Source organism: Anabaena sp. 54 (genome assembly GCF_017355725.1).
Taxonomy (GTDB): Bacteria; Cyanobacteriota; Cyanobacteriia; order Cyanobacteriales; family Nostocaceae; genus Dolichospermum; species Dolichospermum heterosporum.
Map to the genome: position 1 here is coordinate 1 of NZ_JAAVWA010000007.1, position 57,671 is coordinate 57,671.

Genomic DNA, 57,671 nt, shown 5'->3' on the forward strand with positions numbered 1-57,671 from the left:
CCAGGGAACGAGGGAAAATCTCACAATCACATCCTGTTAATCCTTAAATCCTGGACATCCTGATTCTGACAAAATATTATTGTTGTCATCCAGAGCCTCCCGTGAGCATTCCCCAGCAGAACCAGGGAACGAGGGAAAATCTCACAATCACATCCTGTTAATCCTTAAATCCTGGACATCCTGATTCTGACAAAATATTATTGTTGTCATCCAGAGCCTCCCGTGAGCATTCCCCAGCAGAACCAGGGAACGAGGGAAAATCTCACAATCACATCCTGTTAATCCTTAAATCCTGGACATCCTGATTCTGACAAAATATTATTGTTGTCATCCAGAGCCTCCCGTGAGCATTCCCCAGCAGAGCCAGGGAACGAGGGAAAATCTCACAATCACATCCTGTTAATCCTTAAATCCTGGACATCCTGATTCTGACAAAATATTATTGTTGTCATCCAGAGCCTCCCGTGAGCATTCCCCAGCAGAGCCAGGGAACGAGGGAAAATCTCACAATCACATCCTGTTAATCCTTAAATCCTGGACATCCTGATTCTGACAAAATATTATTGTTGTCATCCAGAGCCTCCCGTGAGCATTCCCCAGCAGAGCCAGGGAACGAGGGAAAATCTCACAATCACATCCTGTTAATCCTTAAATCCTGGACATCCTGATTCTGACAAAATATGATTGTTATCATCCAGAGCCTCCCGTGAGCATTCCCCAGCAGAACCAGGGAACGAGGGAAAATCTCACAATCACATCCTGTTAATCCTTAAATCCTGGACATCCTGATTCTGACAAAATCACAATTAACATCACCAAAGAAACTCCCTACAACCCTTTTAATAAAGCCATAGCTTTTTCATAAGCAGCAGTATTCCCTTGAGCCTTGAACAATTGCGCTGCTCGTTGCAGGTCTTCTCTGGCTTTTTGTTTGTCACCAAGTTGATAATAAACATATGCCCGAAGGGCGTAGGCTTGGGCATAGTTAGGATTAATCTTGATAGCTTGGTTGTAATCATCTATTGCACCTTGCTTATCTCCTAAATCATCACGGACATTTCCCCGGTTGTAGTAGGCTTGGGCAAGGTTAGGATTAATCTTGATAGCTTGGTTGAAATCTTCTATTGCTCCTTGCTTATCTCCTAAATCATCACGGACAATTCCCCGGTTTTTGTAGGCATTGGCATCGTTAGGATTAATCTTGATAGCTTGGTTGAAATCTTCTATTGCTCCTTGCTTATCTCCTAAATCATCACGGACAATTCCCCGGTTTTTGTAGGCATTGGCATCGTTAGGATTAATCTTGATAGCTTGGTTGAAATCATCTATTGCTCCTGGCTTATCTCCTAAATCATCACGGACAATTCCCCGGTTTTTGTAGGCATTGGCATCGTTAGGATTAATCTTGATAGCTTGGTTGAAATCATCTATTGCTCCTGGCTTATCTCCTAATTCATTACGGACACCTCCCCGGTTGTTGTAGGCTTGGGCATCGTTAGGATTAATCTTGATAGCTTGGTTGAAATCTTCTATTGCTCCTGGCTTATCTCCTAAATCATCACGGACAACTCCCCGGTTGTTGTAGGCTTCGGTAAAGTTAGGATTAAACTTGATAGCTTGGTTGTAATCTTCTATTGCTCCTTGCTTATCTCCTAAATCATAACGGACAACTCCCCGGTTGTAGTAGGCTTCGGTAAAGTTAGGATTAAACTTGATAGCTTGGTTGTAATCTTCTATTGCTCCTTGCTTATCTCCTAAATCATAACGGACAACTCCCCGGTTGTTGTAGACTTCGGTAAAGTTAGGATTAATCTTGATAGCTTGGGTGTAATCATCTATTGCTCCTTGCTTATCTTCTAATTTCTTACGGACAACTCCCCGGTTGTAGTAGGCTAGGGCATCGTTAGGATTAATCTTGATAGCTTGGTTGTAATCATCTATTGCTCCTGGCTTATCTCCTAAATCATTACGGACAATTCCCCGGTTGTTGTAAAATACTGCACGGGGACTGAGTTCAATGGCTTTATTTATCGCTGCTGCTGCTTCTCTATATCTTTTTAAATCTCTTAAAACTGCGAGCTTCTCATTATACAAATTAGGATTATTGGGCTGGAGTTGAATGGCTTTATCTATGGCTGCTAAGGCTTTATCCAGTTGGTTTGATTCTCTATAGACTACACTTAAATTATTCCAAGCAGGAACAAAATCAGGTTGAGATTGCACCGCTTGCTGTAATGCAGCCTCTGGATATTCTCCACTCCAATATAACGCCAAACCCTTACCATAATAAGCCAGGTGAATAAACTTTGGTTTTTGCTTAATTGCTGCTTCAAAAGCCTGTATTGCTTCTGGATAACGACGTAAGCGCCACAGTTGATTTCCCCTTTCTAACCATGCACTGGCGGTAGTATTGCCTTGGGAAACATCTACTGATAAAATCGCTGTTTGAATAGACTTAACTTTTTGTTGATTTAGTTCTGGTGTTGGGGTGGTTTCTATCTTTTGGGCTTGAGTATTCAGTCGGGTAGCTAATGCCAAAAATGTACTCACCGGAATACCCAAACTATTACCTAATTGGATAGTTTCTTTACTACTACTATTATTATCAATAGCAGCTTCTCCCTCTGTTCTGCCATGAATACCAATGACTCGCCCTTGGGAATCTAAAACAGGTCCCCCACTCATACCGCCAAAGGTGATACTACTATAAACTAATTCATATCCTCCTGTTAAAGAAGCTGCACTTTGGGCTGTACCCAAACTGTTATTGTTAAAATCTGATTGGGTAGTAGCTAATAATCCTCTTTCCCGACTATAAATTTGTCCCAATGTGAACCGCCAAGGTGATTTTTCTCCTAATCTGGGATAACCCGCCGTGAACATATATTCATCATCTTTTATGGGATAATTGGCTAAAGTCGCAACTTGATAATTTTCCCGACTGGTGAATTTAACTACTGCTAAATCTACCCCTTCTTCTAATTTAATCGTGCTTGGTTCTACGGGATATTGTTTACCATCTACTGTGAGGATTTTATAAGTATTTGGCTTACATTTTCCCGGTTCATCTGGTGGTTTACAAACTACATGAGCCGCAGTTAAAACGGTGTAAATATCTCCTTCCTTAGCGATAATTACCCCTGAACCATTATTACCACTACTGCTATCAATTCTGACGGTAATTTGTTTAGCTTTTGCTTCTAATTCTCCTAACCATCCTATTAATGGTGTTTCTGCTATTTGCTGTTTAATATCTGGTATAGGTAAATTATAAGCGGTGAGAGTTTCTGGTCTTACCTGAGCTAAAACCGTTTTAATAGGTATTCCCCAACTGAGTTTTCTAAATTCTTGAATTTCTATATTTGTGGGGCGTTTTCCGTTGGTATAAACATAAGCAGTATTGGACAAAGGATAGGAACTAATCCCATTAATTCCTATTAAATTTCCTGTATTACTAATAATTGCACCGCCACTCATTCCCGGTTGAATATCGCTGGTATAGCCAATTTCATAACCATCTTTTAAACTGGGTTGAGAAATGATTTGTTGTATTTTTCCTGTTGTTAATACTAATTTATCCTCAGATACAGCATAGCCTGCGGACATAACTGGTGTTTCTAAGTTAATATCAAAAGAGGCGATTCTGTCAGCAATTTCTGATGGTAAACAATATTTTTGATTAGATGTAAATTCTACTATAGCTAAATCGAATTTATCAAAATTAGTATTAGGTAAAATCTTAGCTGCATATTTTTGACCATCGGCTGTAATAATATTGATGTTATTAATTCTTCTGACGACGTGGGAATTAGTCACTACTAAATAAGAGTTACCTTTTCTAGCGAAAATTGTCCCGGAAGCGCCTCTTTCTTTGTCTCTGACTCTGACTGTAATTTGTTTAGCAATGGTTTGTAATTGTGGGTCTGAATAAATACCGTTTTCTGGGTCTGCTGGTTGTAATTTGCACCTTTGCGAGGTCTGTGTAAGTAGTTTTGTCGTCTTAATTTGGGTTTCTATAGCTGACACTGGATAAGGTAGCAGCAGTAAGCAGGAGATAATGGCGATTTGACGTTTCATGATTAGTTAAATAGTGTTTTTATTAGTAGTGATTTACCCCCCTTAATCCCCCCTTTACAAGCTACGGTGTACACACAAGTCTTCTATAGTTGCCCCACAACGTTTAGATCCCCCCAACCCCCCTTAAAAAGGGGGGCTAAATTCTTCAAAGTCCCCCTTTTTAAGGGGGATTTAGGGGGATCGGATCACGTTTAGCATCCTGTCTAGAGATGTGTGTACACCGTAGCCTTTACAAGGGGAGGGTTAGGGTGGGGTATTTTGTTATTTAGAGATTTTTTTGAGATATTCACCCAGATTTAAGTAAGTATTTTCACCTGAATTTTGCCAAGTCAGGTCTGAAGTTCTACCTTCTCTGATATCCTCAAGTTCAGCTAGAACTGTAGTGGGATTTACACCTGGTCTGACGCTAAATAAAATATTGTTTTTATTGCATTCACCAGGTTTAGCCGCACAGATAACTCCCAACCCATTCAACTTACCGGTAGTTAAATAATCTAATCGGCCTTGTTGGTAAAATTGCTGGAATTTTTTACTTACTTGTTCACAGCGTCTTTTAGGAGTCCATTCGCTACTGGGAAAAGAGTCAGATTTCCAAGCAATTATGGGTACATAAGGGTTAGGTTTTTTGTCGGGAACGAAGGCCATGGTAGTGGGAACTCTTTCCGTATTGCCTTGGTAAGAAATTGAACGACAAGCAAAACTAACTTCTTGCTTGGGAATCTCTTGACTCAAACCGGGGTTAACACTCAGGGTAACTGTTAATGCGGTGAATGCTAAGACACTAGTTAATGCTGGTAGTTGCATAATGCTTGACCTTTGATTACTGAATTTTGGTGATTATGGTGCTACTTTTTTTAAACTTTATAGGTGTTGGTGAGTGAAAATATGAATTTTCCTCACCCAGAGGCGCAGAGGCGCGGAGTTTGAGACATGGAATTTTTGATTTTCATGTCTCAATTCAGCAAGGCTACTTGATACACACATAACTGATTGTATACTAATTTTTTGAAAATATTCAGCTGTTTACTTAGAAGTTAATTTTATGATACAATCCGATTTGATGGATTAACACTGTAACTATATCATGTACTATTTTATCTATCATGTACTATTGTACCAGACCGCACTGCCCTAGTCCCGAAAACCGTTTTCCCGACTCTCCAGATTCTAATACTACCTCGGAAATATTCTGTCAAGCTTGTGGAATGCCCCTAATATTAAAGGGGAGAAAGGGACATTATCAAACTATTAAACCTCTGGGAAAAGGAGGATTTGGTGCTACTTTTCAAGCTATTGATTTAGATTCTGTGAATCAGCGTCAATGTGTAATCAAACGATTGAATATTAATGACAACCCGGAAATTGCTGACAAAATTGTTGAAGCAATCAAAGCAGCTTTTGATCGAGAAGCTCAGGTTTTAGAATTTTTAGGTGACAATAACGGGAATATTCCCACATTATATGATTATTTTTCCCTGACCGCTCCCGCTTTTGGTCAACAAGAAGAACTTGAGTTTAAATATTCAGTACAACAATATATCCAAGGTGAAGATCTGTCTCAGGAACTCAGAAGAAAAGTTCGTTTTTCCGAAACAGATATTTTAGATTTTTTAAAGCAAATTTTACCGATTTTACAATTTATTCATGACCAAAATTCTATCCATCGAGATATTAAACCCAGTAATATTGTTAGAGAAACAGCAACACAAAAACTATTTTTAATTGATTTTGGAGCGGTGAAACAAGTTGTTTCTGGTGAAACAAATATAAAAAAATCTGTACCTATTTTTACAAAAGTATACGCTTCTCCTGAACAAAGACCTGAAGAAGGAAGAATAGGAGAAATTTATCCGTCTAGTGATTTATATAGTTTAGCTGTTACTTGTCTGGAGTTACTCACAGGTACAACTCCTGTTGATTACCTTGACAATAATTACCGAAATTGGCGACAACAAGCTAGTATAATTATTAGCCCTTCTCTAGCTAATATTTTAGATAAAATGCTCAAGATTAACCCTAGACACCGGTTTCAATCAGCAGCAGAAGTTATGACGGCTGTAAATGAATCTCAAATAACCACACAACCAGATCATTCAGTCAATAATAATAATAATAATACAAAGCCCATCAATAAACCATCTCACAATTTAAAATTTTTACTCATAAAATCGGCTTTTTTAATAACTTTAATAACTATTGGTGTGATGGGTATTAATAGTTATTTGCAACCACCAATTAAAGTAGTAGAATATGCAAAAGCTGGGGTTAAATTTAAATATCCTAAAAATTGGCAAGAAACACCAGCAATAGATAAATTAACGCGAATTATCCCGAAAAATACGATTTCATCTTCTCTAACTCCAGAATTTTTTATCACTATAGATGAGTTATTCCAGTCGGAGTCTTTGGAAGATTATACTAAGTTTTCTATCCGACAAATTGAAGCATTAGGACAAAATGCGAAAATTATCAAATCTGGACAAATACAACTTGGTGAAACACAAGGTTATCAAGTAGTTTATGAAAGCAGAGATAATATCCACAAGGTAAATTTCCAAGAAATGCAAGTATGGATTGTTAATGGTAAAAAAGCCTATATTCTCACCTATCGCGCTGAAGATAAATCCTATCCAGAGTTTGCGAAAACTGTGGAAGACACCATAATTAAATCCTTTAGACTGGAAAAATCCACATCTGAAAAATCCACAAATCCAATCTGGTAATTAAGAGGATGTTTGAAAAGTATCAGAATTAATCGAGATCCCCCCAACCCCCCTTACAAAGGGGGGCTAAATTCCTCAAAGTCCCCCTTTTCAAGGGGGATTTAGGGGGATCAGATCCCACAGGAAAAAGTTTTCAAATAACCTCTTACTTAAACTCCAAATTCAAGGATGTAAATGACAATTTGAGTATTGGGAATTGGGGTAATTTACGTTCTGGACAGGACCCCCAATCTCAAAACAAAAACAACCCCCAAATTTGGAGGTTGTGAATTTTTATTTGTGAAAAATCTGATGATTAAAACAAAACTGATTATTTTATGGACATAATACAAACGGAAGCTAGAAAAGCGGCGATAATATAAAACACAGCCACTACTTGCAATTCTGACCAACCAGTTAATTCTAAATGATGATGTAAAGGTGCCATTTTAAATAATCGCTTACCTTTGCCATCTGGTCCTTTTGTCGCTTTATAATAACCAACTTGTGCCATCACAGAGAGAGTTTCGACAAAGAAAATCCCACTCAAGATAAACAAGACTACTAAGGTATTAGTTAACAGTGCAACCGCAGCTAAAGCGCCACCCAGGGCTAAAGAACCGGTGTCACCCATGAAAACACTAGCCGGGTTGCGATTGTAGGCTAAAAAGCCCAAGCAGCTACCGCTGACAGCAGCACAGAAAACCATCAAGTCGGGAGAAGTTGGCGCAATAATCACACCTAATGCGAAAATAGCGATCGCCACTGTTCCCGCTGCTAAACCATCAATCCCATCTGTTAAATTAGTAGCATTGCTCTCTGCAACCAGGACAAATCCGGCTACAGGCCAGAACAACAGTCCCAAAGGTAAGGATAAACCCACCCAAGGTAAATGGATATTAGTTATACTAAAGTCACCTTTAAACATCAACCAGGCGCAAAATACAGCCCCAAAGATAACTTGCAAAGCTAACTTCATCTTCGGAGAAATTCCCTTGTTAGACTTCCGACGTAAAATTTGCCAGTCGTCTATCCAACCAATGAAACCGTAGCTGAGAGTTAAAGCCGAAACCGCCAGGACATTTTCAGAAAAATCCGCCAATATACAAGCAATTATCACCGCTACAGGGATAAAAAATATACCTCCCATAGTTGGTGTTCCTGCCTTTTTGAGATGTGCCTGGGGTCCATCTTCCCGGATAATCTGCCCCGTTTTCAGCCTTTGTAACAGAGGAATCACCCACTGTCCCAGAATTGTCACACCCACAGCAGTCAATAAAAAAGGTAGGGTGAGGGAAATAGGATACCAAGGGGTTCTATGCCCCATGCTATCGAAAATCAAGGCTGTTGCACTCAGTACCAAGGCCAGCAAGGAAGCCAAGCCAATTCCCGAAAAATTCAAACTTTGGTTAGGAGATAATTTAGCGTCCACAAAAAAAATTCCCTTCACTCCACACTTTAAAAAACCTAAATAAAACCATAGAGACTGTTTTTAGCTGATAGTTCGCAGTATTTTGGGAACTAGTACAGCACCGCCTCAATAAACTAACCATTCTCAATCGCCAAAAAGCTTGCTTAATATTACTTTTGACTTTTGATTTTTGACTTTTGACTTCCGCCCTGCGGTGCTAGTCATCATCAACAGGTGTATCATCGTCATCATCATAATCAATATCACCAATTCCGTCGTCTGCGCCCAGAAAATCGGATATTACTTCTACATCTTCCCGCGAGTCGGTGTCATGGATATCACGGGCTATCAATCTGCCACTCAGCCGCAACCAGTCCAACATAGAGGACTCTTGTTTTAAGGGAATAACTGATGCTCGCTGGTTTCGGGGGGCTTCACGGAGGGGAGAATCTAACATATTAACAATCACACACGAGGGTTTATATAACTAGACACTAAGAGTCTATCATACTGACTTGATACGAGTTAATTTATTCCTTCATACAGGTCTTTAACTGCTGAATCCGAATCAAAGAAAATTTTCATTTAATTACCGAACGGTAGTCAAAAAGGCATTATTCATGAATTGTCTGGTTATAGACAAAGGACATTAATATTTTATTAATGCTATTTCATCATGTAAACTCTCTTGAGGCATTGGGTAATGATAGGCAAATCAACTCTTATTGATCTAATTGTTGGCACTAATCGCGGTTTATTAGCAAGTCAGCCACAACAACAAGCTATTTTAGCAGCGATCGCCAACCTAGAAGACTTTAATCCCACGCCACGACCATTAGCAGCTAGTAATTTACTAGAAGGTGACTGGCGACTACTATACACCACAAGCAAAGCCTTATTAAACATAGATCGTTTACCCTTTTGTAAACTTGGTCAAATTTACCAATGTATTCGGGTAGAAAGCAACAGTGTTTATAACATAGCTGAGATTTATGGCATTCCTTTGTTCGCAGGAGTAGTTAGCGTTGCTGCTAAATTTGAACCAGTATCCCAACAGCGTGTGCAAGTAAAATTCCAGCGTTCTATAATTGGTTTACAAAGCCTAATTGGCTATACAACACCGGGAAACTTCATCCAACAAATTGAATTAGGCAAAAAATTTACCGCTTTTGATTTTCCCATTCAAAGTGAACAACAACAAGGTTGGCTAGATATTACTTATATAGATAATGATCTCCGTATAGGTAGGGGGAACGAAGGTAGTGTTTTTGTATTAAGTAAGACATAGAACATTTTGCCAGGAGTGTTTGGGAATGAACTTACCCTATTATGGGTAGTTTGTCAAGAAGTCAAAGAGAAGATTAACAACTCATTACCCATGAGAACCCAGCAATTTGACAAATAACTTAACAAAACCACAAGCAAATACCTTGAGGTTGTAGAGTGAAAACAATCAGCCCTACTTTAACGGCAATTCATACTTCAAAAGGGAAGATCCATCATGGTTCAACGTGGTTCTAAAGTACGTGTTCTCCGCCCTGAGTCCTACTGGTTTCAGGATCTTGGTACAGTGGTTTCTGTTGACAAAAGCGCCATCAAATACCCTGTAATTGTTCGCTTTGACAAAGTTAACTACTCTGATCTCAACACCAACAACTTTGCTGTAGATGAATTAATTGAGGTGGAAGCACCTAAACCCAAAGCCGCAGCCAAATAAATAGTCAAGCATCAAGGGGATTGTTTAATGGAATAATAGGAGGAGATATCAACGTCAACAGCTTGATCAATTTCCTCTGTTTGACCATACCTTCCCCTAAAAATATTATTTGCTTGAATGCCTGAACTGCCTGAAGTTGAAACAGTCCGCCGGGGTTTGAATCAATTAACCCTGAGTCAAGAAGTGACGGGAGGGGATGTGTTGCTACAACGTACCATTGCCTACCCGTTTTCTGTTGATGAATTTATTGATAAAGTTAAAGGGAATACTATTGCTACCTGGCATCGTCGTGGTAAATATCTCTTAGCTGAACTTTCCTCATCTTCTCCCAGTTATTTAGGAGTTCACCTCCGCATGACCGGTCAGTTACTTTGGTTAACCCAAGATCAACCTTTACACAAACACACCAGAGTCAGGTTATTTTTTGGGGAAAAGCAAGAATTACGCTTTGTTGACCAGCGCACCTTCGGGCAAATGTGGTATGTTCCTGGTGATGTAGCTGTAGAAAGTATTATTACAGGTTTGGCAAAATTGGCAGTTGACCCCTTTTCCCCAGAGTTCACTGTGGCGTATTTTGCCGATAAATTAAAAAAATCCCGTCGTCCTATTAAAACTGGATTATTAGATCAGTCAATGGTGGCAGGATTAGGTAATATTTATGCAGATGAAGCTTTATTTAAAAGTGGGATTTTACCAACTACTCTCTGTACAGAATTACAACTTCCCCAAATTGAACTTTTACGAACGGCAATTATTCAAGTTTTATCAGCGAGTATTGCGGTAGGTGGAACGACTTTTAGTAATTTCTTGAGTGTTAAAGGTGTTAACGGTAATTATGGCGGTGAAGCCTGGGTTTATAACCGCACTGGAGAACCTTGTAAGGTTTGTGGTAATGTGATCGGGCGAATTAAGTTAGGTGGGCGTTCTAGTCATTTCTGTTCTCAATGTCAAAGTTAAGTAGGGTTTGCTGAAAAAGTTGTCTGTGAGGGCAGGGAACAGGGAACAGGGAACAGGGAACAGGAAGAGAGTTTTGAGTGATTTTACGTTTCTTTACACAGTTTGGTTTTATTGTGTTCACCTACTTAGGGACTTCCAATTAAAAAAATACCCAAAAATTTCTTGTGGTGCGGGACGAATTGCCTGCTAATCATCAAGGACGGGCAGGACTTGTGCTGAGCTTGTCGATAGCGTAGCGTGGCGTTAGCCATAGTATGCCCATCCCACAAAATTGGGTAATTTATTTTTTGGTGTTCACCTACTTAGGGTTTGCTGATAGCATAGCGTGGCGTTAGCCATACTCCTGAATGGGCGCAGGCCCTGCGCCCCTACCTCCTGATAGCGTTCACGTAGTGTGCCGTATGCCTGCGGGAGCCGGAGGCATCAGGCGTAGCGTGGGGTTAGTCATACTTCTAGCCCTCACAGACAACTTATTCAGCAAGCCCTACTTAGATGCCGCTATATTTGAATGGTGCGGAAAAAAATATGATGTTTGATTAATTAGTCGCACTTCGGCATATACATTGACTACATACCGCTATATCATGCGATTGATTCCCATTTAATCTCAGATAAATTAAGTTTATGACATCTACCATTTCCATTAACGACAGTCAGCGGTTAGGACTTGAACCCCTGAATATTCCCCACCGTCTCCTATTGGGTCCAGGTCCTTCTAACGTCCATCCAGCCATATTACAGGCGATGAATACCACACCTGTAGGGCATTTAGATCCGGCTTTTTTAAACCTCATGGATGAGATTCAATCTCTGTTGCGTTACGCATGGCAAACAGAAAACCCCCATACTATTGCTGTCAGTGGCACGGGTACAGCCGCTATGGAAGCCACGTTAGCTAATTCTGTAGAACCGGGTGATGTCGTATTAATTGGGGTAGCTGGTTATTTTGGTAATCGCTTGGTAGATATGGCGGGTAGATATGGGGCAGATGTGCGAACTATTACTAAACCCTGGGGACAAGTTTTCAATTTAGAGGAAATCAGTGCCGCAGTTGCTACCCATAAACCGGCAATTTTGGCTTTAGTTCATGCCGAAACTTCCACCGGCGCACGTCAACCTTTGGATGGTGTGGGTGAGTTGTGTCGTCAACATGGCACATTGTTGTTAGTAGATACTGTTACCAGTTTAGGTGGTGTTCCCATATTTTTGGATGAATGGGGCGTTGATTTGGCTTATAGCTGTAGTCAAAAAGGGCTGGGTTGTTCTCCAGGTGCGTCACCGTTTACCATGAGTGGGCGGGCAATGGAGAAGCTACAGAAGCGTCAATCTAAGGTGGCAAACTGGTATTTAGATATGACATTGTTGGGGAAATATTGGGGGAGCGATCGCACATATCACCACACTGCACCAATTAACCTATACTATGGATTACGGGAAGCTCTACGTTTAGTAGCAGAAGAAGGGTTAGCCAGTTGTTGGCAACGTCACCAAAAAAATGTCGAATATCTGTGGGAAGGATTGGAAGACATGGGTTTAAAAATGCACGTTGAAAAAGAATACAGATTACCAACTTTAACCACTGTTTGTATTCCCGAAGGAGTAAATGGTAAATCAGTTGCTAGGCAGTTATTAATTGAGCATAATATTGAGATTGGCGGCGGTTTAGGTGAACTTGCCGGTAAAGTTTGGCGTGTAGGTTTAATGGGTTTTAATAGCCGTCCTGAAAGTGTAGATAAGTTGATAGCTGCACTAGGAACAATGATCTCTAATAATTAGTTTTCCATAGGGGCAATGCCCCCGTGCTTGCCCCATTCGATTTACAGCAAATTGTCATCAAACCCGGAACAAGAACCCCACCCCCAACCCCCTCCAGTATCAAAAGCTTATCCTTTTCTTCCCCCCGCTGCGGGGGGATTTAGGGGGGTGCGATGAGGGGGCTAAGATGTACCTTATATGATTGGAAATCGCTGTAGGTAACCACAGGGGGTTTGCCCAAACCTTTTCAGCAAACCCTCATTACTGACGCGCTTCTTAAACCTTGCACAGTAGAAATTACCTGTTGGGCAACTTGATCAATTTCCTCAACTGTATTAAATCGCCCAATCCCAAATCGCACCGAAGCATAAGCTAATTTATCTGAATGTCCCAACGCTTTCAACACATAGGAAGGGGCAATATTATTAGAAGAACAAGCAGAACCAGAAGACACAGCCACGACTGATTGTAACCCTAAAGAAAGTGCCGCACCATCTACACCTTCCACACTAATATTTAAATTTCCTGCTAATCGTTTTTGAGGATCTCCATTTATATAAATTCCCTCTACAATAGATAACTGTTGCCACAATCTTTCTCTTAATACTGTTAACCGTTGATTTTCTGTTTCTTGTTCGGTTATGGCAATTTCTACAGCTTTACCAAAACCGACAATTTGCGGTGTATATAATGTCCCAGAACGCATTCCTCTTTCATGTCCTCCCCCATGTTGTTGGGAAGCAAGTTTCACTCTGGGATTACGTCTGCGAACATATAAAGCCCCAATTCCCTTCGGTCCATAGACTTTATGGGCTGTAAGAGACATTAAATCAATATTCATCGCTTCCACATCTAAAGGGATTTTACCAATAGCTTGGGCTGCGTCTGTGTGAAAAATAATTTGCCGTTGATGGCACATTGCCCCAATTTCGGCTATTGGTTGTAAAACCCCAATTTCATTATTTGCAGCCATCACAGATACTAAAATTGTATCATCACGCAAGGCTTTTTCTAACTGATTTAAGTCAATTAATCCATCTTTTCTTACTGGCAAAATTGTAATATCAAAACCAAGACTTTTTAAATATTCGCAAGGATCTAAAACTGCTTTATGTTCCGTATTAATAGTTACAATGTGTTGACCTTTTGGGAAATAAGCTTCAGCAATACCTTTAATAGCTAGATTATTTGCTTCCGTTGCACCGCTGGTAAAAACAATTTCTTCGGGTGTCGCATTAATTGCGTCTGCTAAAATTTCCCGTGTTTGTTTAACAGCAGCTTCAGATTCCCAACCATAAACATGACTAATACTAGCCGCATTACCAAACTTTTCTGTAAAATAGGGAATCATAGCAGCCATTACCCTTTCATCAACGGGGGTAGTAGCATGACAATCGAGGTAGATAGGACGACTGGACATAATTAATTGACGATTAAGTAGGTTGGCGTTGAAAATTGTCGTTATGGCAAGGCAAAAGGCAAGAGGCAAGAGTGAAGAGGGTTTGGGCGATTTTACGTTTCTTTACACAGTTTGGTTTTATTGTGTTCACCTACTTAATTCAAAATTTGACCTAGTTTTTTTAAGATTCGGAAAACTTGATAAAGTTCGTTTTCTCGCTTCAAAAGTGTAAATTGATCAGACAAAGCATATTGAGGTTGATTGATTTGAGAAAGTTTAAGAAAAATAAAATCACTGCCATTCATTACTAATCCAAACACGGGTTTTGTAGGTTGAGGATTAGCCAGCATATAAGTAAGTGCTTGAGGTATGGCTTCTAACAGGGAAAAAGCAGGTTTTTTCGACTCTATTACCAATAACCATAATTGTTGCTGGATAACTAAAACATCAATTCTGCCCCTAATAACTTCTTCCGCATCTTCGACGGCAATTTCTATTGATGATTCACTTCTAATCAAGAAAGGTTCATCATAAAATCCAGCTAAACTGAGTAAGGGAGATAAAACTACTAACTTTACTGTTTCTTCCGATAAAGGAGGATGTTTAACCAATCGGAGAAAATGCAATTTTACTCTGTCTAAATATTGCTTTTCTAAATCAGAGATTTCTGGCAAATTTTCTAACCATTCAGTGAAGAATCCTTCATTGTCGGTTTGTTCTAGATCAAATCTTGCCTCTAAATAGGCAATGCCTATATTTTGCGCTTGGATGAATTGAACCATAATACAAATAATGGAATTGATATTCCTATTGTATAAGGTGGGAATATCTCGTTCCTAGTCTCTGACTAGGAATGCAATTGATGAGGCTCTGCCTCTAATATTATTGAAGGCAGAGCCTTCTAGAATTCATTCCCAGTCAGAGACTGGGAACGAGATGAATACTGCCGTTAGGACTTGAACCTAACCGTTGTGTCTTATGAGCCGGGATTTCTCCGTACTAAAATGCTTCAACACATAGATGTTTTTTTGTTCTTACTCACAATTTAATTGTAACATACCACAGGGATTAAAATCCCTCGTGTCCCTTATATCTCAGGTCTAAAGACACTGAGATTTACGCTTACCGGATGCTCTTATAAAAGTTTAATTAGCAGCTAATTCCTGGATTTTCTTGAGTACAGATTCAGCATGACCTTTTGTTTTGACATTAGGCCAAATGTAGGCAATGATTTTATCAGGTGAAATCAAGAAAGTTGAACGGGCAACCCCCATATATTCTTTACCCATAAACTTCTTTAAACGCCATGCACCATAGGCTTCTATTAATTGATGTTCAGAATCAGTTAATAGGGTAATTGATAAATTATGTTTATCTATAAATTTACAATGGGAGGTTGCAGAATCTGGACTAACACCGATGATTTTTGCGCCTGCTGTTGTAAATTCTGAGGATAATTCTGTAAAATCTTGAGCTTCTGTAGTGCAACCAGGTGTATTATCTTTAGGATAAAAATAGAGGACTAGCCACTGATTTATATCAGCGAGATTCACTAGGTGATTGTTTTGGTCAGGGGTAGAAAAATCCGGTGCAGGTTGGCCAATTTGGGGAATGTTGCTCATAGTTAGAGGACGATAAATTAGGGATAAGTGGTAATTATAGCAAAATCATGCACTCACATTTGATTCAATTTCCCGTCTGCGAGGAACATCATAAACCATAAAATCATGAGCCATAATTGTTTTAGGAAAAATTGCTTTTGCTTCTTTAAGTAAATCTTTTAATTCAATAGTATTCCCTGGAGCGTAACGAGGGCTGAAATGTGTCATAATCAGTTTACGAACTCCTGCAATGTGTGCCGTTTGGGCTGCCATTGTAGTTGTAGAATGTAGCCTTTGAAAAGCCATTTCTGAATCTTGATGAGCAAACGTGGCTTCATGAATTAACACATCTGCATCATCTGCTAATTGCACTGCACCATTACAATAAACAGTATCTGTACAATAGGCAATTTTTCGCCCAATTTCTGTTGGACCACATAATTCACCACCATTGATTACTCTTCCGTCTGCCAGGGTGACTGTTTCACCGCGCTTGAGTTGTCCATAAATTGGACCTGAAGGAATTTCTAAGGCTTTGGCTTTTTCTATATCAAAACGTCCGGTTCTATCTTTTTCCGTGACTCTGTAGCCAAAAGCAGGAATACGGTGATGTAAAAGACCACAGCTAACTGTAAATTCATCATTTTCATAAATTACCCCCGGCTGAACGGTATGCACTTTAATGGGGTAGGAAAAATGGGTGTGGGAGTAACGAGAAGCGGCTTGTAAGTATTCGTTTAATCCCGATGGACCATAAATATCAATTTTGTCTACATTACCTGCTAAACCGCAACTAGCCAGCAATCCCATTAAGCCGAAAATATGATCACCGTGCATATGGGTGACAAAAATTCGGGATAGTTGGCTAACTTTTAAGTCACTCCGCAAAATTTGATGTTGAGTTCCTTCCCCACAGTCAAATAACCACAGTTCTGCCCGTTGTGGCAATCTCAGCGCTACGCTAGAAACGTTGCGTGATCTTGTTGGTACACCTGAACTCGTCCCTAAGAATGTAATCTGCACGGTGTTTTTTAGCTTTCCTTTTGCTCAATATGATCCTTGATTCTCTATTTTGACACAGTAAGTAGGGTTTGCTGAATAAGTTGTCTGTGAGGACAGGAGTATGGCTAACGCCACGCTGCGCTATCAGGCAGGTAGGGGCGCAGGGCCTGCGCCCATTCAGGAGTATGGGAACAGGCAAGGGGGGAGAAGTTTTGGGCGATTTTACTTTTCTTCACATACCTTTAATTTTTTCTGTTAACCTACTTATTTGCACAGTCAGCTATTAAAGAAAAAGCGAAACATCAAGATTTTCTAATTTTCCTAGTTTTTATTGCCACCATGAAGAATTTTGTAAATGCCAAGATAACTCGCAAAGAGTACCTTGAGGATAAAGGGGAACTCGCCTAAATTTACCTTTAATTTGTTGTGCTAAATTTTTAAATTGTTTTGTTCCCCAACCTTCTTTTAATGGGTAAATCCCTAAACCATCATCTATAATGCTCAGAGTGTAAATCCCTTGATCTTCAACCCAGGAATAAGTAACTTGTAAACAGGTGATGCCGGTGGCGTGTTTACCAACATTACATAAGGCTTCTTCTAAAAATCGGCAAAGTCCTCGCTTATTTTCAATACTCAAACTGCTTTCATCTATAGGCTCAAAACTATGGATTTTTAGTTTGAGGGTTTTAAAACAGGGAAAATCCCGTTCTAAGGTGTAGGTATAAACTTGGTAGAGAATTTCATGTAAAGGGTTTCGCAAATCTATAACTACATTACTTCCTAAATAAAGGCTAGTGTCTTGATTAAGAGTTTCTTGTTGCCAAAATTCATACATTCCTCGTAACTCTTGGTTCAATTCTTCAAGTTCTTTTTCTATAGTAGGCAGCAATTTATTCATTGGTAAATCCTGCCCTTTAACTAATCTTAAAACTTTAGCTAGACTTTGCAGTGGTCCATTATGAATTGTTTCAAATGTAGTTTCAATCATGGTTTGACGAGCTTTGATTCCAGATTTAATTGTTTGATTATATTGATATAAAGACACGATACTGATGCCATTTACAACCATAACAAAAATTCCTGGAAACATGGAAAATGACCACACCCAAGTTAATAAAAAATGGCTAATCAATACTAGACTAAAAATAGTAATGATAACCTCTGATAACTTGCCTACAGAAACAAAATAAATTTCTTCCTGTAGTTTCTTCCAAAATTGAGTTTGCATAAGCTTTTATTCCAGTCTTAACACCTTAATGATGGAAAAAATATTATTGATTAGAGGATGTTTGAAAAGTATCAGAATTAATCGAGATCCCCCCCAACCCCCCTTACAAAGGGGGGCTAAATTCCTCAAAGTCCCCCTTTTCAAGGGGGATTTAGGGGGATCTGCGGGTGTCAGATCCCACACGAAAAAGTTTTCAAACAACCTCTTATACTAACTTTATTTATTAGTTGATTAATCAATTAATCCTTCGGCTCTAGCTCTCATTTCCGTTTGAATACGGATATTTTTACCTTCTTCTGGGTAAATATTTAAAGCATCTTGTAACTTACTCCAATAATGACGCACCATGCGTTCAGATATGCACATATTTTTGGCAATTACTTTATCTTGTAATCCTTCTTCAAAGGCTAGATTCAGCACCTTTAACCATTCTGGTTTTACCTCTAAACCTGAATGAATTCCTTTGATATCTTTTGTATGAGTTAATCCCTGTAATGCCCAATCAACTCTAGTTAACATTTCCTGGGTAGGAAGACTTTTATCAGCGACAGTGAAGCCTCCTTTATGATTATCAATATAAGGACGAATGCGGATCAATGTTTTCACATGGGCGCTTTGAATAACAAGATTCAAATGGGAATAATTTTTCATCAAAACCTTAAGCAGTTGAATCCCTGTATCAACTTTTGCTGTAGTTTCCGGCTTCTCTGGTATGGAAAGATCCATAACTACTAGGTCAGGTTGGTAATTAATAACTTGCTCAAAAGCATAACTAGCATTTGTAGCCGGATTAAATTCAGCGCTAGGATAGTTTTTTCGTAAAATTTCTACTGTCCCATTTAAAACTGACTCGTGGTCATCAATGACTATGAATTTTAAACATGATTTTTCTGATGAAACTTGTTGCATATCTAATAATTGTCCCAATAGTTATACACCTGATCAATTTTGGTTGCTATCTACTACTATTAATTACTTTTTTCTAGACTCTCTTAGTTATAACTTATTGGCTATGGGGGGTGTCACCCCTCACCCTATGAAAAATATTAGAAAATACTGAGATTATGAAGTTGATCTATAACAATAATAAATATGTTTGTTTAACAATAATTTAGGATTAATCAGAGTTTTGACAGATATATTACCTGGTACTATAGGAGATATTAAGTAATAGAAAATGCTTATAAATAAAAGTGCCAAATTGACATAAGGTTTTTGTTAAGTAGAAGCATTTACCTGATATTAAGAATTTAAAGCTATTGTAAAGATGCTCTAATTCTAGTAAATGGGAATAAAAAATCAGAGTAGATATATCAGGGTCAGAAATTTTTAGGAGATATTTATTCAAATTACAGGACTATTCAATAAATAATACGACAGAATTAATTACATACATGATTTTCCTGTTCTTTGTTTCTACTAAGAGGATGTTTTAAAAGTGGTATCCCGTAATTTTTATCACATTTTTACCCCCCTTAATCCCCCCGATGCTTTGGGGGGAAACCGGAAAAATTAGTTCCCTCCCCTTTATAAGGGGAGGGTTAGGGTGGGGTAAAATATTTTATCCAGCAATCATGACTTTTCAAACACCCGCTAAGAGGATGTTTTAAAAGTGGTATCCCGTATTTTCATCACATTTTTACCCCCCTTAATCCCCCCGATGCTTTGGGGGGAAACCGGAAAAATTAGTTCCCTCCCCTTTGCAAGGGGAGGGTTAGGGTGGGGTATTCGATAACTTGTGTGTACACAGTAGCCTTTATAGGGGGGAAACAAGAAAAATCCAGTTCCCTCCCCTTTATAAGGGGAGGGTTAGGGAGGGGTAAAATATTTGATACAGCAATCATGACTTTTCAAACACCTGCTAATTAATTTAAGTTTTCCGGCTATTTAGCTACTTATAAATCAGTAATTAGTCTAGCTTTTCTCAACATAAATTGCAATGCTGTTTCTTCTCTAGAAATAATATCGGCTGTAGCGTTCATTCCTGATTGTAGCAGACATTTATGACCATTAATTCCAAATGAATTGCTTTCGGGCTGAATTGTGGCTTCAAAGTAGCTAATACCAGGAGAATTTGTCGTAGTTATATCTTTATTCTGAGGTGTAATTGCGTCTGGAGAAATGGTTTTAACAGTCCCATTAGCAATTCCATAATCAGGATAGGGACAAGCATCAACACGAAGTTGCACTTTTTGACTAATAGCAATTTTGTTAATTTCCGCCGTGGGAATCATGGCTTTAATTACTAAAGAAGCACTATCAGGGACAACTTCAGCAATAGATTCGCCAGCGCGGACAACTTGACCAGAATTTCTTAAATTAAGTTTAAAGATAATGCCATTACTTGTGGCAACAATAATGCTACTTTTTCGCTGATTTTCAAGTTGTTGAAGTTCTTTTTGTGATTGTTTTATTTGAGTTTGTATTTCTACCAATCGCTGAATTAAGCCTTCTTTTTCTTTATTTAGAGCCGCTATATTTGCTTCACCTCTAGCAGTTTCTTGAGCAATCCGTTCTTGTGCCATTTTTACCATTGCTGTAGTTGGATTAATCGCGGCTTGAGTTGATTTAATTTTGATTTTAGCAAGATCAACAGCTTTTTTTGCAGATTGTAGTGTTAAGGTTGTCTGTTGCACAACTAGCTGTTTTTGCTCAAATTCTCTGTTACCAATTGCACCAATTTTGGATAACTGCTTATAACGATCTCTATCCGACTTTGCGAAATCTAAATCAGCTTTTGCTTTTTCTAAATCTACTAATTCTTTTTGAATATTTACCTCTGCTGTTATTAATTCACTTTCAGTATTGATTTTTCGCTCTTGATATTCCCTTTGATTTCTTAATAAGTCCTCTTTTGCAGAATTAACGATAGTTTCTATAACTTTTTTTTCAGCTATAATTTGATAATTTAATGTCCGGTTTTGAGCATATATTTGTAATATTTGTAATGTATTTTGTTTAATACTGTCTTCTAATTGGCTTTTTTTAATTAGCAATTGCTCAGTATCTAAAAGGGCAATTACGTCTCCTTGCTTAACAATTTGATTTTCTTTGACTAAAATACTTTTAACTGTCCCTTCTATTCTTGATTGCACCACACGAGTTTCACCTATGGGACGAACAATAGCCGCAGCTTTTACCGTGACATTATATTTCACCCATGAAGATAAATAAATGCTAGTAATAACAGTCCCCATCAAAAATAAACCTGCTAAGGATGTCCAACGACTAACAGGTGGAAGTGAATTATCAGTTTCAATGACAGAATTAAATTCTTGATTGTGAGTGTAAGTCATGGTTATCTGAATAATGAATGATATAGGGGAGGTGGGGGGGGTGGGGGATGTGGGGGATGTGGGGGGGGTGGGGGAAGATTAATATTTATGGTTTTTATGGTTTTTATGATTCATTAACCAGCGTGATGGGTTATTGATCATAGTCACTAAACCAGATAAAACTTGATTATAATTACCATAAAGTTTACGTCCCGTTTCAATATCGAAGTAATTACATTTAACTGTAAATTCTATCCATGTTTGAGTTTCAGCAGATTCAGCTTCACAATCATTTAATTTAGCAACAAAAGCAGCCTCATAACGACGTTTACGCCAAGCTTCTGCCATATTCGCACAAACAGAACGAGAAGAACGACGAATTTGATCTGTTAGAGAATATCTTTCTTCAACAGGAAAATTTTTTGATAACCCAAAAATTTTCATTGCTGCTTCAACAGCAATTTGATAAATTCCCAAATCTCTATGAGATTTAACCATTGATATTGAGTTTGATTCTTCTGAGTTACCAATCATCTTCTTTCTCACCTCCTTTACTCTTTTACTCTTCACTCCCCTACCTCCCCTACCTCCCCTACTCCCCCTACTCCCCTACCTCCCCTACTCCCCCCTACCTCCCCTACTCCCCCTACTCCCCCTACTCCCCCTACTCCCCCTACTCCCAATTAAGGGGGGTAAACACAAGAGGGAATTAGGGAATTAAAAAATCTAAATGATCTCCTGATTTAGTACGTAAATCCTGTAAAGAACCTTGTAATTTCAACTTACCTTGATCTATTAAAACAATCCAATCAGCACGATTAATTACTTTGGGTCGGTGAGTAATTAAAATCGTTGTTTTTCCTTGACGATGTTCAAATAATTGGTCTAAAACTTGGGCTTCACTCACTGGATCAAGTCCACCTGTAGATTCATCTAAAATGAGAATTGCTGGGTCTGTAACAATGGCTCTAGCTATGGCTAATCTTTGTCTTTGTCCACCAGAAATATTAGCACCAAATTCACCTAAAATAGTTTGATATGTCTCAGGCATTTTACTGATAAATTCATCAGCACCAGCAATTTGACAAGCTTTGACAATCTGCTCAAAGCTAACATAAGGCGCTCCTAATCGGAAGTTTTCGACAATAGAACGATTCCAAAAATGAGCATCTTGGGGAACGAGAACTACCTGTTGACGGAGAGATTCTAAAGAAAGGTCTTGGAGGTTATAAAGCCCAATTCGTATGTTACCAGATTCAAGTTTATATAAACCGGAAATTAATTTAGACAATGTACTTTTACCACAACCAGATTTACCAATTAAAGCAATATTTTTACCTCCAGGAATCGTTAAAGAAAAATCTTCTAATAAATCAATTCGACCAGGATAATGAAAGTTTATATTTGTACAAATAATATCAGCATTTTCAGAAATTGTCGCAAAAGGTTTTTTACCATTATCATCATCTTCTGGAGTGGCATCAATAACTTCTGTTAACCGCCGTACAGCAGTTTTTGCACGAGTAAATTCATCAACAAAATTAATAACTGTACTAATTAACCCAATAAAATTACCATTCATTGAGTTAAAGGCTAGTAATTGTCCAATACTCAAATTTTCAGATGGGTTAATTACTAAATAGCCACCAAACCAAAGTAAAATTACACTACCAATACTAGAAACAAAACCAGAAAATGTATTATTAATAATCCCAATTTGCATTGTCTGAAATGTGAGCCTAGCTAGACGATTAAAGCGATTTTGTAATTCATCCCAAAATTGTCTTCCTGATGTGGTTGTTTTGAGAGTTAATGCACCTTTAAAGGTTTCGACTAAAACCCCTTGGGTTTCGGCTTCTGTAACTAACAGTTCATTAGTTTTTTGCTGTAATGTGGGTTGAAAAATAAATGTAGATATGGTCATTACCACAGAAATTACTAAAGCTGCTGAGGTAAGTTTCCAACTATAAAATAACATGAGAAATAAGGAAATTACCGCAATAAAAAATTGACTTGGTAATCCAACAACAACTTGAGCAATTAATTGATTAATTTGGTCAATATCTCGCAGCCGACTGACAACTTCACCACTGCGACGGGTTTCATAATAAGTTAATGGTAAACGCAGAATTTGCCGCCCAAATTCTAAGACTAAACCTAATTGCATTCGTTGGGCAAAATGAGCAATTAAGTTAGACTGGACAAATGAGAGACTATGAGAAATAATATTCATGACGACTACAGAAATTACTACTGTAGTCAATAATTTTGTGTCACCTCTAACTAATACATCATCAGTAAGAATTTGCAGCAAAAAAGGGGAAGCTAAAGACAGCAAACCCAAGACTAAATTGAGAGGTAATGCTTGGAATAAAATGCCACGATAAATCCAAACTCGTTGGAAGAAACGCCAAAAACCACCGACCTGATCTTGCTTTTGAGCAAAAAAGCGAATAGGGTCTGGTTCTACTAATAATAATAACCAATCTGTCCAAGCTGCTTCTACATCTTGTTTAGAAAGATAACGCAAACCCACTGCGGGGTCTGCAATGAGAAACTTTTTACCTTTTTTACCATATAAAACAACCCAATGATTACCTTGCCAATGAATGATTGCTGGTAAAGGGGCTTCATTAATTTTATCTAATATTTCTGGCGAAGTTTTCACGGGATTGGCTTTAAAACCCAGGATTTCTGCACCTCTTTTTAATCCTAATAAGGTAGTTCCAAATTGCCCAGTTCCGACTGCTTCTCGAATCCGACTAATAGTAAAAGTTTGACCATAATGTTTAGCAATTGAAGCCAAGCAAGCTGCCCCACAATCTTCTTCGCTATGTTGTTGAACTAACTGGTATTTCATGGATAAAGCACCCTGGAGTATGAGAAGTAGGTTATCTGGGATTAGCCTCTTTTAGATTTACAATGGAAAGATATAAATAATATATAGGTTTTGTGAAAAGTATTCAGATAACTATACGGGGAATTTGATGTTTTAAGAAGGTCTTACTTGTCTAAAGTATCAATGTAGAAAATGAGTATTAGAAAAATATTCAATTAATAAAAGTAGTCAGCAGTCAGCAGGAGAGTAATAAATCTCTAGCTGATAGCTGACTGACTTTAGCAATTAGTCAAATTTCAGATAAGGTTTTAGAGTCTAACTCTAATTTATTGTTTTTAACAAAAAATTAGAGAAAGTCTAAAACTCATCTTCAACTAATACAATGTGATACCGTTGGCGATAACAATACTCTTTGTATTTCCAGAGCCATTCTGGCTATTGAAATTGTCGTTGAAGCTCTTTATAACACTAACAGCGTCCCGACGTTTCTTACCACCAGCTACGATTTCTTGTTGTTCAGCAGATACTGCGGTAAATAAATTAGACATGACTGAATTCTCCTTGATTTGTATTACGCTTGGAGTTGTTTACTGCTCGTTTGCCGTTTAACCCCCCGCTTGTTAATAGAATATCGAGAAGTCACTAGATAATTCATTCTCATTTTCTGCAAACTTAATTACCAAATTTAGAACTAGATATTTCCGAAAAATACACGCCAATATGCCTAAATTATTTCTACAAAATAGAAAATTTTTGCTATTCTGTTCATTACATACTGCCAATAATTAAATATATGTTATTCACAAATAAAGTAGAGACATTTCATGGAGCGTCTCTACTTTATAAGAACAAAGTATCTCTACATTATTTATGGAAACAGTCAGATTAACATCAGATCATCCTAGCTATTAACTAAAATTTACAGCGACGGTATTTTCTATTCTGAAAAGGTGGGTAAATAAAGAAATTAAAAATCATATTTATGACCGTTATATTATTTTGGATCGCAATAATATTATTTTTCCCTTGAGCGTTAATCTTGTTAAGATCACCAAGATTCACATCTGCTACACCACCAATTATGGTTTCTTGCTGCTCAATAGGTAATGTAGTAAACAATAGATTAGACATGATCTAAGGTCCTCTGATTTTGAGTTATTAACTGTATTAACTGTGATAGATTGATTTTATACTTTTCAATCTGGCTTCGGTTAATACCCTATACCTTTATTATTAGCTGTGTCATGGCTAATTTACGCCAACTTAATTACCAGGTTGGGAAAGATGTATTTCCCAATTATGTCAGCGATATTTCCGAAAAATACACGCCAATATGGCTAATATTTTTGAATAGATTAAGAATTCTATGCTATCTTTATAGAGTTTAAAATACAAGAATCTGTAGATAATGCTAGTTACCTACAGATTTATATCCATTAGAGGATTATCGAAAAAGCTAACCTATCTAATTAATAGTTCGGATTGGATAGGTTACTTTTAATGTTTTAATTCTTTCAATTCTTCCACAACGTCTTGAATTGTTTTTACAATTTCATACTTGATAAATTTTCCTAGTTTTTTAACCTCACCACGTTTACTTTGTAGGTTCAAAAATCCACCAACTACGGTTTCTTGTTGCTCAACAGTTACATCATTAAACAATGTATGTGACATAGTACAAATCTCCTTGATTTTGAATTAGTGCAGAGGTTGATTACGGCTTTTTAGCTGTTCAAATCTTCACGTGATTAAAATAGTATCTAGAAATAAATAGATAAATCATTATTACTTTCTGCAACTTTCATTACCAGATTTAGAAATAGATATTTCTGCAAAATACACGCCAATATAGCTAAATCATTGTTACCAAATAAAAAATTTCTGCTACCATCTTTCATCATTCTAACTAACCAATAGCAGAAGTTGTCTTTTGATGACTAAAAGAACTGGAAAATTTTTGAATTTGCTTAGTTTACTTTAGTAAACTTTAGCTATTAGCCTGGAACTTCAGTGGGGCTGTCAGCTATACTCAAAACGGCTTGATTGTTTGATTCTAAACGTAGGGGTAAAGCAAGAGCTTCATTGGTGTCAACTTAACGTAAAACCTCTATCCCGCAAAGAACTCAACTCGTCTCATTCCCAGTCTCTGACTGGGAATGAATTCTAGAAGGCTCTGCCTTCAATGATATTAGAGGCAGAGCCTCATCAACCGCATTCCTAGTCAGAGACTAGGAACGAGATGTGGTAGGGATTTGAGCTTACAGCAATTTCCAATCATATAAGGTACATCTTAGCCCCCTCATCGCTTGCGGGGAGGGGGTTGGGGGTGGGGTTCTTGTTCCGGGTTTGATGACAATTTGCTGTAAGTTGGCACCTATGAAGCTCTTGCTTTACCCCTACACATCTGGGTTATTTGTCATTTGGCAAAAGTTTAAATCTCACCCGTGTTTAGTATAAGTAGGTGAACAGAAAAATTTAAAGGTATATAACGGTATGTAAAGTTGTCTCAATGCGAGATTCTGATTGGGTTTCAGCCATTTTACAAAACGCAATACCCCTCATTTTTATTTTGTTTACCTACTTAAACAAATAAGCTATCTGTAGCTTAAGTTGACACCTGTGGTTGCCATACATTGGTGTCAACTTACAGCAATTCTTGTTCTCATGAAATAGAATGGAGGGCGCAGGCCCTGCGCCCCTACGGGTTTGGCGATAGAAAACTGTAGCTATCTGTAGCTTAAGTTGACACCTATGGTTGCCATACATTTTAGAATTCATTCCCAGTCAGAGACTGGGAATGAGACGACTTGAGGTTTTTCGTAATTTTGTAAAAGTCCATGTCTCAACCGTGTTTAGTATAGTTATGGAGAAAATTAACTTTCAAAATTCATAGCACCCAAATATTTAGTTAAAAACGGCGAAAAAACTTCATAAATCAAAGTCAGCGGTTGTCCATGATGCCAAAATAAATAATGGCGACCCCAAAACGGACCTTTTTCATTAAAACCTGACTCTAACGCCTCTGAGTTACCATAATAAATACCTTGCACATCTCTATATAACTCAGTTCGTAACCGCGCTAAACTTGCCCAAATTGGTAAAGACTTGTTTTGTAAATACTCATCTACATGACTTGCTTCCCACCAAGAAGCAGCATAATATAACCGCTGTCCAGAAGCAGTTCGCACCCATACCTGTCTTCTAATTCTTGGACCTGGTAGCATCTGCATTATAGTCGGTGCATTATCGGAACTCATGCCAATTGCTGACATATCAATCACATCTACCTCCGTTGGTTCACCCGTAAGTAGTTGGACGTGCCGAGTCGGAGAACCATCACCCAAAAGCAGTAATTGCCAAGTTGGTGCTAACTGAGTGTGCGGTAAACCGCACTTAATCGCTTCCTCCCCACCTTGCCAAATAGGAGTCAGGCAATGCCAAGCACTTGGTAGGATTAGATCATTTGTGGGATTAAAAGTAGTAGCCAATGTTCTTTACAAAAGTTTATATATATTTCTATCAATAGCATAAAAACCAGCATCACTAGGGACGCTGGCAAGGAATCAAAAATATGGATTTTGATCAAAAAATGTAAACCCGCTGCTATAGTCATTTTTCTGACCTAACAGCGGGTTATTTAGAGAACTCCATAAAAAGAAATGCCCAATGTCATTCTGTTCGCGCAGCGTGCCAGAGGCATTACGAAACGAAGTGAAGAATCTCTTGAGACGCTTCGTTTCGCTTTGCTACACTCAGCATGACAAAACAGGATCATTTATTTTGTGGCTTACTCTTAGAGGTTGTTTGAAAACTTTTTCGTGTGGTATCTGACACCCGCAGATCCCCCTAAATCCCCCTTGAAAAGGGGGACTTTGAGGAATTTAGCCCCCTTTTGTAAGGGGGGTTGGGGGGATATCGATTAATTCTGATACTTTTCAAACATCCTCTTACATTCAAAAATGCGGATGGCGAGACTCGAACTCGCAAGGGCTATGCCCACACGCACCTCAAGCGTGCGCGTATACCAATTCCGCCACATCCGCGCGGTTTGAACACAGATTACAGTATAACATAAAAAAATTTCTCAAACACAAGATTTTGCAAATATTTCCCAGATATTTTTTGAATGGGTATGAGACTAACAGAAATATAGTTGCAGCACAAGTCATATTAAAAGGTCTAGGAAAGATGCCACATAATCTAAATAGTCTGTTAAAAATTATGTTTGGGGATCTCCTGTCACGATTTACAGTAATGCAACAGCTTTATGTCAACAGGATGGGAGAAAATGTGAATCTACTGGTACTGATATCGTAACTAGAAAATGAAATTTGACAAAATATTAATTGCCAATCGAGGAGAAATAGCCCTTCGCATTCTCCGAGCCTGTGAAGAAATGGGAATTGCCACAGTAGCTGTTCACTCGACTGTTGACAGAAATGCTCTCCACGTCCAACTTGCAGATGAAGCGGTTTGCATTGGTGAACCTGCCAGCAGCAAGAGTTATTTGAATATTCCCAATATTATTGCTGCTGCACTAACGCGCAATACTAGTGCCATTCATCCTGGTTATGGTTTTTTATCAGAGAACGCCAGATTTGCCGAAATTTGTGCCGACCACCACATTGCTTTTATTGGTCCTAGTCCTGAATCTATCAGGCTCATGGGGGATAAGTCCACAGCCAAAGAAACAATGCAAAAAGCTGGTGTACCTACAGTTCCCGGTAGTGAAGGATTAGTAGAATCAGAAGAAGAAGGATTAGCGATCGCCAAAAAAATTGGTTATCCTGTGATGATTAAAGCTACCGCAGGCGGAGGCGGTCGAGGAATGCGGCTAGTCCGTTACGAAGAGGAATTTGTCAAACTTTTCTTCGCGGCACGGGGGGAAGCAGGAGCAGCCTTTGGCAACGCAGGCGTTTATATAGAAAAATTTATTGAACGTCCCCGCCACATTGAATTTCAGATCCTAGCGGATAACTACGGTAACGTTATCCATCTAGGTGAAAGAGACTGTTCAATTCAGCGTCGTAACCAAAAACTCCTAGAAGAAGCCCCTAGTCCTGCCCTTGACCCCGACTTACGGCAAAAAATGGGAAAAGCTGCCGTTAAAGCCGCCCAGTTTATTAACTACACCGGAGCAGGAACTATCGAATTTCTTCTAGACAAATTCGGTAAGTTCTACTTCATGGAAATGAACACCCGGATACAAGTTGAGCATCCAGTCACGGAAATGATTACTGGTATAGACTTAGTAGTTGAACAAATTCGCATTGCCCAAGGTGAAAGACTAAAGCTCACACAAAAAGAAGTGGTTCTGAGAGGACATTCCATTGAATGCCGGATTAACGCCGAAGACCCAGATCATGATTTTCGTCCAGCCCCCGGCAGAATTAGCGGTTATCTTCCCCCTGGAGGACCAGGGGTGCGGATTGATTCCCACGTATACACGGACTACCATATCCCCCCTTACTACGACTCTCTCATAGGTAAATTAATTGTGTGGGGACCAGACCGAGCCACCGCTATTACCCGCATGAAACGCGCATTGAGAGAATGTGCAATTACAGGAGTCCCTACAACCATTCCCTTTCATCAAAAAATTATGGAAAACCCGCAATTTTTAGAAGGTAATATTTACACCAGCTTTGTCCAGGACATGAAAATGCAGTAATTAGTCATTGGTCATTGGTCATTGGTCGTTTTCTTCCTCCTGACTCCTGACTCCTGACTGGGCGCGGGCCCCGCGCCCCTACATTCTGGCTCCTACTACTTGTCTAACATGGTCAGTAACCCTTGCTGACCTAGCAAAATTTCCCGGATAAAGCTGAAAATCGCCACCAAAATAATCGGGGTAATATCCACACCACCAATAGGTTGTACAAACTTCCGCAATGGGATTAAAAATGGTTCAGTCGGCCAGGCGATTAGACTAAAAGGCAAGCTATTGAGATTGATTTGGGGATACCACGTTAGAATAATGCGGAAAATAAATAGAAACGTCATCACTCCCAAAACCGGACCAAGAATCCAAGCAGTCAAGTTAACACCAGTCATTTTGTTTAGCTACCATCTGTGAGAGAATCCAAAACTTGGACGCAAGTTGATAAACTTTAAGTTTTGTAACGTATTCTTCCCTCAATTTTAACTAAATAGTGCCATTTTATTGTGAGAATAGAAAAACAAAGTTATTGACTTGGGATCATCAATCAAGTAAATACCAGGTTAGATGTGCGGTATGTACTTGATTGAGATACATTCAGGAAATCGTCAACCCTCTATGAGTGGGGTTTCCCAGCACTCGATTGTATTACATCCGACCAATAACCCTGATAATCTTGGATTACTTTTCAAGAAAGTAATCCAAGATTAAAATGAAAATAAACTGTGTAAAAAAAGGTTGAGAACTATGACACCCTCTTTAGCAAATTTTCTTTGGAGTCTCCTTTTGGGTACTGCGATCGTTGTTATCCCTGCTACCATTGGTCTAATTTTCATTAGCCAAAAAGATAAAATCCAACGTTTTTAATTTTTGGGGACTGGGGACTGGGGACTGGGGAAGCATCTTCTTCTTTCTTCTGGACTCCAGTATTCCTCTTCCACAATATTATGACTGGTTAAAATAGTGATAGTAAGTGTAACTCGTTAATATAGATTTGATATTAGGAAAACATCAATGGTTAATTTGGGGCTGAACTCAGCCAGTGTTTTGGCTCAGGTAAATTTTGGAGCAAACTCAGCCAGTATTCTAGGAATTTTCCTAGCTGTAGCTGGAGCAGCATTGTACTTTCTTCGTTCTGTCCGCCCAGAACTTTCAAGAGATCAAGACATCTTTTTTGCCGCAGTTGGCTTGTTATGCGGCTTTATTCTCGTATTTCAAGGATGGCGACTTGATCCAATTTTGCAATTTGGTCAATTGCTTTTGGTAGGTTCTACAGTATTTTTTGCCGTCGAAAGTATTCGTCTGCGAAGTATCGCTACTCAACAAGCAAAACGAAATACTCCCATCGTGGACGATGAACGCGAGGTTAGCAGAAAATATTCTTATTCTGAGCGGCGCAACTATCAAGCTGAGATGGATGCGGATTTAGAACCGCTACCGTATGAAGAAGACGAAGAAGCCCCTCAGCGTCCGAGAATTCGCGGTAGTCGAGACGAACGTTCTACCCGTGATGACTATTACGAAGATCAGCCACCACGCAGTTCACCAAACTCACGCACCAGGGAAAAACCAGAATCACCAGAAAGAAAGCGTCGTAACAATTCTGGGCGTTCAGTCAGTCGTCCCAGTGAGGGTTATGAAGATGAAAATTGGGGTTCTACTCCCAAACCAGTTGACGATTGGGAAACTTCAAATTCCCAAGATGCAGTGAGAAAACCAGCACGTCGCAATAATACTGGCAATAATCGCCCTCAACGCCAAGAAAGTCGTGAGGATGATATTACCCCTACTCCTAGACCAAGAAAACGTCGTCCACCTAGAGATTCAGTTTCTCCCAGAAGACAGGATGATGATGAAGCTATCCCAACGGAATATGTTCCTTACAATCCCATTAACAAGCCAAATAACGAGCCAGATAATTCCGATTTTGATGATGACATTTAACACGTTTGGGGTTGACGACGGAAAATAGTAATGTGAAAACATTTACACCTAGCTTCTGGCTCCAAAAGTCAATTTATTGGAGCCTAATTTTTGGTTTGACAAGTTTGCTGATATCTTGCAGTGCTGATAATATCCCCCTGGGAGTTACTTCTCTGAATAGCCGATATACTGAAGAACAACCTGCTATCAGTGGTAATGGGCGTTTTTTGGCTTTTGTCTCCAATCGTTCTCGTTATCAGCAGTTGTTATTATACGATTTAGAAAATCAAAGTTTTATTCCTACACCAAGATTAAACAGACAGTCAGTAATTATAGAAAGTCCTAGTTTGAGTTATACAGGCCGTTATATTTGTTATATTACCAGTGATCAAGGTAGACCTGTTGTTGCACTTTACGATCGCGCTTCCCAACAATCACAAGTTCTGACCCCTACTTATCGTGGTTGGGTGAGAAATCCTAGTATTAGTCCTGATGGGCGTTATATTGCGTTTGAATCCTCCAGTCGTGGACAATGGGATATTGAAGTTCTTGATAGAGGTCCAACTATTGAGTTAGATATTCCTAATGGTGCAAGGGTGTCAACCAAAAATTGACCGAAAAATTTTAGATTTTAGATTTTGGATTTTAGCTTAAATATGTCACATTGGGAGTTTTCGGTACAGATTCCCCGCCTCTTCAGGGCGGAATTAATCAAAAATACTCGCTGCGTACGCTTCGCTAACGCCAATCTAAAGTCCTCAAGCTGCACACTTTAGGGTTGAGTCAATCCAAAATCCAAAATCGTAAATCCAAAATCTGTTGACCGTTGGAAAATTTCTACACTTACCTGAATATTTCAATTGTATATCGTCACTAATATCTAGTATCAATAAAAGCTAATTTTATGTTCCCTACTCTGAAGCAATTTGGTATTTTAACTGTATTTATGTTTTTCGTTCTTTCGACAAGATACCTAACTGTATCTTCGGTTCTCTATTGGTTGCTTTGGGTTCGTCGTCCCCCGTCTTGGGAGGTTCGTCGTCTTCATGATATGCACCAACGCAAAAGCAAAATGAAGAGTGAAATCAAATGGTCTCTTTTTTCCTGCTTTATTTTTGCATTACCAAGTGCTTTTATGATCGAAATGATCAACTTGGGATATACCAAGGTTTACTTAAATTTTATGGATTATGGTTGGGTTTATTTACCTTTGAGCCTATTTATATATTTGATTCTCCACGACACTTATTTTTATTGGACTCATCGCTGGTTGCATATTCCTAGTATATATCGCCGCTTTCATCAAGTCCATCACGAATCTATCAACCCTACACCTTGGACTTCTTTTTCTTTTGATCCTGTTGAGAGTATTATTCAGGCAATTATCATTCCTCTGATGGTTTTTATTATTCCCATTCATATTAGTATGGTGGGATTATTACTAACGTTAATGACGATATTTGGTGTTGTCAATCATACGGGTTATGAAGTTTATCCATATTCATGGATACGTGGTTTTTGGGGTAAACATTGGATTACACCAACGCACCATACTATTCATCATCACAAGTTTAATTGTAACTATGGTCTTTATTTTCGGTTTTGGGATAAATTAATGAACACCGATATAATGGTCAAAACGCAGATAAACGCAGATAAACGCAGATAAATTTGTACTTCGTTAGACTAGGAAATAATATAAAAGATGATGGTTTTTGAGGAGAAATAGAGCTTTGCCCATGTGACAATTGAAAATTTGGGTATAAAATAATGTTTTTTAATAATAGTAATAGAAAAATAATTCTCAACTACTTGGCAAATAAAAAATCATCTGCTATATTTAGAGCATACCCAAAAACCTAATCCCCTAATCCCCTGTCCCTACGGGGATGTAGAGACGTTCCTCGGAGCGTCTCTACTCTTTTGTATTCACCTAATCAGCATTAAGAATTTTGGGAACTCGGAAAAAATCTCCTTCCTGTTGAGGCGCACTGTTGAGGATTGCTTCTCGTTCGGGATAGGGTTGGAGAATATCTTCTCTGGTGACGTTGCTAACATCAATAGCTCTGGTTGTCGGGGCTACATTAGTGACATCCAGTTGATTTAGTTGTTCTATATAGTCTAGAATACCACCCAGTTGAGTGGTAAATTGTGCCTCTTCGTCTGCTGTTAATTCTAAACGAGCGAGATTAGCGACTTTACGAACTTGTTCACTATCAATCATAATTTGTTAATTGTCAGTTGTTAGTTGTCAGTTGTCAGTTGTCAGTTGTTAGGCAAACTTTTACAACCGACTAATGACTAATGACTAAGTTAAAAGAATACGTCAATTTGCGATCGCCCGGTGGTTTTTATCCAGTTCTGAGCTTCAATATAGTTATTGGGAGCCATACGAATCGCTCTAATCCAATAATCCGCTGCTTGATCAAGTAATGCTTCACCACCGTCATTATCCCCTGCTTCCTTAGCTCTCTCACCTTGAAAATGATAAATCACGGCAATATTATTCAAGGCTTGGGGTAATTGTGGATTTAATTCAATGGCCTGATGATAATACTCTAAAGCCTTATTATGATCGCCGTTACTGGCATAAATTAAACCCATGTTATAAAGGATATAACTCCGATCATTAGAGTCTTCCTCCATTTCTAAGGCTTCTGTATAGTAGTCTAGTGCTTCGGCATATTCACCTTCTGCCTGTGCGGACATTCCATCTCGATAATAAACAAAGGCTTCTTTCGCCTTTTTGTTGGTTGGCAATATCTTGAGAATGATATCTGCCATTACTGTAAAGGATTTGTCAACAAAGTTATCGTTTTTCTGTGTTCTTGGCATATTTGTCTCTATGGTTGCTTAATTGCAGCATACCGCTAATTTAACTAATTTTTGGAGGTTTGAGTTATCCCCAGAAATATGAAGTAAGATTTTCAGAATTATTGACCGCAGATAAACGCAGATAAACGCAGATAAATTAATAGTTTTATTTAAATTTTAAATTATTTCGTTTCCATTTCCGAAACGGAAGTAAATACTATTGTATAACCGAGTTAAGTTAACTATTGCACACAAGCCACACCCAGCCGCGATGGTAAAAGAAATAGCAATTCGCACCACTGGACTCACTAAGCAATTTGAAAGACATATTGCTGTCAATGATGTTGACTTAGAAATCCATACGGGTGAAGTTTACGGATTAATTGGTCCTAATGGTGCAGGTAAAACCACCCTAATTCGGATGTTAGCCACTGCTGAAGAACCAACTACGGGTGAGATTTATATTAATGGCGATCGCGTAGCGGGTCCTTCGGACTATCGCCTCCTGCAAGATCAAAACAACCTAAAACTTAAACGTCGTCTTGGTTATTTACCTGATGACTACCCACTGTATGAAGATTTGACAGTTTGGGACTATTTAGATTATTTTGCTCGATTGTATCTCTTACAAGGAAAGCGCCGTACCCAACGTCTCCACGAAGTTTTAGAACTGATTCAACTGGGTAATAAACGCCATAGCATGATTTCTACCCTCTCACGGGGGATGAAACAGCGTTTAAGTTTAGCCCGCACCATTATTCATGAACCAATTTTACTACTTTTAGATGAACCTGTTTCGGGACTTGATCCTATTGCGCGGATGCAGTTCCGGGAAATTATTAAGGCTTTGCAAGAAGCCGGCATGACAATTTTAATTTCTTCTCATGTACTTAGCGACTTAGCAGAGTTATGTACATCCGTGGGAATTATGGAATTAGGTTTTTTAGTGGAAAGTTCTTCACTCAAACATCTCTATCAACGTCTTTCCCGACAGCAGATTTTTATCTCTACCTTGGGCAATATAGATATATTAGTGAGTGAATTAAAAAATCATCCCTTAGTGGAAGAATGGGAATTAATACTTAGTCAAAATAGTGTGCGAGTAAATTTTTCCGGTAAACCAGAAGATTCCGCTGATTTATTGCGATCGCTTATCAGTGCAGGAATTCCCTTAACAGAGTTTCATTGTACCCAAGAAGACCTAGAAACTATTTTCCTCAAATTAGGTCATAAACAAGCATCATAGATAATTTTGGATTTTAGATTTTGGATTTATTTTCTGCACAAACTTAAAAATTGTTCCAAAATAAAACTTATCAACTTTTAGAGGTATTAACGATGTTACTAAATTTCATAGACAGAGTTGGAGAATTAAATCCTCAGTTATTTCGAGAACTAAAAGGCAGATTCAAACCTTTTAATCTGATCATATCTATGGGTTCTTCCTTACTACTACAACTCATAGTTTTCATATTTCAATTCCGAGAATTTCCCGATGAAAACTACTATCTTAGATCAACCTACTGCACTTTGCGAGAAGTATACCAAAATCAGGAACAAGAACTCTATAAACAACAAAACCTACTTAACCAAAAAATAACTAATTATCAGCAAATTCAACTATCAGATAATACCATAATTCCCAACTTAGATGCCAAACTTCAGCAAGTTAACACTGAACTAGCTGACCTTCAGAATTATTTATCGAAAAATATTTGTCCTTTAGATAAAATAGACTGGCAATTATGGTGGCGAGATCATTGGGAATACACATTTTTAACATTTAGTGTAATTTTCATTTTTACCCTCTTAGTTGGCGGAACTTATTTATTAATTAGTGATTTAGCCAAAGAAGAACAACGAGGAACATTGAATTTTATTCGTCTAAGTCCTCAATCAGAAACCAGCATTTTAACTGGAAAAATTCTCGGAGTCCCCAGTTTAATTTATCTTTTTGTCCTCACAGCCATTCCTTTGCATTTATGGGCTGGACATTCTGCTAAAATCGCCTTCAGTTACATTTTCAGTTATTATGCTGTGATTGCCGCAAGTTGTCTTTTCTTCTACAGTGCAGCCCTAATTTTTGGTTTAGTGAGTCGTTGGTTCGGCAACTTTCAACCTTGGTTGGGTAGCGGTGCTGTACTTGTATTTTTGTTTATGACAATGACAATGGTATCGTCTTATGGAGACTTTAATAATCCCCTAACTTGGATGAGATTCTTAAGTCCCTGGGATATCACCAATTATCTATTTCCTAATCTGTTTCGTTCCTATAAAGATTCATCAATCAGCCAATTACAATTTTTCTACTTACCAATAGGAAAAAATTTCCTTACCTTAGTCGGCTTTCATTTAGTGAATTACGGAATTTGTTCCTACGGTATTTGGCAAGCAATGAAACGCTGCTTTCGGAATACAGATAGCACAATATTGAGTAAAAAACAAAGTTATTTATTTATAGCCTTTACTCAGGTAATGTTTTTGGGATTGACTATAGGTGCAGTTGAGAACAAATCAGATATGGGGATCATCGTCCTCATGGCTTTACTCAATTTTGCCTTAGTTCTAATTTTAACTATTGTGCTTTCACCTCAGAGGCAAACTATCCAAGATTGGGCAAGATATAGACACCAAAATCATCGAGATAAATCTGTATTACAAGATTTAGTATTTGGTGAAAAAAGCCCAGCAATTGTTGCCATAGTAATTAATCTATTAATTGCTACCACACCCATAATAATCTGGATTCTGTTCTCACCTACTAATTTTTATAATGGTAGTGTTGATAAGAACAAAGTCATATTAGCTATGGTTTTAGCTTTCACATTAATGTTGATGTATGCCACAATTGCTCAATTGATGCTACTCATGAAAAATCCCAAGCGTTATGTATGGACAGTGCTAACTATTGGTGTAGCGATGTTTTTACCGCCAATTGTTCTTGCCATTTTGGGTGTTAGTCCTTCAAAACATCCTATTTTGTGGTTATTTTCTACCTGTCCTTGGGCAGCGATAGAATACACTCGGACGACAACAATTTTTCTGGCACTTTTGGCTGAGATAACAGTTGTAGCTTTGTTAAATTTCCAATTAAATCGTCAAGTCAAAGTTTTAGGAGAATCCGCAACCAAAGCACTATTAACCACCCGATAATAGTTAGTGACTAGTAGAGTTTTACCGATAGGAATAATATTTGATCTTTGTATTCCTATCGGTGGATATACTCATCATCAAGAAGATTCATATCCTGATTCTAAACAGTTTAAACCAGAACGTTTTTTAGAACAGCAATTTTCTCCTACGGAGTTTGTACTATGAAGGAGAGAGAAAAGAGAGAAAAATCAGGACGTTTTGGGAAAAGCGCGTTAGTTGAGATTGTTAGGCTTCACTAATGCACACATTTTTAGTTAATTTAAAATAAATTCCTCATGCCATTGTTTGGCAACTTTATCCCAACCAAAAGAATCTCTGAGAGATAATGCTTCTTGCCTCAAGGTTTCTTGTTTTTCAGAATTTTTCAACAAGTCTATCACTGCTTCAACAAAAATATTATCAGTTTCCTCATCTCCCGCAGGTCCTTTAATTCTAATTCCTGATTGGACAGTTTCTTCTAAACCTGCATAAGTTGTGACTACAGGAACACAACCAGTAGCTTGCGCTTTCCAAGCACTAATACAGAAAATTTCAATAGCAGTATGACAAGGATAAACCCAAATACCTGATTTAAATAATTCCTCAATCAACTGCTTGTGTCCAATTCTGCCATGTTCATAAACATTTTTTTGATCAAACAGTTGCATTATTTGCTTCTTTTTATCTGGTAATTGGGGAAATCTCTCAATATAAGGTGAATTAATGAGTGCATCAACTCCTTGCCAACCATAAAAAATATGCAATTCCACATCAGGTACTTCTTTAAGAACCTTGTCCCATTGCATTAACAAATTTTCAATGCCTCTTGTATAATCACTAATCGAAATTAGTCTTTTGGGATTTCTAGTAATTCCTATTAAATTGAAATCTTCTAAATTAATGCCATTAGTAGTCAAGAAGATTTTATTTTCAGGTATCCAATCTGGTAGCATGGATTTATGGAAATTCGACAGCATAAACAGCCTGTCAAAACTTCCTAAAAATTCCGCACGTTGAGATTCTTCTATAACAGGAAATAATTGAGGGTTGTCGTGCATCCAAATAGCAATTTTTTTAGCCTTGACTTTCATCTGCATTGGTTGTGTCCAAGCACGGTGACAAATAAAAACATTGAAATTATCTTGGGGATTAAATTTATCAACAGACTGATAAAATACACCGTTATATTCTCCCTCCATGTTACCGCATCTGTTAAAAACTGTGACTTGATAACCTAATTTCAAGAGTTCTTGACTTAAGTAAATTATCGCTTCTTCACTACCACCAATACCTTTGCTAATAGAAAGAGGAGACCAATCTTCTAGATGAAATGGAAAATTGGAATAAATTACAATTGAGTTATTGTCCCAGTCCATATTATTTTATTCCTTTTGTCTATTGTTATTTTTGAAAAACAGTTATTTCTGAGCTAAAACAGGCTTACCAGTAGAGACAGCTTGTTCAACAATATCAATCGCTTGCTTTACTCCCCCGGCTTTTTTAATTGCTGCTTGTAACCGCAAAGCATTCTTGCGGTAACTATTTTCCGTCAACACTTTTTTAATAGCAGTCCGTAAATTATCAACATTAACTTTCTTCACAGGTACAGTTTCCCCACATCCTGACCAAACTATTCGGGAAGCTACTGCTGGTTGATCATTAGCAACAGGAATGGCTACCATTGGTACACCATTTGTTAAACATTCCAATGTAGTATTTAATCCTGCATGAGTAATAGTTAAATCTGCTTTTTCTAATAATTTTAATTGCGGTGCATAACGAACTACTAAAGGATTTCCTACTATTCCTTGCAGAACTTCAGGATTAGCCGAACCACCCAAAGAGATTACTAATTGTGCATCCAACTCTTGACAAGCCTCGGCAATTTTTTGGAAAACTGGTAATAACCGATTTTGTAAAGTTCCCATAGAAGCATAAATTAAAGGTTGTCCTGTTAATTTATCAAAAGGAAAATCAGCAACTTCCCTACCAGTTGCACTATGATATGGTCCTGTAAAATGAAACCAATCAGGTAAATTTTGCCGAGGAAATTCTAATTCCGCAGGTTGTTGACTGATTTGAGCTAATTGAGAATAGCGTTGATTTGGGCTAGAGTATGCAGGTAAATTTTTCTCTCGACGATAGCTTTCTATTAGTTCTGTGATAGGTTGAGTAGCCCGATTTAATAATTTATAACCTAATTTGTTACGCAGTTTTGCCCACCAAGCTGGGCTATAAGACCAATTTGTCATGAAAGGGGGAACACTTGGCTCTCGATTTAAAACTACAGCACTACAAATAGTAATAAAGGGAAGACCAGAAACATCTGCAATAGTCCCTCCTTGTGACATAGTTTGATCTATTAATAGTGCTTCTATACCTGCGTCTTTAATAGCTGTTGGGGCATCCCTGAGCGTAATATTAGTAATATCTCTAAACAGAGTAACAGTATATTTTAGTGCTTCTTGTCCGCTTAACTCTCCTAACTTAGCCATAGATGCTTCCGTTGAACCCAGGGGACATTCCGATTCACCAATAACTCGAAATTCTAAACCGGCTGCTTGTGCCTTGGGTTGGGCATCAGGAATACCAATTAAGGTAACACGATGTCCACGCTGTTGTAATTCTTTTCCCAAAGGTAGTATTGTGTTCCAGTGTCCGGTAGATGCAGGACACATTAAGCCATAATGAGTCATAATCGTATTTTCTGGTTATTTATAATGATATATACCAGAAAACTGCCCCATAATTCAATACAGATCACTGTAGTAGATTTGGATCTATGTTTAAAATACCTTATTAATGTAATATTATTGCGTCAGACTTTCACCAAAGTCAGCACCAAAGCAATTATGATTAAATCTTGGATGATTATTGGCACTATAGCATTCTTCGTAGGCTTCGCTGGTAACTGGATTACACCCAACCAGAGTCAATGGTTTCGGCATTTACAAAGACCTAAATGGTTAACCTTTGAATCAGCAATTCCTCTGATTTGGACTATAATTTTTATCTGTGGTGCTTGGTCAGCTTATATTATTTGGGAACACAGCCCAAATACCGATATAACTCGCTTAATGATGGGTTTGTACCTACTTCTAGAGATATTTACCATAGCCTATAGCCCCATAATGATCCGTCTTCGCAGTCTTATCGCTGGTACAATCATTGGTGGTACAGGTCTACTAATTTGTATATTAATCACCCTTGCAGTCTTATCTGTATCGCTTTGGGCAGCATTACTATTATTACCTTATTTAATTTGGAGTCCTATAGGTACATACACCACATGGCAAATGAGTCGTCTTAATCCGCAAGATGCTTAATTAGAGAACTCCCTCTTTGGGGGTTTTTTAATTTCTCTCTTTGAACTTTCTCAACTTGCTTGGGTGCTTCCATTTCCGTAAATAATTTTGGCTCTTGAGTACATAATAAACCATTCTAAATCGTTAAAAAGCCTATACTGTCTTCGTTTTGACTTTTGACTTCCGCCCTACGGTACTAGCCCGCCTGGGAATGATAGCGTAGCGTGGCGTTAGCCATATTCCCAGTCTAATAGCAAAAGTTGTCTGTTGATGACTAAAAATCCCCATAAATCTATAGTTTACTTTAGTAAACTTTGACTATTAGCAACTGTAGGGGCGCAGGGACTGCGCCCTATATTTTATTGCATCCGACCGATAACCGCTATATTGGTGATAAAATCCCTGTTTTTATCCTGCTACCTGCTGTCATCTCCTTCTTACTTTGTCTCTCTGTCCTACAAAACAGAAGATTTATTTTCTGTTGTCTGAATGAAAGTTTGAAAATCCCCATTAGGTGTCCATTGAATCGCACCATCTTTACCAGTAAAGAAAAGTTTTGTTTGTCCTTTACTCAAAGAAGATAATATTTTCCTATCTAGATTATTAGCAGGAGAGATAGCTATTTGTGGTTTGAGTGCTAAAACTAAATCTTGCAAAGATTCTGATGGACTCCACAACACCTGGGGAGAAGACAAATCACCACTTTTAATTAATTCTTTAATTTGTTGAGATTTAATATTCCCTACTAATAACCAACTTTGACCAAAAATTTGTAACTTTAAAATCGGTACTTGGTCATTAATTAATTGTGCTGTCATTGTGGGAGTATTTATAGGTTGTCCAACTCCTAAACTTTGATAAATTCCTTGCTGTTTTTGGAGTTCCTGTTGTAGTAATTGAGTTGCAATATTTTCCTCCAACTTAGGAGCATATTCATACAAATTTTTAATTGGTAGACTTTGCATAATTTCCAACCAAGCATCATTAGTATAACCTGTAAACTTACTAGCGATCGCCCAATTAATCTGATTTAAACCTTGCTGTCTCAAAAATGGCAAAATTGTAAATCTACCTGTGCCTTCATTTCCACTATTAATTACGGCAATATTTCCCCGATCTTGAATTACTAAAACAGGTTCAGTTCTAGTATCTAACAAAGTAATTCTCACCAAATTATTAGCAGAATGCCAAATGGGAACAAGTACCAAACCAACTGCTATGAAACCTACAAACCACCAACGTTCTTGCCACCATCGGACTAAGCAAGCTAAAATAATTAAGATATAAATAGTGAGCATTTGCAAAATTGATATACTCCCAACTGCTACCAAACTACCTGGCAACTTAACAAAAAATTCCACCATTTGAATTAATAAATGGGTTGGATAATATAAAAAACTGGCTAAAGTGCCACCTAAATCTGGGGAAATCAAACTCACCAAACCGCTAATCATGCCCCCAATACTAATGATAGAAATAAATGGTGTCGTCAAAATATTTAGAGGCACACTATAAACGGGAATGACACTAGAAAACTCTAGCAGTCGGGGTAAAGTCCAAATTGTGGCTGCTAAAGGTACAGAAATTAAAGAAGCGATCGCAGGTGGTAGCCAATCTAAACGTTGAGTGATTGCAGATGCACTGACAATTAATCCCAAAGTCGCTAAAAAACTCAATTGAAAACCTAAATCCCAAATCCAGAGAGGATTAAACAACAATAATAATGTTGCGGCTATTAATAAAGATCCCAATTGCTTCACATTTCTTTCTAAAGCCAAACCCAACAAAGCGGCAAAACCCATAATTACGGCTCTTAATACTGCGGGTTGAAAACCTGATAAAAACAGAAAAGTAATTAATCCCAAGCTACCAAGAGTAATTTGTGTGGCTTTATTTGTACGTCTTGTTAGCTGTAAAACTACACCCAAAATCAGAGAAGTTTGAAACCCAGATGCGGCTAAAGCATGGGCTAAACCTGCTTTTACGAATAAATCCCGGATATCATAGGGTAAATCAACAGCTTTACTACCTAAGACCATTGCACTAACAAGGGGACCTTCAGGAACACCTAATAAACGAGATTGCGATCGCCCAATCTTCTCACGAACCTGCCACCATCCCCAAGGATGTTCATCATCCAAAATATTAATCTGCCTACCAATTAAACCCGCAAAAGTCCCCTCCTGCCGCAGATATTTCTGAAAATCAAACCCACCAGGATTAGAAGCCGCAGTTGGTTTATACAAAAATCCAGTCACCGCAATTTGTTGTCCAGGATATAACCCAGTAGATTGCAATATCGGCACAGTCACATATAGCCTACCCGTCACACCCTTGGGAATCCCCCCTCCCTCCTGACCCTCTTGCAGCGGCACTAGTTCCCTCCGGGACGCTCCGCGAACGCTATCATTTTTCACCTCATCTAACTGAGTCGCTGCTAACCAAAATTGTCCCCGTTGATTACGAGTTACGCGGGGATTACTATCCACCAACCCCCGTACAATCACTAATTGTTCAAGATTACTATTATCCCCAGCCGCAAACTGACTAATATCCTCAATTCCCGGTTGAGGAACACGCAATTGCCAATAAACAGTAGCCAACAAACCCACCACACCAGCAATTAACCATATTCTCGGATGAGGAATACCCGTCCAGTTATTAGCAACCGCCTTATCTTTGCCAACAGCACCTTCTCTTTTCAGAGCAAACTTCCGCAGATTAGCATATATGCGGCGAAAGAAAACCGCCCCAACCACACCCAATAATAAAATCCACACACCACCCCAAGGAATAGCCGTAAACAGCAAGCCCAAAATATAACTAAGACAGATAATTATTCCACTCGTCTGCATCATAAGAATTTAATTGCCAAAGCACCCAGTTCAGAGAATACCGCATAAATATTTAATCTGCTTGGGAAAGATATAATTCATCTGTCAAATTTATTTTGACGGGAATGATCGGAAAAAACCTCTGTTCTTCCCTCCCCTGCCTCTCTTCTCCCCTACCTCCCCTACCTCCCCTACCCCCCCTACCTCCCCTACCTCCCCTACCCCCCCTACCCCCCCTGCCTCTCTTCTCCCCCTGCTTGCCTTCACCCGTCATTTTCGGCTTCACAGACTACTAGGACTTACAGCAGAATTCAGGAGGTAGGGGCGCAGGGCCTGCGCCCAATCAGGAATTAAGAGTAAAACCCGCTTGCTGTCCGGGGTAGAATTTAGATTCTGTACCTCATTAATCTGCAATTTGCTGTATTTAAAATAATTTGAATTTAGCCAATTGGTTTTCAATCATTCCTGTCAGCATTTGCTTGAGTTCCGTACCATTTTGAAATTGTAAAACCTGCTGGGTAGGTAAATCAAAAGGAAACTGCCCTACCAAGTCTGGACGTTGCATTTGCACCAGCAAAATTTGTTCAGTCCGTTTACTGTGAATAGCATAACCCATTTCGACACAGACATGAGGACTGGGAATTAGTTGATTTGTTTCCTGACTGTCAATGCTAGTTATGGCAGTGGTATCAGCAATAAATAATAAACTCTTACGGATTTTTCTCATGCTGGCGCGATTTAAACGCAAACAAGCATTTTTTGGACGAGGTGATTCTACTAAAGTTAGGGGAAAATGCGATTTTTCATTTATACTTTTTAAAGTGGTAAGCAATTCTTCTCTGAGGAGATCATTAGCTGTCCCATATTCGGTTTGATAACAGAAATATATTGTCGGATCTAATTGGGCTAATACAGCCTGTTTAGTAAAATAAATTTCATGACTAATCAAGTCAATGTTAGCTACAGAATATCCACCGCTGCCTTCAATATAAAACTCAATATTTTCTCCTTCTAAATATCGCCCAAACCAAGTTGATGTTTTTACTGCGTCGCTATCCTCTAAAAAGTCTGCTCGCAATCCTGATTTTAATAAGCTTTTTTTACTCAGCCGAATATCTGGAGGACGTTTTTCCAGTTCTGCAATCGGTTCATAATCCGGTAGATACCACGCTCTGAGCGCAATAATTGACATAAGGCGCTATTTTCAATATCTCTTTCTATTTAATTCTAGTACAAAATTACAAACAACAACACCCAGACATCTACTAGCTTGTTGAATCCCTCTTTTTGTTAACTCTAGCCAGGGATGTACTACCTTTCATCAACTTGATCAACAAGGGATGGAAACCAGTCACAGCGCCCCCTGATTTTCATTCATTTGAGGAAATATCAGCTTTCGCGTTGGGTGTTGTTGTTTGTTGACGAGACAGATGTAAATTAAACAGCGCTTTTACCTCTCATTTGTGGTTTCTTTCTTCTTTCTCTCTAGCTGTCGTATCTGCCAGGGAAGCTATACCTGCTTCAACTATTAAGATAACAGCTTTAAATTCGATGGGACATTTTTGCAATTAAACTTTACTACTCCCGGTTCGCCCATTTTTGCGAGAGTTAGAAGAATTCTACTCAGGAGTAAAAGATTGACCACTAAGCTGAGTATAAATAGTAGGGGGAAACCCAAGTAAAACAAGAATACGCTGCTGTAAAGGGGAAAGAGTAGTTAAATGAGTGTAGACTTCATTGTTAACCTCAATTAATATCAATGTGATTTCTTTAAATGCAACAAGAAGCATTTCAGCAGTAGGACGTGCCGTTTTACGCTGAGGATTACCAGCATAAAGTCCAGCCAATTTTTCTTGATTTTTGTCAAGATGGCGACGAACCTGAAACTCTAAAAGAGTCAAAACTCGCAAACCAATTGAAAGTAGTCGGATCAAACCAGTAATATGGTCTTCACGTTGTAAATAAATTGGAGTTAAAGAAAGAGGAAAGCCTTTAAGTCGAGCAAATCCTCGTTCTGTCAAATACTCATCTCTATAAGCACGAACTGCTTGTTTCAAACTCAGGTTAGCTTCAGTTTCATTAGTGACATAAACTCGCCAGCCTAACAGTTGAACTTGTTGTTTTACCGCGTCTTCATTAATTTTAAAATCTAAATTAAAGGAAACTTCTTCTATTATTTGAGATTGACGTTCGCCATATTGTCTTTTAACTTTTTCAACTCGCTGAGTTTGAATATCAATTTCAAATAATCCCCCAGTCCGATAACGCTTGAGAATCTCAGCTACAGATAACTCCCACTCTGGAAATGATGTCAGCTTTTTCTTGCCGCGTTTGGGGATTTTTAGTTGTTCAAGAGCATGAACGGTTTTCTGTATGCGTTCACGTAGATATTTTTCCTCTGTCTGGGCAATGGCATAAGAACGGACTACTAATTGTCGCTCTTCCCAAGATATTTCTTGCTCGTTAATCTTTTCTTTTTGGAGCAATTTTAGTTCAAATCCTTCAGCAATCTCTCTCGTTTTTCCATCTGCATAATCATAATTGATAGTTGTCAATTCTTGTTTTTCATCCCAAACTGGTTGCAGATATTCTCTTAATTTTTCTGTCGGTGTTTGCTTGGCATTTAAAGGACATAGATAAAAATCTCCCCCTGATACAATATGGATTCTTGTCCCCATTGATGCCATTTTACAGTCCCCAATATACAGTAATCCTGGCTGTTTTAGCGTCGAACGGACTCTCTCAATTGCGGGGATATATAAAGGGTCATCTGCTTTTTCTCCCGATAATATTTCTGTTGCTATTGGCATTCCTAATGGGTCTAATGTTGATAGCATGATTTTGACTTGTGCCAAATCTGGACGATGGTCTTTGCTATGACCCCATTGAAATAGCCCTTCAGTATTCACCCCGCAATAACTTGAAGCTGTTGTACTATCCAGTCTTACCCGTTCTGGTTTGATATCATACACTTGCAACAAATTACTTCCCAGTTCTTCCTCAAACGCATACCAGTTCTCGTCACAGTTAAGGTAACGCAATACTGCTTCTAATCGGTCATCGGTTAGGTCAAGTTCGTTTAAGCTTTCACCAATCAATTTTTTCAATGTTTCTAACCGTTTACCAGCCCAGGCTTGAACTTGATTTAAACGGTGGTCTGCTTGCGATAAGATATGTGTTAACCAGATCACTGCTACATTCCCCAAGCTTTGTCCTCGCCAATTTCCATGGGTGGGGAAGTTTTTATCTATTAGCTTTTGTACACCCATCCGTTCTATCTGTGTGAGTAGTACGGGTATGTCATCTACTCGTTCGTTTGTAATTATGGATTCAGTTGCCATAACGTCGAACATATACTTACTTAGCTTATTTTGTATAACCTGTCTCTGATTATACTTTTATCTGCACATTTTTCCTAACTCCCTAAAAAATGGGCGAACCGGGAGTTACTAAATAAAAAACATAAGTTTGATGAAAACCTATATTTTTGGGAATTACACGCTACTTTTAGCAGTAATTTTATTTTGATGCAATTGAGTAATTACTCAGGATTTTTTAAGTTTTGAAACAAAACAGATTTCACCCTCATGCACCCTAAAATACCTTAAAACCCTCCTAATGCACGAATATTATCAAGAATGGTAACTTCTCCATAGGGATCGCCCACAGCCCGCATTAAAGGTAAAGCTTGATTGTAAAAGACCAGTGCCTTTTGCTTTTCTCGTGACATACTCCACACACTCCCTTTCAGGTGAGTGTGGGCTTCTCGGCGACTCCTCTATGAAGACATTAACCGAGCTTTAAAGCCCTATGCCCTAGGGACTTTTTGAGATAATTTTTAACTTTTTTGATAGGCTGCTTTTCAGCATTTAATTGAGTTACACCTACCCTTGAAAATTATATCAAATATTTGAAAAAAAATCAAGAAAGTGTTCATTCCTCATCGCCTTCCTATCGGGTAGGTGAGAGGCTTCTACTGTTTAAGCTAAACAGTATTTTAATAGACAAGCAGTATAAAATTTTTCATATTTCTAATAACTGTAACCGTATTTCTGCCCGTACACTCATGAGGATTTTACCGAGGTGATTTTCTCCTGTATGATTTGCACCACAGCCCCAGAAACAGTCTGTAGGCGAATTTTCTATGAGCATTTCATCACCTGTGATTAATAATATTTCCCTAATATCAGGATGAGTGATAAATTTCTTGAATACTGCCCTTCGCATCACCTGAGTTTTCACCAATTCCCAATCTGGACGGAGACAACGAGAGGGACAACGTCCTAAAGCAGCAGCTTCTTCAGGGGTAGGAGCAGCGTGGATTAAAGGTATAATCGGGGCATCTGGACTACCAACAAACTTTTGTCCTTGATAATAATGCTCAACAGTTGGCCAATAAGTACCTTCGACATCAATCCCGTGAGGAGAAAAATTAGAAAAACACCCGTATGGCTGGGAAACCTTATAAAAGTAAATAGTCATGCTATTGGAGGAGGTAGGGGTGCAGGGACTGCGCCCAGTCAGGAGGAGTGCTGTAAGGCTTTTGACTTAATTTTTGGACTTCATTCAAGTACATACCGCTATAACATTAGCAAAATCAGTAATGATGTAAATAAATAATAGGTTAAGCCATTCTGTTTTATGACTACAGATGCTTTTGAACAAACAAATTGGGTGTGGCAGTTTTCCTTATTCCAACAGCAGGTAGGAGAATGGGTAGAATACCAATTTTCCAGATTTGAAACCACCTTACCAGAGTTGCCTCCTGGCTGGTCAATCAGTCCTTGGTTAAATGAATTACTAACAATCCTATTTTGGTCAGGATTGGGTTTATTCTTGCTATGGGTAGGTTGGCGCTTATGGCAGGAATTTAATCCTTATATCTATACTTGGCTGAAGGCGGTGAGTAATGCTAGGGGTTCTAAAACCAAAGCTAATTCCAGAGAAACATCCATTACCCTGTTATTAAGCCAAGCTCAGGAATTTCAACGGCAGTATAATTATAGAGAAGCCTGTCGTTGTATTTATTTAGCAATGTTACAACAATTACATGAACAAGCGATCGCTCGCCAACAACCCAGCCGCACGGACGGAGAATATTTGCAATTACTCAAATCCTCCGTCACCCTCCTCCAACCATATCAAACATTAATCACCACCCATGAACAACTGTGCTTTAGTCAGCATGAGATTTTAGCAGAAAATTATCAACAGTGTTGGCAAGCTTATAGAAAAATCCAGGAATCATTAGTCAGGAGTCAGGAGTAAAAGTTTCTTTTAAGGGACTTCCAAATAAAAATATGTCCCAAAACTAACGCAAAAACTCTCTCTATTTCTTCTCTCTCTGTGTTCTCTGTGCCTCTGTGGTTCTTTTGTTCATTTATTGGGATAATTTTTTTCTTGGAAATTCCTAATTCAGATAAATCATGAAACGCAATCAGCGCGTTGCTTGGTTAGGTGCGATAGTCTTAGCCGTGATTATTTTACTTACCACTATAGCAGCCCCCAACACCCAAATAACTAGTGGTTCTACTTATAATCGCGGCCCTGATGGCTATGGTGCGTGGTATGCCTTTATGCAAGATCAAAATATCAGTATTCAACGTTGGCAAAAACCATTTAGTGATTTACCAACAACAAAAAACCCTATTACTTTATTACAAGTTAATAGCGCCCTTCAAGAAATAGAAATATATTCAGAACCAGAAGAATGGGTAAAAAAAGGGAATAACCTCGTAATTTTAGGAATTAAACAACCAGTAACAGCAGCAGTATTTAGTACACAGCAGCAATCACCCTTCGGAAACATCAAGATTGATACCCGTCGCCGATATCATACTTCAAAAGCAGAACAAGTCATATTAGGAGACGAATTTGGAGCAATAATTTGGCAGAAAAAATCCGGTAAAGGCAAAGTAATTTTAGTAACAACACCATATTTAGCTGCTAATGCCTATCAAGAGAATGACAGTAATTTTAAATTATTAGCAGATTTAGTCACTAAAAATAGTCAAAAAGTATTTGTAGACGAATATATACATGGCTATAAAGACAAAGATATTCAGAAAAAAGTAGGAGAAGATAGTATATTCAATTACTTCGCCAAAACTCCCCTATTACCAGCCTTTATCCAGCTAATTGTCCTATTATTGGCATTAATTTGGGCAGAAAATCGCCGCTTTGGTAACCCAGTAAACTTAGAAACACCCGTCATAAATAATAGTCAGGCTTATATTCAAGCTTTAGCGGGAGTTCTCCACAAAGCAGAATCTACCGATTTTGTCGTGGAAATGTTGGGGAAAGAAGAACAAATACAACTGCAAAAAGCTTTGGGTTTGAGTCAAATTCCTGTAGACAATCAGGTTTTACTAAAAATCTGGGAAGAACAAACAGGGAATAATACAGAAAAACTTAATGCAGTATTACAACTACAATCACAAAAACGCCGAATAAGTGAACGAGAACTGATAAGCTGGTTAGAGAAATGGCGTAATTTGCGAAAATAATTAAACGCAGATGAACGCAAATAAACGCAGATAAATACGGATGATTATGATTCTGTGCAGCTTTAGATAAATTTGGTATAGGTCTTTTGATGAATATGATATTTCTCGAAATCTTTTTTTATTCCTTTTTTTTGTGAGTGATTGATAAATATGAGTGAAACTAATAATTCGATTTTAATTAACCTGGGAAAAGCAATTAATCAAATAGTTGTTGGACAACCCGCTTTGATTAAACAGACATTAATTGCTTTATTAGCAGGTGGACATATTATTTTAGAAGGAGTTCCTGGCACAGGAAAAACATTGTTAGTTAAAGTATTGGCACAATTAATCCAATCTGATTTTCGTCGTATTCAACTAACTCCAGATGTTCTCCCGTCAGATATTACAGGGACAAATATTTTTGACTTAAATACCCGCGATTTCACATTAAAAAAAGGTCCCGTTTTTACAGAAATACTTTTAGCCGATGAAATTAACCGCACTCCTCCAAAAACCCAAGCTGCACTTTTGGAAGCAATGGAAGAAATGCAAGTTACCCTCGACGGTGAAAGTTTACCATTACCTGATTTATTTTGGGTAATTGCTACCCAAAACCCTTTAGAATTTGAAGGAACTTATCCTTTACCAGAAGCACAATTAGATCGGTTTTTGTTTAAGTTAATTGTAGATTATCCAGAACAATCAGCCGAAAAACAAATGTTATTAAATCGTCAGTCTGGGTTTACTGCAAAACGTACAGATATTGCTAACTTAAAACCTGTCACTACAGTAATTGATATTTTGCAAGCTAGACAAGCTGTAAAACAAGTTCAAGTATCAGAAACAATAGTTGATTATTTATTAGAAATTGTGAGAAAATCCCGTCAATATCCTGATTTAGCTTTAGGTGCATCTCCTCGCGCTGCGGGTGCTTGGTTGCAAACTTCTCAAGCCGCAGCTTGGTTATCGGGAAGGAATTTTGTCACTCCAGATGATGTAAAATCAGTGGCTTCACCCTTATTGCGTCATCGTTTATTATTGAAACCGGAAGCAATGCTAGATGGTTTACAAATTGATGCAGTAGTTGCAGCAGTAATTAATCAAGTTCCAGTTCCTAGATAAGTAGGTTGGCGTTGAAAATTGTCGTTATGGCAAGGCAAAAGGCAAGAGGCAAGAGTGAAGAGGGTTTAGGCGATTTTACATTTCTTTACACAGTTTGGTTTTATTGTGTTCACCTACTTAATTCATTGATAATCTCATGTTGAAAACGACTCTCATCACAAGAATTACGTTCCCTAAGAGACTTCCAAGAAATAAATTATCCCAAGAAACGAACCACAGAGGCACAGAGTACACAGAGAGAGAATTGTTGCATCAGTTTTGGGACATTTTTTTATTTGGAAGTCTCTAAAGAGACAAGGATAGTTAATAAAAACCATGAATGATTCAGCATTTATTATCTTTATTCTCTTTGCAATAATTTGGCTTTTAATGGCAACTGCATCTGTAATTATCTTCTTGAAATCAGATGGGCAAAAAATTCATTTTGGCAAAACCGGACTGATTATTTCTATCTCTATTATTCTGCCAATTATTATGGCTCTGAGTTATGCAGCATTTAAGGGAACATTTTGAAATTTCCCTAATAGTCTAGTTGCAATTAGTCACAAAATTGACCGCATAAGTCAGTATTCATAAATTCATCCTTGATAATATGATTCCATCCAAAAAAGTTTATTTTTTATTAATTGTGGGAATATTTATCTCCCCAATTTTATCTATGATTCTGGGAATTTATCAAACCATAATCATAACTTGTTTATTTGATCTTACGGTTTTCACCTTCATGGTAATTGATGGTTGGAGAATGAAAGCAACCCGCGTAGAAATTACCCGCGAATTACCATCACGTTTATCTATTGGTAGAGATAATTCAGTTATTTTAAAAGTAAAAGCTGGGAAAATTGATGCAGTTATTGAAATCCACGATTATTACCCACAAGAATTTACTGTTTCTACAACCACAGTTACAGCTAATATTAATGCTAATCAAAGCCAGGAATTAACTTACACAGTTTACCCAAATCAACGAGGAGAGTTTTCTTGGGGAAATATCCAAGTCCGACAGTTGGGAATGTGGGGGTTAGTGTGGCATGATTGGCAAATTCCCCACAGTACACAGGTAAAAGTATATCCTGATTTAGTGGGATTGCGATCGCTCTCTATTCGTCTGACATTACAATCATCAGGTTCTATCCGCAAAACTCGGCAAATGGGTATAGGCACAGAATTTGCAGAATTGCGAAACTACCGCAGCGGTGACGATTTACGCTTTATTGATTGGAAAGCCACTGCTAGACGTGCCTACGGTAATACAGGACCCCTCGTTAGAGTTTTAGAACCAGAACAAGAACAAACATTATTGATATTACTAGATCGTGGCAGATTGATGACAGCCAAAGTCCAAGGTTTGCAACGATTTGATTGGGGTTTAAACACCACATTGTCCCTAGCATTAGCAGGATTGCACAGAGGCGATCGCGTTGGTGTTGGTGTATTTGACAACAAAATACATACGTGGATACCCCCGGAACGAGGACAACATCACCTCAATCAACTCATTGATAAACTCACCCCCATTCAACCAGAATTAATAGAATCTGATTATTTAGGTGCAGTTACCCACGTCGTCAAACAACAAACCCGCAGGGCTTTAATAGTCATCATTACCGACTTAGTTGATATCACCGCTTCCTCCGAACTTCTCCTAGCCCTCACCAGACTCGCACCCCGTTATTTACCATTTTGCGTCACCCTGCGAGATCCTCAAGTTGATAATTTAGCACATACATTTACTGAAGATGCCACACAATCCTATATTCGCGCAGTTGCTTTAGATTTATTAGCACAAAGACAACTAGCATTTGCCCAATTAAAACAAAAAGGAGTATTAGTTCTTGACGCACCAGCAAATCAAATTTCCGAACAATTAGTTGATAAATATTTACAACTTAAAGCCAGAAATCAACTGTGAAATATTGCGGGAATTAATGGAGGTAGGGGCGCAGGGCCTGCGCCCAGGAGTCATTGGTAAAACAATACAATTTCTTCCTTCGCGCCTTTGCGTGAGACATTCATATTTTCTTCTTCCGACTACAATACCGCACCAAAACCACAAACAAACCCATCCCAAACAAATATTTAATTGGATCTGGAATCATCGGATTAGGAGAGAAAAAACCCTCAATTAAACCAGCAACAATCAACATCGGCACAATCCCAAAAACCAATTGTACAGCCAAAGAACCATAAAACTTCAAAGCATCCAGACGACGATATTTACCAGGAAATAAAATTGCCCTTGCCAGCAACAAACCTGAACCTCCTGCAAAAAATATCGCAGGTAATTCCAAAGCACCATGAGGAAATACAAACGCCCAAAACGGGTAAGCCAGATTATTTTGAGCAACTAAAGCACCAATAGCGCCCATTAACAAACCATTGAATACTAATAAATAAATCGTATATAAACCCGCCGTAATTCCCCCAGCTACAGCCCCAAAAGACACAGAAATATTATTCATCATAATATTACTAGAAGCTAATGGTTCAATCCCCACAATCGAACCCATCCATAATTCACCCTTATCTCGCACCAGAGAAATCAACCTTTCCGGTACTACCAAAGACATAAAACTCGGATCTTGCCAAGCATACCACCAAGCAATTAAGCCTCCTAAAATGAACATAGCGGTGGCTATGGCAATGTATAGCAACGTTTGCTGCACCACTTGAGGAAATCCCCACAGGTAAAATTCTTTCGCTGCTTGCCATTCCTGTCGCCGCGAACCCTGGTATATCTGTGTATAGGCGCGAGTTGTCAATGATTGTAAACTTTGAATTAAAGTTTTACCAACTTGCTGAGTCCGCGCCCTAGCTAAATCCGCTGCTACAGAACGATATAAACTCGCCAGTTCCCTAATTTCTGCCGAACGCAGGGACTTTAAGCGTTTTTGTTCTACCTTCTTCAACAAAGCATCTAAACGCTGCCAATTAGCCTCGCGTCTTCCTATCCAACGTTGAATATTCATAAAATTTCTAAATACTTAGTACAGATTAGCTTAAAATAACTTCAAAGTAAGCACCGTATCTTAGGAAAAAATTAACACCATGTCTGGAAATTTTGGTTCTTCTAGCTCCATACAACCATTGAGTTTAGGTAGTGTTGTCAGTGCGGGAATACGATTATACCGTTCCCATCTCAAAAAATATTTTCTCATAGCCCTTAAAGCTTATGCTTGGTTACTAGTTCCTATTTACGGTTGGGTGAAATTTTATGCCCTTTCAGCCCTGATTTCTCGATTAGCTTTTGGCGAATTAGTTAACCAACCAGAAAGCGTCTCATCCGGTGAGCGGTTTGTCAATTCCCGCTTATGGGAATTTTTTGTCAACATTATCCTCATGCTCGTCATTACTCTAGGAATTACATTTGGATCTATACTTATTGGTGGTTTACTAATAGGTATATCAACAGAATTACTAGGAGGATTACAGGATGCAAATCCAGCTAATATAGCTATTATCATTTTAATAACTTTGGTAGAAATAATAATCATTTTTACAGGAATTGTATGGATAGGAACTAGATTTTATTTAGTAGATGTTTCCCTAGCTATTGAGGATGATGTTAACGGTAGTTCAACGATTAATCGTAGCTGGGAATTAACCAAAGGAAATATCGGCAGAATAGTGTTAATCTCCCTAATTGGTAGTTTAATAACCATTCCCATCCAACTTATTATTCAAATCATCACTAGTATTGTTCAGTTGATTTTCACACCTTTACTAAAAGAGGGAAATGCTGGTTTTTCAATGATTTTTTCCCTGTTAATTCTTGGGCTGACTTTTGCTGGTTTAGCATTAATTACACCTTTTTGGCAAACAGTTAAAGCCGTTATTTATTATGACCTTAGAAGTCGGCGAGAAGGGTTGGGTTTACAATTACGTGATCACGATATTTAATTAAATTCAAATATAATATAATGCACCTTTTTAATCGCATTAAATTCACTACACCTGAAAGTGTAGAAATAGAATTTACCCTGGCTGGAATTGGTAGTCGGGCTTTAGCACTAATGATTGACTACCTAATTTTAGCTTTTACTTTAGTAATATTGGCGTTAATATGGTCGTTTATTTTTCAGCAAATTACTGATTTGGGAGTTAGTATTTTTGGCTCTAATTTTGGTTTGTGGTTGATAGCCATATCTCTATTAAGTTTTTTCTTTATTTACACAGGTTATTTCGTCCTTTTTGAAACTCTTTGGCACGGACAAACACCCGGTAAAAGGATTGCTAAAATTCGTGTTGTGCGCGATGATGGTAGACCTGTGGGTTTACAACAATCAGCATTACGAGCCTTACTCCGTCCTCTTGATGAATCCTTATTTATTGGTGCTTTTTTAATTACTTTTAGTAATCGAGAAAAGCGTCTTGGTGATTTAGCTGCTGGGACAATTGTAATTCAGGCAGAAACAGTTGTGAAATCATCAAATTTAGCTATTTCTGAAACAGCTAAATCTTTCCATATTCAATTACGAGAAATAGCCGATTTATCACTTTTATTACCAGATGATTTTGCCATTATTCGAGAATATTTACGCCGACGCGGTGGAATGTCCACAAAAGCCCGGACAGCACTTTCTTTAAAACTCACCCAACAGGTTCAATCTATTATTAATTTAGAAATTCTGCCAGGAAATATTGCTTCAGATGTATTTTTAGAAGCTGTTTATCTCGCCTATCAAAACCCTGAATTTTAGAGGTTGTTTGAAAAGTATTAGATGCAACCGATCATCTCCAGAAACCTAACCTCCATTCCTCTGCCTAGCCCTTATATGGTAGGTTGGGTTGTGGAACGTAAATGTATTCCTGACGGGGGGCTTTAGCCTTAGTGTGGCGTATCCCTGCGGGAGCCGGAAGCATCAGCCATAACCCAATATTATCATGGATTTTGTTGGGTTTCGCTATCGCTCAACCCAACCTACATTTCCTTGGGACTTCCAATTAAAAAAATACCCAAAAATTTCTTGTGGTGCGGGACGAAAAGCCTGCTAATGATCAAGGACAGGCAGGATGCCCATCCCACAAAATTGGGTAATTTATTTTTTGGTGTTCCCTTAACCGACAAGTATTGCTACTTAATGGTGATTTTACCTTCAGCAAATTGGATTAAAGCTGTTAATTCTTCTGCTGATCCTACCACTAATAGGCGATCGCCTAGAAGGAGTGTAGTTTGACTATTGGGATAATCAATTTCTTCTCCATCAACCCGACAAATAGCCATTAAACTCACCCCAGTTAAATAACGCATATTCACTTCTTCTAAAGTCATGCCAATTAAAGGTGAATCTGCTGGTAAGTCATACCAACGACGATTTAGATCACGGGTGACTTTTTGTAAATATTGAGAAACTTCAGCAGCAGAACTTTCAGGGCGTAAATCCAAATAATGATCTTGGCGAATTTGTTGCATTTTCTCTTGTACCACTTCTGGTAACAAACCCACAGTAATTAAGAGATGATTTACCATTTCCAAACTAGCTTCAAATTCTGGTTGGACAACTTCCTTTGCCCCCAATTGATAAAGAAGCTCAATATTTTTATCTTGGGTAGCACGGACAACTGTATCTAATTCTGGACATACTTCCAAAGATCTTTTTAAGCATAGTCGAATACTAGCAGGATCTGGGAGAGCGATCGCCATTCCTTGAGCATGACTGACACCAGCGGTTTCTAAGACATGAAGACTCACCGCATTACCATAAACATAGGCAATTCCTGCTTCCCTTAACTGTTGAATCCGACTTTCTGATTGGTCAATTACCACCACAGATAATTGATATTGCTGTAACAACTTTACCAAATTTTTACCCAGTCGTCCATAACCACAAACTACGATATGATTTTTCTGTGGCAAATCTTCCGAAAAATCACGAGCTTGGTCATCCACCAAATATGGTTTTAGCCAAGGCATAGATTCAGCAAAATCAAATAAAAATGGCACTAATCGCAAGACAAAAGGGGTCAACATTAAAGTAACGGCAGTAGTTCCTAAAATTAGTAAATATATCCGCCGAGACACCAAACCTAAAGCTTGACCTTCACTAGCCAGAACAAAAGAAAATTCCCCAATTTGTGCTAATCCCAACCCCACAATTAAAGATGTTTTTAAAGGATAGCGAAACAGGCTTACTAAAGGAGTAATAATTAAAAACTTACCCACAAAAACCAAAGCCACCAATCCGAGAATCAATTCTAGATTTTGCCACAAAAATACCGGATCAATCAACATCCCAATGGCAGCAAAAAATAAACTAGCAAATATATCCCGCAATGGTTCAACAATAGTCAAAGTTTCATCAGCATATTCCACCTCAGAAATCATCAATCCAGCGACAAATGCCCCCATTTCAATAGATAACCCCAAGTATTCTGTGAATATGGCAATTCCTAAACAGATGGTGACAATACCTAATAAAAATAACTCCTTA

The 57,671-nt window shown here is 38.3% G+C and carries 50 protein-coding genes and 1 tRNA gene (1 of these 51 running past the window's edge); 21 read left to right on the plus strand and 30 right to left on the minus strand.

Annotated elements, in window-relative coordinates:
- Window positions 1-828 precede the first annotated feature (828 nt).
- On the minus strand, window positions 829-4,077 hold the full coding sequence (locus tag HEQ36_RS09720) for a serine protease (protein ID WP_290707516.1): 3,249 nt from the start codon (window positions 4,075-4,077) through the stop codon (window positions 829-831).
- Window positions 4,078-4,338: 261 nt separating this feature from the next.
- On the minus strand, window positions 4,339-4,881 hold the full coding sequence (locus HEQ36_RS09725; protein ID WP_168636970.1) for a COP23 domain-containing protein: 543 nt from the start codon (window positions 4,879-4,881) through the stop codon (window positions 4,339-4,341).
- Window positions 4,882-5,180: 299 nt separating this feature from the next.
- Between HEQ36_RS09725 and HEQ36_RS09730 the strand changes: the two genes are divergently transcribed.
- Window positions 5,181-6,800 (plus strand): serine/threonine-protein kinase, encoded by a 1,620-nt coding sequence (locus HEQ36_RS09730; protein ID WP_233455572.1) that lies wholly within the window; start codon window positions 5,181-5,183, stop codon window positions 6,798-6,800.
- Window positions 6,801-7,110: 310 nt separating this feature from the next.
- Here the strand turns inward: HEQ36_RS09730 and mraY are convergent, their stop codons facing one another.
- Window positions 7,111-8,211, minus strand: a complete 1,101-nt coding sequence (mraY, locus tag HEQ36_RS09735) for a phospho-N-acetylmuramoyl-pentapeptide-transferase (protein ID WP_290602704.1) — start codon at window positions 8,209-8,211, stop codon at window positions 7,111-7,113.
- A 196-nt stretch (window positions 8,212-8,407) separates the two neighbouring features.
- On the minus strand, window positions 8,408-8,647 hold the full coding sequence (locus tag HEQ36_RS09740; protein WP_027400977.1) for a DUF3134 domain-containing protein: 240 nt from the start codon (window positions 8,645-8,647) through the stop codon (window positions 8,408-8,410).
- 246 nt (window positions 8,648-8,893) lie between these two features.
- Here HEQ36_RS09740 and HEQ36_RS09745 point away from each other — a divergent pair, with 246 nt between their 5' ends.
- The 4 genes from HEQ36_RS09745 to HEQ36_RS09760 all read left to right on the plus strand — a co-directional run bounded on the left by HEQ36_RS09745 (window position 8,894) and on the right by HEQ36_RS09760 (window position 12,640).
- The gene (locus HEQ36_RS09745; RefSeq protein WP_027400976.1) at window positions 8,894-9,478 is read left to right on the plus strand and encodes a PAP/fibrillin family protein; all 585 of its coding nucleotides are present in this window, start codon (window positions 8,894-8,896) and stop codon (window positions 9,476-9,478) included.
- A gap of 213 nt (window positions 9,479-9,691) precedes the next feature.
- Window positions 9,692-9,907: a photosystem I reaction center subunit IV gene (locus tag HEQ36_RS09750; protein ID WP_168635623.1), complete on the plus strand. Its 216-nt coding sequence runs from the start codon at window positions 9,692-9,694 to the stop codon at window positions 9,905-9,907.
- Between the two features lie 117 nt (window positions 9,908-10,024).
- Window positions 10,025-10,864, plus strand: coding sequence for a DNA-formamidopyrimidine glycosylase (locus HEQ36_RS09755; protein WP_053539466.1), 840 nt, complete (start codon window positions 10,025-10,027; stop codon window positions 10,862-10,864).
- 624 nt (window positions 10,865-11,488) lie between these two features.
- Window positions 11,489-12,640, plus strand: a complete 1,152-nt coding sequence (locus HEQ36_RS09760) for an alanine--glyoxylate aminotransferase family protein (RefSeq protein WP_053539464.1) — start codon at window positions 11,489-11,491, stop codon at window positions 12,638-12,640.
- A gap of 226 nt (window positions 12,641-12,866) precedes the next feature.
- Here HEQ36_RS09760 and HEQ36_RS09765 read toward each other — a convergent pair whose 3' ends face one another.
- The 14 genes from HEQ36_RS09765 to HEQ36_RS09830 form a co-directional block, all read right to left on the minus strand.
- Window positions 12,867-14,039 carry an IscS subfamily cysteine desulfurase gene (locus HEQ36_RS09765; protein WP_168635624.1) on the minus strand — a complete coding sequence of 391 codons (1,173 nt, stop codon included), beginning with the start codon at window positions 14,037-14,039 and terminating at the stop codon, window positions 12,867-12,869.
- 134 nt (window positions 14,040-14,173) lie between these two features.
- Complete coding sequence (locus tag HEQ36_RS09770) at window positions 14,174-14,800, minus strand: type I restriction endonuclease (RefSeq protein WP_168635625.1); 627 nt, start codon at window positions 14,798-14,800, stop codon at window positions 14,174-14,176.
- Between the two features lie 363 nt (window positions 14,801-15,163).
- Complete coding sequence (bcp, locus tag HEQ36_RS09775) at window positions 15,164-15,640, minus strand: thioredoxin-dependent thiol peroxidase (RefSeq protein ID WP_168635626.1); 477 nt, start codon at window positions 15,638-15,640, stop codon at window positions 15,164-15,166.
- 45 nt (window positions 15,641-15,685) lie between these two features.
- Entirely contained in the window at window positions 15,686-16,642 is a 957-nt protein-coding gene (locus HEQ36_RS09780; protein ID WP_168635627.1) for a ribonuclease Z, read from the minus strand.
- 307 nt (window positions 16,643-16,949) lie between these two features.
- Window positions 16,950-17,849, minus strand: a complete 900-nt coding sequence (locus HEQ36_RS09785) for a histidine kinase (protein ID WP_027400968.1) — start codon at window positions 17,847-17,849, stop codon at window positions 16,950-16,952.
- A gap of 231 nt (window positions 17,850-18,080) precedes the next feature.
- The gene (locus tag HEQ36_RS09790; RefSeq protein ID WP_168636969.1) at window positions 18,081-18,758 is read right to left on the minus strand and encodes a response regulator; all 678 of its coding nucleotides are present in this window, start codon (window positions 18,756-18,758) and stop codon (window positions 18,081-18,083) included.
- Window positions 18,759-19,744: 986 nt separating this feature from the next.
- Window positions 19,745-21,145: an HlyD family efflux transporter periplasmic adaptor subunit gene (locus tag HEQ36_RS09795; RefSeq protein ID WP_168636968.1), complete on the minus strand. Its 1,401-nt coding sequence runs from the start codon at window positions 21,143-21,145 to the stop codon at window positions 19,745-19,747.
- A 78-nt stretch (window positions 21,146-21,223) separates the two neighbouring features.
- The gene (locus HEQ36_RS09800; RefSeq protein ID WP_205748623.1) at window positions 21,224-21,658 is read right to left on the minus strand and encodes a four helix bundle protein; all 435 of its coding nucleotides are present in this window, start codon (window positions 21,656-21,658) and stop codon (window positions 21,224-21,226) included.
- Window positions 21,659-21,833: 175 nt separating this feature from the next.
- A complete protein-coding gene (locus tag HEQ36_RS09805) occupies window positions 21,834-23,984 on the minus strand; it encodes a peptidase domain-containing ABC transporter (RefSeq protein WP_168636967.1) in 2,151 nt (716 codons plus the stop codon).
- A 353-nt stretch (window positions 23,985-24,337) separates the two neighbouring features.
- A complete protein-coding gene (locus tag HEQ36_RS09810; RefSeq protein ID WP_168636966.1) occupies window positions 24,338-24,511 on the minus strand; it encodes a hypothetical protein in 174 nt (57 codons plus the stop codon).
- 364 nt (window positions 24,512-24,875) lie between these two features.
- A complete protein-coding gene (locus tag HEQ36_RS09815) occupies window positions 24,876-25,094 on the minus strand; it encodes a hypothetical protein (RefSeq protein WP_168636965.1) in 219 nt (72 codons plus the stop codon).
- Window positions 25,095-25,460: 366 nt separating this feature from the next.
- On the minus strand, window positions 25,461-25,637 hold the full coding sequence (locus HEQ36_RS09820; RefSeq protein WP_168636964.1) for a hypothetical protein: 177 nt from the start codon (window positions 25,635-25,637) through the stop codon (window positions 25,461-25,463).
- Between the two features lie 1,199 nt (window positions 25,638-26,836).
- Entirely contained in the window at window positions 26,837-27,451 is a 615-nt protein-coding gene (locus HEQ36_RS09825) for a chorismate lyase (protein WP_039200681.1), read from the minus strand.
- 472 nt (window positions 27,452-27,923) lie between these two features.
- Window positions 27,924-28,006 (minus strand) — tRNA-Leu (locus HEQ36_RS09830).
- Between the two features lie 281 nt (window positions 28,007-28,287).
- Between HEQ36_RS09830 and accC the strand changes: the two genes are divergently transcribed.
- Entirely contained in the window at window positions 28,288-29,634 is a 1,347-nt protein-coding gene (gene accC, locus HEQ36_RS09835; RefSeq protein WP_039200677.1) for an acetyl-CoA carboxylase biotin carboxylase subunit, read from the plus strand.
- Between the two features lie 95 nt (window positions 29,635-29,729).
- On the opposite strand, the gene HEQ36_RS09840 is transcribed toward accC, so the two are convergent.
- On the minus strand, window positions 29,730-30,017 hold the full coding sequence (locus HEQ36_RS09840) for a YggT family protein (protein WP_027401501.1): 288 nt from the start codon (window positions 30,015-30,017) through the stop codon (window positions 29,730-29,732).
- 352 nt (window positions 30,018-30,369) lie between these two features.
- On the opposite strand from HEQ36_RS09840, the gene psbX reads away from it, so the two are divergent.
- From psbX to HEQ36_RS09860, 4 genes are all read left to right on the plus strand, one after another.
- A complete protein-coding gene (gene psbX, locus HEQ36_RS09845; RefSeq protein WP_039200676.1) occupies window positions 30,370-30,489 on the plus strand; it encodes a photosystem II reaction center X protein in 120 nt (39 codons plus the stop codon).
- A 147-nt stretch (window positions 30,490-30,636) separates the two neighbouring features.
- Window positions 30,637-31,566 carry a Ycf66 family protein gene (locus tag HEQ36_RS09850; RefSeq protein WP_039200675.1) on the plus strand — a complete coding sequence of 310 codons (930 nt, stop codon included), beginning with the start codon at window positions 30,637-30,639 and terminating at the stop codon, window positions 31,564-31,566.
- A 32-nt stretch (window positions 31,567-31,598) separates the two neighbouring features.
- On the plus strand, window positions 31,599-32,159 hold the full coding sequence (locus HEQ36_RS09855) for a TolB family protein (RefSeq protein WP_027401503.1): 561 nt from the start codon (window positions 31,599-31,601) through the stop codon (window positions 32,157-32,159).
- 521 nt (window positions 32,160-32,680) lie between these two features.
- On the plus strand, window positions 32,681-33,214 hold the full coding sequence (locus tag HEQ36_RS09860; protein ID WP_233455571.1) for a sterol desaturase family protein: 534 nt from the start codon (window positions 32,681-32,683) through the stop codon (window positions 33,212-33,214).
- A 264-nt stretch (window positions 33,215-33,478) separates the two neighbouring features.
- On the opposite strand, the gene gatC is transcribed toward HEQ36_RS09860, so the two are convergent.
- A complete protein-coding gene (gene gatC, locus HEQ36_RS09865; RefSeq protein ID WP_027401505.1) occupies window positions 33,479-33,769 on the minus strand; it encodes an Asp-tRNA(Asn)/Glu-tRNA(Gln) amidotransferase subunit GatC in 291 nt (96 codons plus the stop codon).
- 89 nt (window positions 33,770-33,858) lie between these two features.
- Window positions 33,859-34,380, minus strand: coding sequence for a photosystem I assembly protein Ycf3 (locus tag HEQ36_RS09870; protein WP_053539450.1), 522 nt, complete (start codon window positions 34,378-34,380; stop codon window positions 33,859-33,861).
- A 250-nt stretch (window positions 34,381-34,630) separates the two neighbouring features.
- On the opposite strand from HEQ36_RS09870, the gene HEQ36_RS09875 reads away from it, so the two are divergent.
- The 3 genes from HEQ36_RS09875 to HEQ36_RS09885 all read left to right on the plus strand — a co-directional run bounded on the left by HEQ36_RS09875 (window position 34,631) and on the right by HEQ36_RS09885 (window position 37,677).
- Entirely contained in the window at window positions 34,631-35,605 is a 975-nt protein-coding gene (locus HEQ36_RS09875; protein WP_168466923.1) for an ABC transporter ATP-binding protein, read from the plus strand.
- A 92-nt stretch (window positions 35,606-35,697) separates the two neighbouring features.
- On the plus strand, window positions 35,698-37,512 hold the full coding sequence (locus HEQ36_RS09880; protein ID WP_168636963.1) for an ABC transporter permease subunit: 1,815 nt from the start codon (window positions 35,698-35,700) through the stop codon (window positions 37,510-37,512).
- A 6-nt stretch (window positions 37,513-37,518) separates the two neighbouring features.
- Window positions 37,519-37,677: a cytochrome P450 gene (locus tag HEQ36_RS09885; RefSeq protein WP_168636810.1), complete on the plus strand. Its 159-nt coding sequence runs from the start codon at window positions 37,519-37,521 to the stop codon at window positions 37,675-37,677.
- A gap of 89 nt (window positions 37,678-37,766) precedes the next feature.
- Here HEQ36_RS09885 and HEQ36_RS09890 read toward each other — a convergent pair whose 3' ends face one another.
- A complete protein-coding gene (locus HEQ36_RS09890; RefSeq protein WP_290707531.1) occupies window positions 37,767-38,867 on the minus strand; it encodes a glycosyltransferase family 4 protein in 1,101 nt (366 codons plus the stop codon).
- 42 nt (window positions 38,868-38,909) lie between these two features.
- Window positions 38,910-40,187: a glycosyltransferase gene (locus HEQ36_RS09895; RefSeq protein WP_168636960.1), complete on the minus strand. Its 1,278-nt coding sequence runs from the start codon at window positions 40,185-40,187 to the stop codon at window positions 38,910-38,912.
- Window positions 40,188-40,343: 156 nt separating this feature from the next.
- Here HEQ36_RS09895 and HEQ36_RS09900 point away from each other — a divergent pair, with 156 nt between their 5' ends.
- Window positions 40,344-40,817, plus strand: coding sequence for a TspO/MBR family protein (locus HEQ36_RS09900; protein WP_027401510.1), 474 nt, complete (start codon window positions 40,344-40,346; stop codon window positions 40,815-40,817).
- Window positions 40,818-41,251: 434 nt separating this feature from the next.
- On the opposite strand, the gene HEQ36_RS09905 is transcribed toward HEQ36_RS09900, so the two are convergent.
- From HEQ36_RS09905 to HEQ36_RS09925, 5 genes are all read right to left on the minus strand, one after another.
- On the minus strand, window positions 41,252-43,654 hold the full coding sequence (locus HEQ36_RS09905; RefSeq protein WP_168636959.1) for a ComEC/Rec2 family competence protein: 2,403 nt from the start codon (window positions 43,652-43,654) through the stop codon (window positions 41,252-41,254).
- A gap of 400 nt (window positions 43,655-44,054) precedes the next feature.
- Window positions 44,055-44,822 (minus strand): hypothetical protein, encoded by a 768-nt coding sequence (locus HEQ36_RS09910; RefSeq protein ID WP_053539445.1) that lies wholly within the window; start codon window positions 44,820-44,822, stop codon window positions 44,055-44,057.
- Between the two features lie 427 nt (window positions 44,823-45,249).
- Window positions 45,250-46,971 (minus strand): IS1634 family transposase, encoded by a 1,722-nt coding sequence (locus tag HEQ36_RS09915; RefSeq protein WP_053538855.1) that lies wholly within the window; start codon window positions 46,969-46,971, stop codon window positions 45,250-45,252.
- A gap of 263 nt (window positions 46,972-47,234) precedes the next feature.
- Window positions 47,235-47,360, minus strand: coding sequence for a hypothetical protein (locus HEQ36_RS09920; protein WP_256366891.1), 126 nt, complete (start codon window positions 47,358-47,360; stop codon window positions 47,235-47,237).
- Between the two features lie 293 nt (window positions 47,361-47,653).
- Complete coding sequence (locus tag HEQ36_RS09925) at window positions 47,654-48,112, minus strand: NADAR domain-containing protein (RefSeq protein ID WP_053539444.1); 459 nt, start codon at window positions 48,110-48,112, stop codon at window positions 47,654-47,656.
- 159 nt (window positions 48,113-48,271) lie between these two features.
- Here HEQ36_RS09925 and HEQ36_RS09930 point away from each other — a divergent pair, with 159 nt between their 5' ends.
- The 5 genes from HEQ36_RS09930 to HEQ36_RS09950 all read left to right on the plus strand — a co-directional run bounded on the left by HEQ36_RS09930 (window position 48,272) and on the right by HEQ36_RS09950 (window position 53,152).
- Window positions 48,272-48,898, plus strand: coding sequence for a DUF4129 domain-containing protein (locus tag HEQ36_RS09930; RefSeq protein ID WP_053539443.1), 627 nt, complete (start codon window positions 48,272-48,274; stop codon window positions 48,896-48,898).
- Window positions 48,899-49,056: 158 nt separating this feature from the next.
- Window positions 49,057-50,136, plus strand: a complete 1,080-nt coding sequence (locus HEQ36_RS09935; RefSeq protein WP_168636958.1) for a DUF4350 domain-containing protein — start codon at window positions 49,057-49,059, stop codon at window positions 50,134-50,136.
- A 150-nt stretch (window positions 50,137-50,286) separates the two neighbouring features.
- A complete protein-coding gene (locus HEQ36_RS09940) occupies window positions 50,287-51,240 on the plus strand; it encodes a MoxR family ATPase (protein ID WP_168636957.1) in 954 nt (317 codons plus the stop codon).
- Between the two features lie 315 nt (window positions 51,241-51,555).
- Window positions 51,556-51,753, plus strand: a complete 198-nt coding sequence (locus HEQ36_RS09945; RefSeq protein ID WP_053539440.1) for a hypothetical protein — start codon at window positions 51,556-51,558, stop codon at window positions 51,751-51,753.
- Window positions 51,754-51,832: 79 nt separating this feature from the next.
- Window positions 51,833-53,152, plus strand: coding sequence for a DUF58 domain-containing protein (locus HEQ36_RS09950; RefSeq protein WP_168636956.1), 1,320 nt, complete (start codon window positions 51,833-51,835; stop codon window positions 53,150-53,152).
- A gap of 100 nt (window positions 53,153-53,252) precedes the next feature.
- Here the strand turns inward: HEQ36_RS09950 and HEQ36_RS09955 are convergent, their stop codons facing one another.
- Window positions 53,253-54,209, minus strand: coding sequence for a stage II sporulation protein M (locus HEQ36_RS09955; RefSeq protein WP_168636955.1), 957 nt, complete (start codon window positions 54,207-54,209; stop codon window positions 53,253-53,255).
- A 79-nt stretch (window positions 54,210-54,288) separates the two neighbouring features.
- Here HEQ36_RS09955 and HEQ36_RS09960 point away from each other — a divergent pair, with 79 nt between their 5' ends.
- Together HEQ36_RS09960 and HEQ36_RS09965 are read left to right on the plus strand one after the other, a co-directional pair.
- Entirely contained in the window at window positions 54,289-55,140 is an 852-nt protein-coding gene (locus HEQ36_RS09960; RefSeq protein ID WP_168636954.1) for a DUF975 family protein, read from the plus strand.
- 20 nt (window positions 55,141-55,160) lie between these two features.
- Entirely contained in the window at window positions 55,161-55,940 is a 780-nt protein-coding gene (locus HEQ36_RS09965) for an RDD family protein (RefSeq protein ID WP_168636953.1), read from the plus strand.
- 374 nt (window positions 55,941-56,314) lie between these two features.
- Here the strand turns inward: HEQ36_RS09965 and HEQ36_RS09970 are convergent, their stop codons facing one another.
- On the minus strand, window positions 56,315-57,671 hold the 3' portion of the coding sequence (locus HEQ36_RS09970) for a cation:proton antiporter (protein WP_168636952.1). 656 nt of this gene lie beyond the right edge of the window; 1,357 of the gene's 2,013 nt are visible here — the last part of the coding sequence; its start codon lies beyond the right edge, outside the window; its stop codon occupies window positions 56,315-56,317.

Coding starts and splice junctions, on each gene's coding strand:
- HEQ36_RS09750 (WP_168635623.1), top strand. CDS start 9,692: ATGGTTCAACGTGGTTCTAAAGTACGTGTTCTCCGCCCTGAGTCCTAC.
- HEQ36_RS09955 (WP_168636955.1), bottom strand. CDS start 54,209: ATGAATATTCAACGTTGGATAGGAAGACGCGAGGCTAATTGGCAGCGT.
- HEQ36_RS09820 (WP_168636964.1), bottom strand. CDS start 25,637: ATGTCACATACATTGTTTAATGATGTAACTGTTGAGCAACAAGAAACC.
- HEQ36_RS09745 (WP_027400976.1), top strand. CDS start 8,894: ATGATAGGCAAATCAACTCTTATTGATCTAATTGTTGGCACTAATCGC.
- HEQ36_RS09840 (WP_027401501.1), bottom strand. CDS start 30,017: ATGACTGGTGTTAACTTGACTGCTTGGATTCTTGGTCCGGTTTTGGGA.
- HEQ36_RS09815 (WP_168636965.1), bottom strand. CDS start 25,094: ATGTCTAATCTATTGTTTACTACATTACCTATTGAGCAGCAAGAAACC.
- accC (WP_039200677.1), top strand. CDS start 28,288: ATGAAATTTGACAAAATATTAATTGCCAATCGAGGAGAAATAGCCCTT.
- HEQ36_RS09935 (WP_168636958.1), top strand. CDS start 49,057: ATGAAACGCAATCAGCGCGTTGCTTGGTTAGGTGCGATAGTCTTAGCC.
- HEQ36_RS09915 (WP_053538855.1), bottom strand. CDS start 46,971: ATGGCAACTGAATCCATAATTACAAACGAACGAGTAGATGACATACCC.
- HEQ36_RS09910 (WP_053539445.1), bottom strand. CDS start 44,822: ATGTCAATTATTGCGCTCAGAGCGTGGTATCTACCGGATTATGAACCG.
- HEQ36_RS09900 (WP_027401510.1), top strand. CDS start 40,344: ATGATTAAATCTTGGATGATTATTGGCACTATAGCATTCTTCGTAGGC.
- HEQ36_RS09795 (WP_168636968.1), bottom strand. CDS start 21,145: ATGACTTACACTCACAATCAAGAATTTAATTCTGTCATTGAAACTGAT.
- HEQ36_RS09860 (WP_233455571.1), top strand. CDS start 32,681: ATGATCGAAATGATCAACTTGGGATATACCAAGGTTTACTTAAATTTT.
- HEQ36_RS09945 (WP_053539440.1), top strand. CDS start 51,556: ATGAATGATTCAGCATTTATTATCTTTATTCTCTTTGCAATAATTTGG.
- HEQ36_RS09960 (WP_168636954.1), top strand. CDS start 54,289: ATGTCTGGAAATTTTGGTTCTTCTAGCTCCATACAACCATTGAGTTTA.
- HEQ36_RS09790 (WP_168636969.1), bottom strand. CDS start 18,758: ATGCAACAAGTTTCATCAGAAAAATCATGTTTAAAATTCATAGTCATT.
- HEQ36_RS09880 (WP_168636963.1), top strand. CDS start 35,698: ATGTTACTAAATTTCATAGACAGAGTTGGAGAATTAAATCCTCAGTTA.
- HEQ36_RS09800 (WP_205748623.1), bottom strand. CDS start 21,658: ATGATTGGTAACTCAGAAGAATCAAACTCAATATCAATGGTTAAATCT.
- HEQ36_RS09850 (WP_039200675.1), top strand. CDS start 30,637: ATGGTTAATTTGGGGCTGAACTCAGCCAGTGTTTTGGCTCAGGTAAAT.
- HEQ36_RS09925 (WP_053539444.1), bottom strand. CDS start 48,112: ATGACTATTTACTTTTATAAGGTTTCCCAGCCATACGGGTGTTTTTCT.
- gatC (WP_027401505.1), bottom strand. CDS start 33,769: ATGATTGATAGTGAACAAGTTCGTAAAGTCGCTAATCTCGCTCGTTTA.
- HEQ36_RS09810 (WP_168636966.1), bottom strand. CDS start 24,511: ATGTCTAATTTATTTACCGCAGTATCTGCTGAACAACAAGAAATCGTA.
- HEQ36_RS09950 (WP_168636956.1), top strand. CDS start 51,833: ATGATTCCATCCAAAAAAGTTTATTTTTTATTAATTGTGGGAATATTT.
- HEQ36_RS09920 (WP_256366891.1), bottom strand. CDS start 47,360: ATGTCACGAGAAAAGCAAAAGGCACTGGTCTTTTACAATCAAGCTTTA.
- HEQ36_RS09805 (WP_168636967.1), bottom strand. CDS start 23,984: ATGAAATACCAGTTAGTTCAACAACATAGCGAAGAAGATTGTGGGGCA.
- HEQ36_RS09940 (WP_168636957.1), top strand. CDS start 50,287: ATGAGTGAAACTAATAATTCGATTTTAATTAACCTGGGAAAAGCAATT.
- HEQ36_RS09765 (WP_168635624.1), bottom strand. CDS start 14,039: ATGTCCAGTCGTCCTATCTACCTCGATTGTCATGCTACTACCCCCGTT.
- HEQ36_RS09895 (WP_168636960.1), bottom strand. CDS start 40,187: ATGACTCATTATGGCTTAATGTGTCCTGCATCTACCGGACACTGGAAC.
- HEQ36_RS09730 (WP_233455572.1), top strand. CDS start 5,181: ATGTACTATTGTACCAGACCGCACTGCCCTAGTCCCGAAAACCGTTTT.
- HEQ36_RS09930 (WP_053539443.1), top strand. CDS start 48,272: ATGACTACAGATGCTTTTGAACAAACAAATTGGGTGTGGCAGTTTTCC.
- HEQ36_RS09965 (WP_168636953.1), top strand. CDS start 55,161: ATGCACCTTTTTAATCGCATTAAATTCACTACACCTGAAAGTGTAGAA.
- HEQ36_RS09890 (WP_290707531.1), bottom strand. CDS start 38,867: ATGGACTGGGACAATAACTCAATTGTAATTTATTCCAATTTTCCATTT.
- HEQ36_RS09785 (WP_027400968.1), bottom strand. CDS start 17,849: ATGCAAACTCAATTTTGGAAGAAACTACAGGAAGAAATTTATTTTGTT.
- HEQ36_RS09905 (WP_168636959.1), bottom strand. CDS start 43,654: ATGATGCAGACGAGTGGAATAATTATCTGTCTTAGTTATATTTTGGGC.
- HEQ36_RS09720 (WP_290707516.1), bottom strand. CDS start 4,077: ATGAAACGTCAAATCGCCATTATCTCCTGCTTACTGCTGCTACCTTAT.
- HEQ36_RS09760 (WP_053539464.1), top strand. CDS start 11,489: ATGACATCTACCATTTCCATTAACGACAGTCAGCGGTTAGGACTTGAA.
- HEQ36_RS09875 (WP_168466923.1), top strand. CDS start 34,631: ATGGTAAAAGAAATAGCAATTCGCACCACTGGACTCACTAAGCAATTT.
- HEQ36_RS09740 (WP_027400977.1), bottom strand. CDS start 8,647: ATGTTAGATTCTCCCCTCCGTGAAGCCCCCCGAAACCAGCGAGCATCA.
- bcp (WP_168635626.1), bottom strand. CDS start 15,640: ATGAGCAACATTCCCCAAATTGGCCAACCTGCACCGGATTTTTCTACC.
- psbX (WP_039200676.1), top strand. CDS start 30,370: ATGACACCCTCTTTAGCAAATTTTCTTTGGAGTCTCCTTTTGGGTACT.
- HEQ36_RS09770 (WP_168635625.1), bottom strand. CDS start 14,800: ATGGTTCAATTCATCCAAGCGCAAAATATAGGCATTGCCTATTTAGAG.
- HEQ36_RS09725 (WP_168636970.1), bottom strand. CDS start 4,881: ATGCAACTACCAGCATTAACTAGTGTCTTAGCATTCACCGCATTAACA.
- HEQ36_RS09755 (WP_053539466.1), top strand. CDS start 10,025: ATGCCTGAACTGCCTGAAGTTGAAACAGTCCGCCGGGGTTTGAATCAA.
- HEQ36_RS09870 (WP_053539450.1), bottom strand. CDS start 34,380: ATGCCAAGAACACAGAAAAACGATAACTTTGTTGACAAATCCTTTACA.